This is a genomic window from Streptomyces sp. NBC_00536 (assembly GCF_036346295.1).
Lineage (GTDB): Bacteria > Actinomycetota > Actinomycetes > Streptomycetales > Streptomycetaceae > Streptomyces.
This window is the reverse complement of record NZ_CP107819.1, coordinates 1,891,715-1,948,067: the sequence shown is the minus strand read 5'-3', so window position 1 is coordinate 1,948,067 and position 56,353 is coordinate 1,891,715. Positions and strand designations below refer to the sequence as shown.

Below are 56,353 nucleotides of genomic sequence, written 5' to 3'. Positions count from 1 at the left end.
TCCCGCCGGTCCGCGCAGCAGCACCCGCCCGCTGGTGCTCAGGGCCGTCTCGACGGTGGTCACGGCCTGCCGTCCCAGCTCCTCGTACGGCTGGTCGCCGCTGACCGAGAGGCTGATGTAGGCCAGGTCCAGCGGCCATTCCTGGCGGGCCTGGCTGAAGGTCAGCCCGTACAGCTCCAGGCGGCCGTGCGCCGTCGCGAGGTAGGCCGCGTACCGCTCCTCGAAGTCGGCCGTCACTGATCCGGGCGCGGGCCCGAGCCGGTCCCGTACGGATTCCAGGGCGCGCCCGAGGCCGCCCGCGCGCCGGATCAGCTCCAGGTCGGCGCGGGCGGCGAAGGAGGGCAGGGTGGTCATGTACTCGACCGCGTGGCGGCAGCAGAGGTCGAGCAGCTCCCCGTAGAGCGCCCGCGCGGCGTCGCCGAGGTACGGCGGCGGTCCGGGCAGGGCGGCGGCGAGCCGGACCGGGTCGAGGTCGAGGGCGAAGAGGGCGTCCGGGTCCAGCGGGCCGAGTCCGCCGAAGGCGTCGCGTACGGCGTCCAGCGCGGCCAGCCGCTCGTGCGCGGGGAGCCGGGCGCCGGGGGTGTGCAGGCGCTCGGCGAGGGTGGTGGTGAGGTGGGCCAGTTCCGCCTCGCCCAGTTCCTCCGGGCGGCGCCAGCGCGGCGCCGGGCGGGCCGGACCGCCGGTGGTGCCCGCCCCCGGCGCCTGCGCCAGGAGCGATTTCACGAGCGCTCCGACCGCCGTGCCCGCGACTTTGAACAGAACCGCCTCTAACCCGCTCACATGGCCTCCCCGCCCCGGTCGGACAGTATCTCCGGTACCGCCGGTAACACCGATGGATACCGATCGGTAACAACATCTAGCGGCCGGCGGAACGCGCCTCTATGGTGCGGGCATGCCGAACCTGCCCGATGTCGTGCTGTGGTCCATACCTGCCTTCGTGCTGCTCACCGTGGTCGAGCTGGTGAGCTACCGGCTCCATCCCGACGAGGACGCCGCCGGGTACGAGACCAAGGACGCCGTCACCAGCCTCGGCATGGGGATCGGCAGCCTCGCCTTCGACTTCGCGTGGAAGATCCCGATCGCCCTGATCTACGCCGCGGTCTACGAGCTGACCCCGCTGCGCGTCCCCGTCCTGTGGTGGACCCTGCCGCTCATGCTGCTCGCGCAGGACTTCCTGTACTACTGGCAGCACCGCGGCCACCACGTCATCCGCGTCCTGTGGGCCTGCCACGTGGTGCACCACAGCAGCCGCAAGTTCAACCTCACCACCGCGCTGCGCCAGCCCTGGACCAGCTGGACCTCCTGGCCGTTCTACCTGCCGATGATCGCCCTCGGCGTGCACCCGGCCGCCGTCGCCTTCTGCTACTCCGTCAACCTCGTCTACCAGTTCTGGATCCACACCGAGCGCATCGACAAGCTGCCCCGGCCCGTCGAGTATGTCTTCAACACCCCCTCCCACCACCGCGTCCACCACGCCTCGCAGGGCGGCTACCTCGACCGCAACTTCGCCGGGATCCTGATCGTCTGGGACCGGATCTTCGGTTCCTGGGTGGGGGAGACCGAGCGCCCCGCATTCGGCCTCACCAAGAACATCGCGACCTACAACCCGCTGCGGGTGGCCACGCACGAGTACGCCGCCATCGCCCGGGACGTACGGGCCGCCACCAGCTGGCGCGAGCGCGCCGGGCGGGTCTTCCGCGGCCCGGGCTGGCAGCCGGAACCGGCGGCCGCTCCCACCGCTGTCACCGCCCCGGCCGCCGCTTCCGCGCCCGCGTCCTCCGCCCCGACGGCCGCGCCCGCCTCCGCCGAGCCCGCCGCGTGAGCGCCCCGCGCACCGGCCCCGCCGCCCTCGGCCCGGCCGCCCTCGTCTGCTTCGCCGTCGCCACCGCCGCCGACCTCGGGTCCCTGCTCGCCGGCTGGCACACCGGGCACCTGATCTTCAAGCCCCTGCTGATGCCCCTGCTCATCGCCCACGTCCTCACCCGCGGCGCGCCCCGGGCGCTGTTCGCCGCGCTGCTCTTCGGGTGGGGCGGGGACCTCGCGCTGCTCTCCGACGCCGCCCCCGCCTTCCTCGTCGGCATGGGCTCCTTCGCCGCCGGGCACATCTGCTACCTGGTGCTCTTCGGGCGGCGTACGGCCTCCCCGCTCGCCGGGGCGGCGTACGGCCTCGCGCTCGTGGGGACCGTGTCGCTGCTCTGGGGGGACCTCCCGGAGGGCCTGCGGATCCCGGTCGCCGGATACAGCCTGCTGCTGACCGCGATGGCCTGGCGGTCCGGGGCGCTGGGGCGCCGGGCCGGGCTCGGCGGGGCGCTGTTCCTGCTCTCCGACACGCTGATCGCCACCGGGGTCGCCGAGTGGCCGCAGCCGCCCCGGCCCGACTTCTGGATCATGGCGACCTACGCTGCGGCCCAGTGCCTGCTGGCCGAGGGGGCCCTCGCCGCCGACCGGGCGTACCGTAGGGAAGTAGTACCGGTCTGAACTATCCGACCGGTACCACCACCCCGCTCCCCTGAAGCCACAGAAGGACCGCACCATGCGCGCCACCGTCATCCATGCCCCGCACGACATCCGCGTGGAGGAGGTGCCCGACGCAGCGGTCCAGCGGCCCGAAGACGCCGTCGTGCGCGTGCTGCGCGCCTGTATCTGCGGCAGCGACCTGTGGGCCTACCGCGGCGAGGCCAAGCGCCAGCCGGGCCAGCGCATCGGGCACGAGTTCCTCGGCATCGTCGAGGAGACCGGCTCCGCGGTCTCCGGCCTGCGCGCGGGCGACCTCGTCGTGGCCCCCTTCATGTGGTCCGACGGCACCTGCGACTACTGCGTCGAGGGCCTGCACACCTCCTGCGTGCACGGCGGCTTCTGGGGCTCGGTCGGCTTCGACGGCGGCCAGGGCGAGGCCGTCCGCGTCCCGTACGCCGACGGCACCCTGGTGAAGCTGCCCGCCGCGGCCGCCTCCGACGAGCACCTGCTCACCGGGCTCCTCGCGCTCTCCGACGTCATGGGCACCGGCCACCACGCGGCCCTGGGCGCGGGCGTCCGCAAGGGCTCCACGGTCGCCGTCGTCGGCGACGGCGCGGTCGGCCTGTGCGGCGTCCTGGCCGCCAAGCGGCTCGGCGCCGAGCGGATCATCGCGCTCGGCCGCCACACGGCCCGTACCGACATCGCGAAGCTCTTCGGCGCCACCGACGTGGTGGCCGAGCGCGGCGAGGCCGCCGAGGCGGCCGTGCGGGAGCTGACCGGCGGCCAGGGCGCGCACGCGGTCATCGAGGCGGTCGGCACCGAGCAGTCCATGCGGACCGCCGTGAACATCACCCGCGACGGCGGGGCCATCGGCTACGTCGGCGTGCCGCACGGCAGCGGTACGGGCCTGGACCTCGGGGTCATGTTCGACCGGAACATCACCCTGCGCGGCGGTGTGGCCCCGGTCCGCGCCTACATCCCGGAGCTGCTGGCGGACGTGCTGAACGGCACGATCGACCCGGCGCCCGTCTTCGACCGGACCGTGGCCCTGGACGAGGTGCCGGACGGCTACCGCGCGATGGACGACCGCAGCGCCCTCAAGGTCATGATCAAGGCCTGACGGACCTGGAACGGGGAGGGGCCGGGCGGGAACCTTCCCGCCCGGCCCCTCCTTCGTTCGGCTCGGCTACTTCACCGCGTCGAGGGCGTTGACCATGCCCGCGCCGTAGTAACTCGTCTGGCCCCACTTGCTGGTGCAGGTGGCCGCGTCCACGAGGGCGCCGGTCGCGTCGTAGATCTTCTCCGGGCAGGCCTTCTTGTCCGCCTGCACCTTCAGCAGCGCCTGGAGCTGCGCCGGCGAGGCCCACGGGTGCCTGCTCTTGAGCAGCGCGAGGACGCCCACCACGTGCGGGGTCGCCATCGAGGTGCCCTGCTTGTAGCCGTAGCCGCCGCCCGGCAGGGTCGACAGGACCCGCCCGTTGGCGTCCGGGGTGGCCGGGATCTGCCACTTGTCGCCGCCCGGCGCGGTCACATCGGCCACGCCCAGCCCGTAGCTGGAGTAGTACGAGCGCAGGCCCTGGTCACCGGTGGCCGTCACCGTGACCACGCCCGGCAGCTGCGCGGGCAGGGAGGGGCAGGCCTTGGGGTCGACGGTGCGCGGCACGGGGGTCGCGTCGTCGGGGCTGGTCCCGTCCAGGATCGAGGGCGCGGCCAGGTCCCAGTTCTCGTTGCCCGCCGCGGCCACGGTCAGGGTGCCCTTGCGCTCGGCGTAGCGGCTCGCCCGGGTGAGGGACTCGACCAGTGCCTTCTGGTCGTCGTCCGTCGTGCAGTTGAAGTACCAGGGGTCCATGTAATAGCTGTTGTTCGTCACCGCGATGTGGTGGTCGGCGGCGAACACGAACCCGCAGATGACCGCCTCGGCGAAGAACAGGTTGGTGCCGGGCTCGGCCACCTTGATCGCGGCGACCTTCACCCCGGGGGCCACTCCGGTGATGCCGATGCCGTTGCGGGCGGCCGCGATGGTCCCGGCCACGTGGGTGCCGTGGTCGCTGCCGTCGGCGTACGGGCGCCAGGCGCCGTCGGTGGTGTCGGCGGTGCCGCCGACACAGTTGGCGGACTGTCCCTTGGAGAAGTTGGCCGCCAGATCGGGGTGGGTGTCGTCCACACCCGTGTCGATGACGCCCACCGTGACGTCCGGGCTGCCATCGTTGATCTTGTGAGCCTGGTCGGCCTTGATCGCCCGCAGGTCCCACTGGTTGGGCTCCAGCGGTTCCTCGCCCGGCGCCGCTGCCGCCGCCGCCTTGGCGGCGTCCGCCGCGCTGAGCTTCTGGGTGGTGCCCTCCTCGTCGGTCTGCACCGCCTTGAGCGGGGCCGTACGGGTGGCGCCCGCCGAGACCACGAGACCGCGCTGGGCCCGCAGCGTCTTGGCGAAGTCGGGGTTCTGGGAGTGCGCGACGACGACCCCGATCTGCTCATAGGCCGTCACCACCGTGCCACCGGCCCGCTCGACGGCCTTCTGCCCCTCCTTGGCCGAGGCGTAGGTGGTCAGGTTCACCACATACGACAGGTCCGGTCCGGTGGTGGCGGGCGTGGCCGCGGCCGCCTGCTCCAGCGGCGCGGCGGAGGCCGCGACCGACGGGAGGAAGGCGAGCGATGCCGTGAGCACCAGGCCGACCGGCACGGCGAGCGCGCGCCGGCGGGCGGTTCCCAGATGAGCCATGGGTTCTCCACATCATCCGTGAAAAAGCCGTCGTGACGCGGATTGCGTCACGACGGGTTCATGACAGGTGAAGCTAGCGCCGGTGTTCTGCTCCGCGCCATCAGTTCGACAAATCAGTCCCCCGGGAAACCGATCCGGAAGCCCACTCTCCGAAGATTCAGCGGGTGTTGAACCGTCCCGACGCGCCGGCCGTGCCGTTGACAGGGGGGCTCGGCACCACCACCCCCCTCATGGAGGTCGTCTTGTCCGTCGTCCCCACCGCGCACACGTCCCAAGGAGAGCCGCCCGTGACCTCGCAGACAGCGCCGCCCCCCGACGGCGCGGATCCCGGACCGGCCGGCTTCCCGAGCCCGGCGGGCCCCACGGCCCAGGCGTTCGTCCAGGTGCAGCAGAGCGCCGAGTTCGCCGCCCTGCGCCGCTCCCACCGCTCCTTCGCCTTCCCGCTCACCATCGGCTTCATCGCCTGGTACCTGCTGTTCGTGTTCCTGTCGAACTACGCGGGCGGCTTCATGGGGACCAAGCTCTTCGGCAACGTCAACGTCGCCCTGGTCTTCGGCCTCGCCCAGTTCCTCAGCACCTTCCTCATCGCCTGGTTCTACTCGCGGCACGCCTCGGCGAAGCTCGACCCCAAGGCCGAGGCCATCAAGTCCCGCATGGAGGCCGACGCATGAGCAGCCACGCCGTGATCCAGCTCGCCGTCGGCTCGACCACCGAGCACCGGCCGCTGATCATCACCCTCTTCGCGGTCTTCGTCGCCGCGACCCTCGGCATCACCGTCTGGGCCGGACGCCAGACCAAGAGCGCCTCCGACTTCTATGCGGGCGGCCGCCAGTTCACCGCCTTCCAGAACGGGCTCGCGGTCTCCGGCGACTACATGTCCGCCGCGTCCTTCCTCGGCATCGCCGGAGCCATCGCGCTCTTCGGCTACGACGGCTTCCTCTACTCCATCGGCTTCCTCGTCGCCTGGCTGGTGGCCCTGCTCCTGGTCGCCGAGCCGCTGCGCAACGCCGGCCGCTACACGATGGGCGACGTGCTCGCCTTCCGGATGCGCCAGCGCCCGGTGCGCACCGCCGCGGGCGCCTCCACCATCGTCGTCTCGATCTTCTACCTGCTCGCGCAGATGGCGGGAGCGGGCGTCCTGGTCTCCCTGCTCCTCGGCATCACCAGCGACGCGGGCAAGATCCTCATCGTCGCGCTGGTCGGCGTCCTGATGATCGTGTACGTCACGGTCGGCGGCATGAAGGGCACCACCTGGGTGCAGATGGTCAAGGCCGTGCTGCTCATCGCGGGCGCGCTGCTCATGACCTTCCTGGTGCTGCTGAAGTTCCACTTCAACATCTCCGACCTGCTCGGCACCGCCGCGGAGAAGAGCGGCAAGGGCGGCAAGTTCCTGGAGCCCGGGCTGAAGTACGGCGCGACCGGCACCTCCAAGCTGGACTTCATCTCGCTCGGCCTCGCCCTGGTCCTCGGCACCGCGGGCCTGCCGCACATCCTGATCCGCTTCTACACCGTGCCCACCGCGAAGGCCGCCCGTAAGTCCGTGAACTGGGCCATCGGCATCATCGGCGCCTTCTACCTGATGACGATCGCGCTGGGCTTCGGCGCGGCGGCCCTCATCGGACCGAAGGAGATCAAGGCGAAGAACCCGGCGGGCAACGCGGCCGCCCCGCAGCTCGCCGAGTACCTGGGCGGCGGCGTCGGCACCACCGGCGGCGCGGTGCTGCTCGCCGTCATCTCGGCGGTCGCCTTCGCCACCATCCTCGCCGTGGTCGCGGGCCTCACCCTCGCCTCCTCCTCGTCCTTTGCGCACGACATCTACGCGAACGTGATCCGCAAGGGGAAGGCCACGGAGCAGGAGGAGATGAAGGCCGCCCGCTGGTCCACGGTCTTCATCGGAGCGGCCGCCATCCTGCTCGGCGCCTTCGCCCGCGACATGAACGTGGCCGGCCTGGTCGCCCTCGCCTTCGCGGTCGCGGCCTCCGCCAACCTCCCGACGATCCTCTACAGCCTCTTCTGGAAGCGCTTCACCACCCAGGGCGCGCTGTGGTCCATCTACGGTGGCCTGATCTCGTCGGTCGTCCTGGTGCTGTTCTCCCCGGTCGTGTCCGGAAAGCCCACCTCGATGTTCAAGAACGCCGACTTCTACTGGTTCCCGATGGAGAACCCGGGCCTGATCTCCATCCCGCTCGGCTTCCTCCTCGGCTGGCTCGGCACCCTGCTGTCCAAGGAGCCCGCCGACGCGGAAAAGTTCGCGGAGCTGGAGGTACGGTCCCTCACCGGCACGGGCGCACACTGACCCCGTGATCACGTGAGATGGACCGAACACCCAGCGTGGCCGTGTCGTAGTTCCCTACGACACGGCCACGCCGCGTCTCGTTCCTTTGGGCAGCCCTACGGGGCACGGGTGTCGCGTAGGCTCGAAGACAACGCTTGCACCCATCCAATGCAGAGCGAACCTCTATAAAACCGGACAGGGGAGGGGGCCCACAGTGCTCATCGACACCTTCGGCCGCGTGGCTACTGACCTGCGCGTCTCACTCACCGACCGGTGCAACCTGCGGTGCACGTACTGCATGCCCGAAGAGGGACTGCAGTGGCTCGGCAAGCCGGACCTGCTCACCGACGACGAGATCGTCCGGCTGATCCGCATAGCCGTCACCAGCCTCGGCATCACCGAGGTCCGCTTCACCGGCGGGGAACCGCTGCTCCGCCCCGGCATCGTCGGGATCGTCGAGCAGTGCGCGGCCCTGGAGCCGCGCCCCCGGATGTCCCTCACCACCAACGGCATCGGCCTCAAGCGCACCGCCGCCGCCCTCAAGGCCGCCGGCCTGGACCGAGTGAACGTTTCACTCGACACCCTGCGGCCCGAGGTCTTCAAGACCCTCACCCGCCGCGACCGGCACAAGGACGTCATCGAGGGCATGGCCGCGGCCCGCGAGGCCGGGCTCACCCCGGTCAAGGTCAATGCCGTCCTGATGCCCGGACTGAACGACGACGAGGCCCCCGACCTGCTCGCCTGGGCCGTGGAGAACGCGTACGAACTGCGCTTCATCGAGCAGATGCCGCTCGACGCCCAGCACGGCTGGAAGCGCGACGGCATGATCACCGCCGGTGACATCCTCGCGTCCCTGCGCACCCGCTTCACGCTCACCGAGGAGGGCGCCGACGAACGCGGCTCCGCCCCGGCCGAGCGCTGGGTCGTCGACGGCGGCCCGGCCACCGTCGGCGTCATCGCCTCCGTCACCCGGCCGTTCTGCGGCGCCTGCGACCGCACCCGGCTCACCGCCGACGGCCAGGTCCGTACGTGCCTGTTCGCCACCGAGGAGTCGGACCTGCGGGCCGCGCTGCGCTCGGGCGCCCCGGACGAGGAGATCGCCCGGCTGTGGAAGGTGGCGATGTGGGGCAAGAAGGCCGGTTCCGGCCTCGACGACCCCTCCTTCCTCCAGCCCGACCGCCCCATGTCGGCGATCGGCGGCTGACGGCCGGCACACAGGCGGACGGAGGGCTCGGAACGGCGTCGTCAGGACGGCCGTTCCGAGCCCTCCGGCTGTACCCACTCGTCGAGCTTCACGACGTCCTTGAGGAATCCGCGGATGCTCAGGAACTGGGTCAGGTGCTCCCGGTGCTCCTCGCAGGAGAGCCAGGTCTTGAGCCGCTCCGGAGTGTGCAGCTTCGGGTTGTTCCACGCCAGGACCCACACGGCGGCGTCGCGGCAGCCCTTGCCGGAGCAGAGGGGGGTTTCGTTCGAGGGGGAGGCGCTGGGGGAGGCATCAGGGGAGTTCACAGCCTCAACCCTACAAACCATGTGAACGGAAGGGCGACGCCGAGCAGCCACGGGGGGAGCTGCCCGGCGTCGGTCCGTCGCTCCGACGGGGGATGCGGAGCGCGTAGGCAGTATGTCACGCAGGACCCGGTGCGGTGCACCGGAACTTCATGATTGATCTGAGCTTTTCTTGAGGTTTCCCGGCTCCAGTGCGGGGTGCACAGGTGCGGGGATGAAGTGCGAGGGCAGCGAGGGCGCCGACTCGCGCCCCGCGTTCGCGATGACCACGGCGACGTACGGCAGCAGGGCGCCCAGCACCAGCGTCACGATCGCCACAGGCCGTTCCACGTTCCACAGGATCACGGTCAGGATGACCGACACCGTCCTGATCCCCATCGAAATCACATACCGGCGCTCCCGGCCCCGCACGTCTTCCGCGAGGCCCTTGCGCGCCCCGGTGATCCGGAAGACCTCGGCTCCGTTCCGCTTCTTCCGCAGCACGTTCCACCACCCGATCCGCCCGCCGGACACTCCCCGGTCCGGACCCTTCCACCGTACGCGGCCCCCTTCGCGTGGGGGAGGGCGGGTATCGCCCGAATGGAGTCACCCGACATGCGGGCCGGTGGGACCGGCCCGAGACTGGGCTGACATGCGCACATCGCGCCACGAGGAGGCGACATGCATTGGTTGTGGGCGATCATCGTCGGGTTCGTGCTGGGCCTCATAGCCCGGGCGATCCTGCCCGGCAAGCAGCACCAGCCCCTCTGGCTGACCACCGTCTTCGGCATCATCGGCGGCGTCCTCGGCAACGCCGTCGCGGGCTGGATCGGTGTGCACGACACCCGGGGCATCGACTGGGTCCGCCATCTGCTCCAACTGGCCGGAGCCGTCGTGGTGGTCGGGCTCGGCGACATGATCTACATGGCGGTCCGGGGCAACAAGCGGCAGGTGACCTGAGCGGCGGCGGCCACCGGGTCATGACGGAGGGGCCGGCCGGACATCGCGTCCGTACCGGCCCCTCCGCCGTGTCACCTCAAGCCGTCGTACGAGCGGTCAGCCCGTGACGGTCAGCCCGTGACCTCGACCGCGGCCAGGTTCTTCTTGCCGCGGCGCAGCACGAGCCAGCGCCCGTGCAGCAGGTCCGCCCCGTCGGGCACCGCGTCCTCCGCGGTGACCTTGACGTTGTTCACGTACGCCCCGCCCTCCTTGACCGTGCGCCGGCCGGCCGACTTGCTCGCGACCAGACCGGTCTCCACGAGCAGGTCGACGACCTGCGCCAGTCCGGCGACCTTGGCGTGCGGCAGTTCGGACAGGGCCGCGGCGAGCGTGGCCTCGTCCAGGTCCGTCAGCTCGCCCTGCCCGAACAGCGCCTTCGACGCGGCGATCACACCGGCGCACTGGTCCGCGCCGTGCACCAGGGTCGTCAGCTCCTCGGCCAGCGCGCGCTGCGCGGCGCGCGCCTGCGGCCGCTCGGCGGTCTGCGCCTCCAGCTCCTCCAGCTCCGCACGGGTCCGGAAGGAAAGGATCCGCATGTACGTGGAGATGTCGCGGTCGTCCACGTTCAGCCAGAACTGGTAGAACGCGTACGGCGTGGTCATCTCCGGGTCGAGCCAGACGGCGCCGCTCTCGGACTTGCCGAACTTGGTCCCGTCCGCCTTCACCATCAGCGGCGTGGCCAGCGCGTGGACGTGCGCGTCCGGCTCCAGCCGGTGGATCAGGTCGAGACCGGCCGTGAGGTTGCCCCACTGGTCGGAGCCGCCCTGCTGGAGGGTGCAGCCGTAGCGCCGGTACAGCTCCAGGAAGTCCATGCCCTGGAGCAGCTGGTAGCTGAACTCGGTGTAGCTGATGCCCTGGTCGGACTCCAGCCGCCGGGCGACCGAGTCCTTCGTCAGCATCTTGTTGACGCGGAAGTGCTTGCCGATGTCCCGCAGGAACTCGATGGCGGACAGGCCCGCCGTCCAGTCCAGGTTGTTCACCATGACCGCGGCGTTCTCGCCCTCGAAGGACAGGAACGGCTCGATCTGCGTGCGCAGCCGGTTCACCCAGTTCGCGACCGTCTCGGGGTCGTTCAGGGTGCGCTCGGCCGTGGGGCGGGGGTCACCGATCTGACCGGTGGCCCCGCCGACCAGCGCCAGCGGCCGGTGACCGGCTAGCTGGAGCCTGCGTACGGTCAGCACCTGCACCAGGTGTCCCACGTGCAGCGAGGCCGCGGTCGGGTCGAAACCGCAATAGAAGGTGACCGGACCGTCCGCGAACGCCTTGCTCAGCGCTTCTTCGTCGGTGGACTGGGCGAAGAGCCCGCGCCACTTCAGTTCGTCGACGATGTCCGTCACGGTTCCGTGTCTCCCTGCCTGGTGCATCAGCGTTCTGATTGTTTCGTTCAGTCTAGGTGGGTCAGACTCCCTGGCTGACCGAGCTCATGTTGAAGTCCGGGATCCGCAGCGCGGGCATCGCGGTCCGGGTGAAGTAGTCGTTCCACTCGCGCGGCAGGGTCTTCTCGGTCCGCCCCGCCTCGCTGGCCCGCGAGAGCAGGTCCACCGGCGACTCGTTGAACCGGAAGTTGTTGACCGCGCCCACGACCTGCCCGTTCTCCACCAGGTAGACCCCGTCCCGGGTCAGCCCGGTGAGCAGCAGCGTCGCCGGATCCACCTCCCGGATGTACCAGAGGCAGGTCAGCAGCAGGCCGCGCTCGGTGGCGGCGACCATCTCCTCCAGGGACTTCTCGCCGCCCGCGTCCAGGATCAGGTTCCCGAAGCCCGGCGCCGTCGGCAGCCCGGTCAGGGCCGCGCTGTGCCGGGTCGTGGTCAGCCGGGCCAGCTCGCCCCCGCTGATCCACTCGGTCGCGGGCACCGGCAGGCCGTTGTCGAAGGCCGAGGCGTCGTCGCCCGAGCTGTGGGCGATCACGAACGGCGCGGACTCCAGGCCCGGCGCGGCCGGGTCGCTGCGCAGGGTCAGCGGCAGCCCGGAGAGCCGCTCGCCGACCCGGGTGCCGCCACCGGGCTTGGAGAAGACGGTGCGCCCCTCCGCCGCGTCCCGGGCCGCCGCCGACCACATCTGGTAGATCAGCAGGTCCGCCACGGCGGTGGGCGGGAGGATGGTCTCGTACCGCCCGGCGGGCAGATCGATCTTCCGCTCGGCCCAGCCGAGGCGTACGGCGAGTTCCGCGTCCAGCGCGGTCGGGTCGACGTCCTTGAAGTCCCGGGTGTAGCGGCCGGCCCAGGCGGAACGGCTCCGGTCCGGGGACTTCGCGTTCACCTCCAGGGTGCCGGTGGGCTGGTCGTGCCGCAGCCGCAGGCCCGTCGAGGTGCCGACGTAGGTCGAGACCATCGTGTGGTGGGCGAAGCCGTACAGCTCGCGGCCGCCCGCGCGGGCCCGGGCGAAGGCCTCGCCCAGGGCCGGGGCGAAGTCGGTGAAGACCGCCGAGGAGGTCTCGGCCGGCCCGTCGGTGAAGCCGGGGGAGGCCGGGGTGCCGGTCACCAGCGGCTGGGCGTCCTCGGCCGGGCCCGCGCCGCGGGCCGCCGCCTCGGCCGCCCGCACCAGCGGCTCCAGTTCCTCGGCGGTGACGGCGGAGCGCGAGACGACCCCCGAGGCCGTGCCCTCCTTGCCGTTCACCGTGGCGATGACGGTGAGGGTGCGGCCGCGGGTGACGCCGTTCGTGGTCAGGGCGTTGCCCGCCCAGCGCAGGTTGGCGCTCGATTCCTCGTCGGCGATGACGACGCAGCCGTCGGCGGTGGACAGCTCCAGCGCGCGCTCGACGATCTCGTGGGGCTTGGTACGGATCCGCATCAGCGTCCGGCCTCCTGCGTGGTGTTGAGGATGTTCACGTCGCGGAACAGCGCGGAGGGGCAGCCGTGCGAGACGGCCGCGACCTGGCCCGGCTGGGCCTTGCCGCAGTTGAAGGCGCCGCCCAGGACGTAGGTCTGCGGACCGCCGACCTTCTCCATGGAGCCCCAGAAATCGGTGGTCGTGGCCTGGTAGGCGACATCGCGCAGCTGCCCGGCCAGCTTGCCGTTCTCGATCCGGAAGAACCGCTGCCCGGTGAACTGGAAGTTGTAGCGCTGCATGTCGATCGACCAGGACCGGTCGCCCACCACGTAGATCCCGCGTTCCACCCCGCCGATCAGGTCCTCGGTGGAGAGCCCGCCCGGATCCGGCTGGAGCGACACGTTCGCCATCCGCTGCACCGGCACGTGCCCGGGGGAGTCCGCGTAGGCGCAGCCGTTGGAGCGGCCCAGCCCGGTCAGCTTCGCGATCCGCCGGTCCAGCTGGTAGCCGACCAGGGTGCCGTCCTTGACCAGGTCCCAGCTCTGCGCCTCGACGCCCTCGTCGTCGTAGCCGATCGTGGCCAGCCCGTGGGGCGCGGTGCGGTCACCCGTCACGTTCATGACCGAGGAGCCGTAGGTCAGTTTGTTCAGCTGGTCGAAGGTGGCGAAGGAAGTCCCCGCGTACGCCGCCTCGTAGCCCAGCGCCCGGTCCAGCTCGGTGGCGTGGCCGATGGACTCGTGGATGGTCAGCCACAGGTTCGACGGGTCGACCACCAGGTCGTAGCGCCCGGCGCGCACGCTCGGCGCGCGCATCTTCTCGGCCAGCAGCTCCGGGATCCGCTCCAGCTCGGAGTCCCAGTCCCAGCCGGTGCCCGTCAGGTACTCCCAGCCGCGCCCGGCCGGCGGGGCGATCGTCCGCATGGAGTCGAACTCGCCGGTCGTGCCGTCCACGGCCACCGCGGTGAGCTCCGGATGGATCCGGACCCGCTGCTGCGTGGTGACCGTCCCGGCCGTATCGGCGTAGAACTTGTTCTCGTGCACGGCGAGCAGCGAGGCGTCGACGTGCGCCACGCCGTCGGCGCGCAGCAGCCGGGCGCTGAAGTCGGCGAGCAGCGCCGCCTTCTCCTCGTCCGCGACCTCGAAGGGGTTCACCTCGTAGGCCGAGACCCAGGTCCGGTCCTCGTGCACCGGCTCGTCGGCGAGTTCCACCCGCTCGTCGGAACCGGCCGCCTTGATCACCTTGGCCGAGAGCTGCGCCATGGCCACGGCCTGCGAGGCCACCTTGGCGGCGCCGTCCATCGTGAGGTCCACGCCGGAGGCGAACCCCCAGCTGCCCCCGTGCACGACCCGGACCGCGTAGCCGAGGTCGGTGGTGTCGGATCCGCCCGACGGCCTGGCGTCCCGCTGGCGCCAGCTGGCGCTGCGGATCCGCTCCAGCCGGAAGTCCGCGTGGTCGGAGCCCAGCGCGCGGGCCCGGGCGAGGGCCGCGTCGGCCAGCGCCCGCAAGGGCAGCGCGGCGAAGGCCGCGTCGATGGAATGGGGCACGGATGTCCTCCCGTGGTGTGGATCGGTTGCCACGATCATGTCGCGCCGGGGCCCCCGGTGCCTACCGCTTTCTGTAGGGACTCGACAGACCCCGTCCCGAGGCCCTGTGGGAGCCCGATTCTTTGGAAACCACCTGCGACCGATAGGTTTTCAGGTATCCAGACTGCTAGCGAAAGGGTGATCCGTTGAGCCGCTCGGTTCTCGTCACCGGAGGAAACCGGGGCATCGGCCTCGCCATCGCCCGAGCCTTCGCCGAGGCCGGCGACAAGGTCGCCATCACATACCGCTCCGGCGAGCCGCCGGAGGTCCTGGCGGAGCTGGGCGTCCTGGCGGTCCGCTGCGACATCACCGACTCGGAGCAGGTGGAGCAGGCCTACAAGGAGATCGAGGACAAGCACGGCGCCGTCGAGGTGCTCGTGGCCAACGCGGGCATCACCAAGGACACGCTGCTGATGCGGATGTCCGAGGAGGACTTCGCCTCCGTCGTGGACACCAACCTCACCGGCACCTTCCGTGTGGTGAAGCGGGCCAACCGCGGCATGCTGCGCGCCAAGAAGGGCCGCGTCGTCCTGATCTCCTCGGTCGTCGGCCTGCTCGGTTCGGCGGGCCAGGCCAATTACGCCGCCTCCAAGGCGGCACTGGTCGGCTTCGCCCGCTCCCTCGCCCGCGAACTGGGCTCCCGCAACATCACCTTCAACGTGGTGGCCCCCGGCTTCGTGGACACCGACATGACGAAGGTGCTCACCGACGAACAGCGCGCCGGCATCGTCGCGCAGGTCCCCCTGGGCCGCTACGCGCAGCCCGAGGAGATCGCGGCGGCCGTGAGCTTCCTCGCCTCGGACGACGCCGCGTACATCACTGGAGCCGTCATTCCCGTTGACGGCGGATTGGGCATGGGTCACTGATCACCATGAGTGGAATTCTCGACGGCAAGCGCATCCTCATCACCGGGGTGCTGATGGAGTCGTCCATCGCCTTCCACGCCGCCCGGCTGGCCCAGGAGCAGGGCGCCGAGGTCATCCTCACCGCGTGGCCGCGCCCGACGCTGACCGAGCGCATCGCCAAGAAGCTGCCCAAGCCGGTCAAGGTGATCGAGCTCGACGTCACCAACGATGAGCACCTGGCCCGCCTCGAAGGCCTCGTCCGCGACGAGTTCGGCGGCCTCGACGGCGTCCTCCACTCGATCGGTTTCGCCCCGCAGGACGCCCTCGGCGGCAACTTCCTGAACACGCCGTTCGAGTCGGTCGCCACCGCGATGCACGTCTCGGCGTTCTCGCTGAAGTCCCTCGCCATGGCCTGCAAGCCGCTGTTCCCGGCGGAGGGCGCGGCCATCGTCGGCCTCACCTTCGACGCGCAGTTCGCCTGGCCGCAGTACGACTGGATGGGCCCGGCCAAGGCCGCGCTGGAGGCCACCAGCCGCTACCTCGCCCGTGACCTGGGCAAGGAGAACATCCGCTGCAACCTGGTCTCGGCCGGTCCGCTCGGCTCGATGGCCGCGAAGTCCATCCCGGGCTTCTCGGACCTGGCCGACGTCTGGAACACCCGTTCGATGCTGGAGTGGGACATGAGCGACCCGGAGCCGACCGGCAAGGCCATCGTGGCCCTGCTGTCGGACTGGTTCCCGAAGACCACCGGCGAGATCGTCCACGTGGACGGCGGCCTGCACGCGATGGGTGCCTGACCCTTCCGGCCACACCCGCACCGCGTCCGTACGGCGGCGGCCGCGCTCCCCTTTCCGGGGGGCGCGGCCGCCGCCGTTTTGCGTGGTCAGGGCGCGGTCCGCGGCCCGGGAAGCGGGTTCTTCGATCGGATGTACGCCGTCCGACGGGATCTTCCCGAGTCGAAAAGGCGGACATATGCCTGCAAACTGACCGAGCCGGGATCTTCCCGAGCGGGACGGGGAGGAGGTACGGAGTGCGCACGAGGCGGAGCCGGGCGGTAACGCTGCTGGTCACCTCGGTCGTCCTGACCGGCCTCCTTATCCCGGCCACGGCCGCTTCTCGGACCGGTTCGGCCGACCCGGTCACGGCGGCGGCCGCCGCCATGGGCGGCGATGCGTTCGCGGGTACGGGTACGGGCATGGGCACGGGTGCGGATTCCGGGGCCGCGGGCTCCGGAGCCGGGGGGCGGGGTGCCCCGGTCGGCCCCGCGGATCCGGCGGGCCGCCGGGCGGCGCCGGACGCGGCCACCGTGAACGTGGCCGACCTGGCCGTCGAACCCCCGGTGCGCACCGCGCGCACCCCCGAGGAGCTGTTCGGCGCCGACTGTGCCACCCGCATCGAGGGCTCCCAGGTCAAGGCCTACTGCCACAACCGCTTCCCGGAGACCGACCTGGTCCGGCTGCACGTCGAGTGCGACCGCTGGTGGGACGTGGACGGGGACGGCGCCCCGCTCGCCATCGGCCCGGCGGGCCGGGCGGAGCTGAGCGGCCGCTGCTGGAAGGAAGTCCGCTCGGCCTGGGTCAGCCACCACCGCCAGTAGTCCGCGGAAGCGGTGGGAGAGGAACCGGCGGGAGGGGAACCGGCGGGAAGGGGCGGCTCAGCCGCGGCCCAGGCAGACGAACGGGTAGCCCGCGGCCTCGGAGGCCGCCGTGTCCGCGTCCCCGCGCCGGATCGCCTCGATCAGCCGCCCGTGGTCCAGATGCGATTCGGGCGCCAGCTCGGTGCCCACGTCCCCGCGCAGCCAGTCCGCCACCAGGTCGCCCAGGTCGGCGTACAGCTCGATCAGCACCTCGTTGTGCGAGGCCGTCACCACCGCCATGTGCAGGCTCACGTCCGCCGCCACGAACAGCTCCGCGTCCCCGCTCGCCCAGGCCTGCTCCCGGCGCGCCAGCAGCGCGTCCAGCTGGGCCAGGTCCCGCTCGGTCCGCCGCTCCGCCGCCAGCCGGGCCGCCGAGGACTCCAGGGTCGAGCGCAGCTCCGCGATGTGCCGGGGGTCGGCCCCCGCGAAGCGCCGGTGCATCACCCCGGCCAGCTCGCTCGTCGCGAGGACGTACGTCCCCGAGCCCTGGCGGATGTCGAGGAGCCCGTTGTGCGCGAGCGCCCGCACCGCCTCGCGCACCGTGTTGCGCGCCACCCCGAGCAGCTCCACCAGCTCCGGCTCGGTGGGGATGCGCGAGCCCACCGGCCACTCACCGGAGGTGATCTGGTTGCGCAGCTGGGCGATCACCTGGTCGACGAGCGCCGAGCGGCGGGGAGACGTCAGCGGCATGGTGCCCTCTCGGGAAGTCGGTGCAGCGGGTGGAGTGAGTGGAGCCCGTGGCCGGAAACCATCGTGTGAGATGACCGGGGTGGACAACCAATCATCCCATGATTCTATGATGGTTCAATGTCCGACGAAGAAATCCAGACCCTGAACCGGCCCACGGCCGCGCGCACGGCCCCCGAGCAGATCCACCCGACGGCCCCGGAACCCGCCGTCGCGCCCGCCCCCACCTGGCTCGGCCCGGTGCTCCTCGTCGGAATCGTGCTGGCCGCCCTCAACCTGCGGCCCGCCATCACCAGCCTCGGCGCGCTCTTCGAGGAGACCCGCACCGGCCTCGGCATGAGCGGCACGGTCGCCGGACTCATCACCTCCGTCCCCGCCCTCTGCTTCGCCGTCTTCGGCGTCACCGCGCCCCGGCTCTCCCGCCGCTTCGGCCCGGCCGCCGTCGTCTGCGCGGGCATGGCCGCCGTCGCGGCCGGCCTGCTGATCCGCCCCTTCGCCTCCAACGCCGCCGGGTTCCTCGCCGCCAGCGCCCTCTCCCTCGCGGGCATAGCGCTCACCAACGTGCTGCTGCCCGTCATCGTGAAGCGGTACTTCCCCGACCGGGTCGGCACCATGACCGGCCTGTACTCCATGGCCCTGGCCGCCGGCACCTCGCTGGCCGCCGCCGCCACCGTGCCGATGACCGACGCCCTCGGCGGCAACTGGCGCACCGGGCTGCTCGTCTGGGCCCTGCTCGCGCTCCTCGCCGTACTGCCCTGGCTGGCCATCGCCGCGGCCGCCCGCCGCGAGAAGCGGGCGCTGCGGGCCGCACCGGCCACTGCCGAGGCCGCCCCCGCGGCCCGGCCCGACGCCGGCCCCGGCGTCCTGCGCAGCCGCACCGCCTGGGCCCTGGGCTGCTACTTCGGCCTCCAGGCCACCAGCGCCTACGTCACCATGGGCTGGCTCCCGCAGATCTTCCGCGACGCCGGGGTCTCGGCGGGCACCGCGGGCGTCCTGCTCGCCGTCACCATGGTCATGGGCGTACCGCTGGCCTTCGTCATCCCGCGCCTCGCCGGGCGGATGAAGAACCAGGGCCCCATCGCCGTCACCCTCTGCCTCTTCGGCATCGCCGGATACCTCGGGCTCTACCTCGCCCCCGCCGCCGGAGCCTGGGCCTGGGCCCTCCTGCTCGGCGTCTCCAACTGCGCCTTCCCGCTCGTCATCACGATGATCGGACTGCGCGCCAAGTCCCCGGCCGGAGTCGTCAAGCTCTCCGCCTTCGCCCAGAGCACCGGCTACCTCATCTCCATCCCCGGACCGCTCGTCATCGGCACCCTCTACCAGCACAGCGGCGGCTGGGACCTGCCGCTGGCCGTGATGGCCTGCCTGACCGTGCCCCAGCTCATCCTCGGCGTCCTCGCGGGCCGGGACCGCACGATCGAGGACGAATGCGGCATGCGAGACTGACCGGCATGCCAGTCCTCGAACCGAACCCCCAGAACGGCCACAAGAAGCTCGGCGTCGTGCTCGGCGCGATGCTCGGCGTGACCGTGATCATCGCCATCATCGCGAGCATCGCCTCCCGCTGAGCCCGTACCCCGGGGCGGTGGTGGGGATAACCCCACCACCCCCTAGGGGGTCAGGCTCAGGGTGAAGTGGGGTGTGCCCCGGATGGGAAGCGCGCCTTCGGATCCATAGATTCGAAGGGAGCGAGCCACTCCCGGCCGAACACCCCAGCACCCCGGAGGCGGTCATGTCGGCCCCCCTGTACACCCGTCCGGTCCGTCCCGTCCGTCCCGTCCGCCCCGCCCACCGCGGCACCGGCGGCGTCGCGGACGCGCGCCTGCACTGGTGGGTGCTGGCCCTGCCCGCGCTCGCCTTCGGCCTCCTGCTGCTGCTCCTCGCCGGATCCGGCGAAGCCCAGGCCGCTCCGGCCCACAGCTCGCCCCTCGCCCAGGTCACCCAGCAGATCCTGCGCGTCGTCGGCTGACCGCGCCGGGGGCCCCGCACCCCGCACGGGTGATGCGCCCAACACCCTGCGCCCCGTGGCTCATTTCATGCGAAGCTGGGAGCCATGAGCGCCGAATCACCCCGCAGGATCGTCCTCCTCCGGCACGCCAAGGCCGAGTGGTCGGACGGCACCGACCACGACCGTCCGCTGGCCGAGCGCGGCCGCGCCGACGCGCCCGCCGTCGGCCTGAAGCTGGCCGAGACCGGCATCGCCTTCGACCTGGCCCTCTGTTCCACCGCCGCCCGGACCCGCGAGACCTGGAAGCTCGCCGTCCACGCCCTGCCGCACCGGCCGAAGACCCTCTACGAGGACCGGCTGTACGAGGCCTCCCTCGGCGAACTCATCGCCCTGCTCAACGAGACCCCCGACGAGGTCGCCGACCTCCTCGTCATCGGGCACAACCCCGGCATGCACGCCCTCGCCGACGGCCTCGCCGGCCGCTCCGAAGGCGACACCCGCACCCGGATGGCCCGCACCGGCTTCCCGACCGCCGCCCTGGCCGTGGTCTCCTTCACCGGCTCGTGGAAGTCCCTGGAACTGGGCGTCGGCACGCTGCTGGACTTCTGGACGCCCAAGGACCACTGACCCGTACCTCCGTACTCCCGTACTTCCTACGACGCGACGGGCCCCGGCATGGTGCCGGGGCCCGTCGCCGTCGTTGCGGGGGAGCGGAGTGCTCACGCCAGGTCGGCGGCCTCGACCTCTTCCCGGGTGATCCCGAGCAGGTAGAGCACCGCGTCGAGGAACGGCACGTTCACCGCGGTGTGCGCGGCCTCCCGGACCACCGGCTTCGCACAGAAGGCCACGCCCAGCCCGGCCGCGTTCAGCATGTCCAGGTCGTTCGCGCCGTCACCGATGGCCACCGTCTGGGCCAGCGGCACCCCGGCCTCCGCGGCGAAGCGGCGCAGCAGCCGCGCCTTGCCCGCGCGGTCCACGATCTCGCCGGTGACCCGGCCGGTCAGCTTGCCGTCCTCGATCTCCAGCGTGTTCGCGGCGGCGAAGTCCAGGCCGAGGCGCTCGCGCAGGTCGTCGGTCACCTGGGTGAACCCGCCGGAGACCACGCCCACCTGGTAGCCCAGCCGCTTCAGGGTGCGGATCAGGGTGCGGGCGCCCGGGGTGAGCCGGACCTCCGCGCGGACCTTGTCCACGACCGAGGCGTCGAGCCCGGCCAGCAGCGCCACCCGGGCGTGCAGCGACTGCTCGAAGTCCAGCTCACCGCGCATCGCCTGCTCGGTGACCGCGGCGACCTTGTCCTCGCAGCCCGCGTGCGCGGCGAAGAGCTCGATCACCTCGTCCTGGATGAGGGTCGAGTCCACGTCCATCACGACCAGGCGCTGCGCCCGGCGGTGCAGGCCGGCCGAGACGACGGCCACGTCCACCCCGATGTGCTTGGCGGCCAGGGCCAGCGAGGTGCGCAGCGGCTCGGTCTCGGTGCCGGAGACGGCGAATTCGACGGCGGTCACGGGGTACTTGGCGAGCCGGAAGATACGGTCGATGTTGCCGCCGATCGCGGTGATCCGGGCGGCGATGGCCGCCGTGGCCTCCGAGGTCAGCGGGTTGCCGAGGACGGTGACGTGGGAACGGCCGCTGCCGCGCGGGCGGTTGTCGCCCGTACCGGAGATGATCTCGGCCTGCAGCTTGAGCGACTCGGCCCAGCTGTGCACGGTGGCCCGCAGCTCGCCCTCGCCGCCCACCTCGGGCTTGGTGACGAGGGCGCACAGGACGATGCGGCCACGGGTGACGACCTGTTCGATGTCGACGACATCGACGGAGTAGGCGGCGAGGGTGTCGAACAGCCCGGCGGTGATCCCGGGACGGTCCTTGCCGAAGATCTTGACGAGGAGGGTGGGGACGTCGGAGGTCTGCGAAGCGCTCATGGTGACCTCACCGTATCTTCCCTCGTCGCACGGGTGACCCCCCGTCCCGCCCAGCGGACGCGGTGTCGCTCGGCGCGGTGGGTGTGGGGGAGGGGGTGGGCCCGGGGCGGGCGGGGTCCGGCCGGGCCGGTGCCCCGCACGAGTGTCTCCTCGGCTCGCGGCCGCGGGCCGGTCGGGGAATGCGGCCAGTGGTGACCGCTCGTCCTGCGGGGACACTCCTGCGTGTCCCCGTCCCGGCCGGACCCGGCGGGCCGGGAGCGCGCCTGCGGCCCCTGCCGCGGACAGGGCCGCCTCGCCCCAGCGCATCCGGTGGCCCCCCCAGATTTCTGTCCCCTATGTGGGGTCCTGTCACTCTCGGGCGGATTTCCGACCCCGTCAACGGGCCTCCGCAGGCGGGCGCTACAGCCGTGTAGACGGTTTTGGCCCGGCCCGGATTCCCCTTGTGGCCCCGGGCCTGAAATAGTTCCCCCGGATGTTCGCCATCCCTAGACTCCCTGACGTCAGGGGGATCCTCGGGGGACAAAAAGTGGGGCTGGAGTGCCGGAACACGTACTGGAATTGAATGGCAGGACCTGGACGCTCGATCCGTCCAGGTCGTACTCCCTGGGGCGCGACCCCCAGGGTGACGTGGCGATCGATGACGCCCGGGTGTCGTGGCGTCATGCCACCATCAGCTGGAACGGGCAGGGTTGGGGGATCGAGGACCACGGCAGCACCAACGGCACCTATGTGCACGGTGCCAGGGTCCAGCAGACCGAACTGGTGCCGGGAACGCCGGTGCACCTCGGCAACGCGCAGGACGGTCCGCGGCTGAATCTGACCGTCACCGCTCCGGTGATGGCCGATCACCCGCATGCCAACTGGCAGGAGGCGCCGCCGGAGCAGCACCAGCCGGCCTACCAGCAGGCGCCGTACCAGGCGCCGCAGCAGCCGCACGTGCCGCAGCAGCAGGGCGCCGCGCAGCAGCAGCCGCAGCAGGCCGGGCCGGGGTACAGCGACCGCAGCCCGACCACGTTCCACCAGCTCGCGCTCGGCCACGTCATGCGCATCGGCCGTGCCCTGGAGAACGAGCTGGTCGTCTCCGACCTGCAGGTCTCGCGCCTGCACGCGGAGTTCCGTTCGATGCCGGGCGGCCGTTTCGAGATCCACGACCTCGGCAGTCACAACGGTACGTATGTGAACGGCCAGCCGCTGGCCAAGTCCGGCACCGCGCTGCTCGGCCCGAACGACATCGTCGGCGTCGGCCACTCCACCTTCCGGATCGTCGGCGACCGGCTGGAAGAGTTCGTCGACACCGGTGACGTCTCCTTCTCGGCCCGCCACCTCACGGTCACGGTCGACGGCGGCAAGCAGATCCTCAAGGACGTCACCTTCGGCGTTCCGGAGAAGTCGCTGATCGGTGTCATCGGCCCCTCCGGTTCCGGCAAGTCGACGCTGCTCAAGGCGCTGACCGGCTACCGGCCCGCCGACCAGGGCGATGTCCTCTACGACAACCGCAACCTCTACAAGCAGTTCGCGGAGCTCCGCCAGCGCATCGGCCTGGTCCCGCAGGACGACATCCTGCACAAGGAGCTGCGCGTCCGCACCGCACTGAGCTACGCGGCCAAGCTCCGCTTCCCCGGCGACACCGCCGAGTCCGAGCGCGCCGCCCGCATCGACGAGGTGCTGCGCGAGCTCAAGCTCGACATCCACAAGGACAAGAAGATCACCGCGCTCTCGGGTGGTCAGCGCAAGCGCGTGTCCGTGGCCCTGGAGCTGCTCACCAAGCCGTCGCTGATCTTCCTGGACGAGCCGACCTCCGGCCTCGACCCGGGCATGGACCGCGATGTCATGCAGCTGCTGCGCGGCCTCGCCGACGACGGCCGTACCGTCCTCGTCGTCACCCACTCGGTCGCCGAGCTGGCCATCTGCGACAAGCTGCTGGTCATGGCCCCGGGCGGATCGGTCGCGTACTTCGGTCCGCCGGACGAGGCGCTGAACTTCTTCGGCTACTCGACCTGGGCCGATGTGTTCTCCGCCTTCGAGAACTACCGCGACTACGACTGGGCGGGCCGCTGGAAGGGCTCGCAGCACTACCAGCTCTACGCCGCCGACATCGACGCCGTCGCCCCGCAGTCGGTCGCGATGCCGCCCGCGCAGCAGATGCGCCCGCCGAAGCCGCAGGGCTACGGCTCCCAGCTGTGGACGCTGATCCGCCGCTACGTGTCGGTCATCGCCTCCGACAAGGGCTTCATCGGGCTGATGCTGATCCTGCCGGCGGTCCTGGGCGTGGTCTCCACGGTCATCCCGGCGACCTTCGGCCTGGCCGCGCCGACGCCGCCGTCGCACTTCAACGGCGACGCGGGCACGATCATGCTGATCCTCTGCGTCGGCATGTGCTTCTCGGGCGCCGCGAACTCGGTCCGTGAGCTGATCAAGGAACGGGTGATCTACGAGCGCGAGCGCGCCACCGGCCTGTCCCGGTCGGCGTACCTGATGTCCAAGGTGATCGTCCTCGGCTTCATCACGGCCATCCAGGGCGTCGTCATCTGCGCGATCGGCTTCTTCCCGCGCGACCTGCCCACCGAGGGCCTGATCATGCCGCCCGCCATCGAGCTGTGCCTGTCCGTCACGGCGCTGGGCTTCACCTCGATGATGTTCGGCCTGGTGATCTCCTCGCTGGTGAAGACCGCCGAGAAGACCATGCCGCTGCTGGTCATGTTCGCGATCGTCCAGGTCGTGTTCACCGGCATCCTCTTCAAGATCTACGACTCGGTCGGCCTGGAGCAGTTCGCCTGGCTGATGCCGTCCCGCTGGGCCGTCGGCGCCGCGGGCACCACGCTGAACCTCGGCCAGCTCATGCCGCCGTGGGACCGCGACAACCCCACCAACACCGACCCGCTGTGGGACCACACGATCGGCCAGTGGAGCCTGGACATCACGGTCCTGCTGCTCCTCGGCATCGCGTGCGGCTTCGCGGTGGCGCGCCTGCTGCGCCGCCACGAGCCGGAGGTCATGCGCAAGTGACCCGTGCGCCCGTCGGTACGGGCGCCGGTACGCGGATACGCCACAGGGCGGCACCCGGAACTCCGGGGGCCGCCCTGTGGCGCATGGGGGCTTGGGGTGACGTCAATGGCCGAGCAGGGCTCAGTAGGCGCTGTTGACGTTGTCGATCGAGCCGTAACGGTCGGCGGCGTAGTTGGCCGCGGCGACGATGTTGGCGACCGGGTGGTACTGGTCGAGGGGGGTGCCGGCGATGTGGTAGGCCAGGAAGGTCGGACGGATGACCTGGAGCAGACCCATCGAGGGGATGCCGTTCTTGGCGTTGATGTCCCAGTTGTTGATCGCCCGCGGGTTGCCGCTGGACTCGCGCATGATGTTCTTGTACAGGCCGTTGTACGTGCCCGGAATGTTGTGCGCCTTCATGATCGCGAGCGACTCCTTGATCCATCCGTCAAGGTTGTTCGCGTACATCGGTGCGCGGGCGGCCGACCGGCTGGCGGCTTCCTTGTCCGCGCGGTCCTTCTTCGCGGCGGCGTCGGCCTTGGCCTTCGCGGCGTCCTTGGCCTGCTTGTCCGCGACGACCTGCTGCGCGGTGAGGTGCTGCTGCAGCGTCTTCGCCTGCGCGCCGTCCACGGCCTGGGTCCACGCCACGGGAGCGGCGGTGACCGTCGTGGCGGCCTCACCGGTCTGGGCCGGGACGAGGGAGAAGGCCAGGGCGGCGGCGCCGAGGGTGGCGACACCGGCGATGGACAGCTTGTGGCCCTTGGTCATACGACTGTGGCCGGGGGTGCTGGTCTCGGACATGCGTAAGCAACCTCTTCGAATAGCGGGAGCCGCAGGAAAGCGCCACGGCGGTGTTGATCCGCGGCGCTGTGCGACGAGAGCCATTCTTAGCGGCGGCAAAATCCTGTGGCAAAGGTGTGACGTACGAAGCGCGATAGTGGATCACGGGCCCCCGAGGTGACCCCGCGCCGGACCCCCTGGCCAACTCCCAGCAGCCCTGACAGGGTCTTTATCCGTCCACTAGGCAGCTTCGTAAGTGATCTGCGTCCTATGTGCGGGCTCACATCGGGCGGGTAACGGTCTCACCGTGCGTTGCGGTCGCAATGCTCACGGTGAGCCTTCTCCTCCTTGAGTAGCAGTTCGGTACCAGCGGCCCTCGTACGAAAGGCAGACCTGCCCCCGCCGCCCCCCTACTCCGGACGTACGGCGCCTCCGCCCAGGACCCGACCGCACCCGGGCTGCGGACCTAGGCCGCAGGCCCGATTCCGCAGGTCACGGCCACGAGTACGGTGATCCCATGCGCAACGGAGCCGACGGAACCCGGACCGGGCTGGCCGCGGTGAGCACCGCACTGCTCGCCATGAGCCGGCACCTGGAGGTCCGTGACGTCCTCAAGACCATCGTCGTCTCGGCCCGCGAGCTGCTCGACGCCGAGTACGCCGCCCTCGGCGTCCCGGACGACCACGGCGGCTTCGCCCAGTTCGTCGTGGACGGAATCAGCGAGGAGCAGTGGCGCCGCATCGGCCCGCTGCCCCGCCAGCACGGCATCCTCGCGGCGATGCTCCACCAGGACACCCCCGAGCGCCTCGCCGACGTACGCCGCGACCCGCGCTTCGGCGGCTGGCCCGCCGCCCACCCCGACATGTCCGACTTCCTCGGCCTGCCGATCCGCGACGGCGAGGAGACCCTCGGCGCCCTCTTCCTCGCCAACAAGCGGGTCGGCGGCGGCTTCACGGAGGAGGACGAGGCCCTGCTCGGCATCCTCGCCCAGCACGCGGCCATCGCCCTGACCAATGCCCGCCTCTACGAACGCAGCCGCGAGCTGACCATCGCCGAGGAGCGCTCCCGGCTCGCCCACGAGCTGCACGACGCCGTCAGCCAGAAGCTCTTCTCCCTCCGGCTCACCGCCCAGGCCGCCGCCGCCCTGGTGGACCGCGACCCCGCCCGGGCCAAGGGCGAACTGCACCAGGTCGCCGCGCTGGCCGCGGAGGCCGCCGACGAGCTGCGGGCCGCCGTCGTGGAGCTGCGGCCCACCGCCCTCGACGAGGACGGCCTCGTCGCGACCCTGCGCAACCAGATCAAGGTCCTGGACCGCGCGCACGGCGCCCACGTCACCTTCCTCTGTGACGGCGTACGCGCCCTGCCCGCCTCCCAGGAGGAAGCCCTCCTGCGGGTCTCCCAGGAGGCCCTCCACAACGCCCTGCGCCACTCCGGCGCCGACCGGGTCGAGGTCACCCTGACCCGCACCCCCGGCGGCGGAGCGCTGCTGCGCGTGGCCGACTCCGGCAGCGGCTTCGACCCGCTGACCGTCCGCGCGGCCGGCCGCCACCTCGGCCTGGTCTCCATGCGGGACCGGGCGAGCGGGGCCGGCGGCCGCCTCACCGTGCAATCGGAGCCCGGAGCGGGCACCACGATCGAGATGGAGGTCCCCGGTGGCTGACACGCCCGCCCGGATCAAGGTCCTGCTCGTCGACGACCACCAGGTCGTCCGGCGCGGCCTGCGCACGTTCCTGGAGGTACAGGACGACATCGAGGTGGTCGGGGAGGCCTCCGACGGCGCGGAGGGCGCCGCCCGCGCCGAGGAGCTGCGACCCGACGTGATCCTCATGGACATCAAGATGCCGGGCACCGACGGCCTCGACGCGCTGCGCCGGCTGCGCGAGCTGGCGAACCCCGCCCGGGTGCTGATCGTCACCAGCTTCACCGAGCAGCGCACCGTGGTGCCCGCCCTGCGCGCGGGCGCCGCCGGATACGTCTACAAGGACATCGACCCCGACGCGCTGGCCGGAGCCATCCGCTCCGTCCACGCCGGGCACGTCCTGCTCCAGCCGGAGGTCGCCGAGGCGCTGCTCTCCCAGGACGAGCACGGCCCGGCCCCGGGCCGCGGCGGATCGCTGACGGACCGCGAGCGCGAGGTCCTCGGCCACATCGCGGACGGGCGCTCGAACCGGGAGATCGCGCGGGCCCTCGTCCTGTCCGAGAAGACGGTCAAGACGCACGTCTCGAACATCCTGATGAAGCTGGACCTCGCCGACCGCACCCAGGCGGCATTGTGGGCGGTCAGGCACGGAATCGCGGACTGAAGGGACCGGATCCGACCGTCTCGTTCCCGGACTGAGATTCATACGGTCGGGTGTATGTAGCCCACATGGCGCATCCCGAGCGCCCGTGCGGCCGTTCTTCAGGGCGTGCCGCGGCGGCTGGCCGCGGCAGACGTACTGGAGGACGAGAACGTGAAGAACATCAAGAAGGCCGCTGCCGTCACCATGATCGCGGGCGGCCTCGTCGCCGTCGGCGCCGGTGTCTCCTCGGCGCACGGCGGTGCGTCCGCGGAGGGCGAGGCCCTGAACTCGCCCGGCGTGGCCTCCGGGAACCTGCTCCAGGTCCCCGTGCACGTCCCCGTGAACGCGGTCGGCAACACGGTCAACGTGATCGGCCTGCTCAACGGAGCCTTCGGCAACACCGGCATCAACAACTGACGCCACGCCCGTACCGCGGCCCCGCTTCCCCCACTCTCCCTGGGGAAGCGGGGCCGCGGTCCGTGCCGGTGCCGGTGCCGTGACCGGCCCCCACGGGGGGCTCACCCCCGCTCGCGCTCCTCCACGTACGCGTTGTACGCCGCCACCTGGGCCCGCCGGGCCACGCGCTCGACCGGCCGCAAGGCCTCGGCCCGCGCCGCCATCTCCGAGGCGGCCACCGCCCCGCCGTGCCCGCGCTCGTACGCCAGCGACACCAGCAGCCCGACCCGCTGTGCCAGCGACAGCACCCGCACCGCCCGCGGCGGATACCCCGGGGCCAGCACCTCCCGCCCCGCCTCCGCTCGCGCCCGGTACGCGGACATCGCCGCCTCCGCCACCGGACCCGAGGCCGCCACGTCCAGCCGGGTCAGGACGGCCGTCGCCTCCCGCAGCGCCTCCGCCAGCTCCCGCTCCGCCTCGCCGAGCGAGGGCACGTCCGCGGGCGGCGCCTCCCGGACCGGCAGGCAGTCCCACACCACCTCCACATGTACGTCGCCCGTGGGACCCGCCTGCGACACCTGCGGTACGAGCCCCAGCGCCGCCCCGACCGCGACCACGGCCTCCTCCGCGTCCAGCGCCCGCGCGTTGAACTCCGGCGGACCGCTCAGGCCCAGCGGATGCCCCGGCGCGGGCAGCGCCACGCGCAGACCGGTGACCCCCATGGCCCGCAGCCGCCCGAGCGCGAGCGTCAGCCCGACCGGCCCGCTCTCGCCCGGCAGCCCCGCCACCCGGTGCACGGCGTCCGCGCCGACGATCGACAAGGCGGCGTCGTCGGGGGAGACGAGGCCGGCCAACAACGAGTTCCCCCAGGCGGCCAGCCGCCCTGAACGTGGTTCCACAAGCATTCCCCCACCTTAGTAACCCGCCCCCGGAGCCCGCCCCACCCGTCCTGGCGACGGGAGCCCCCCGGGAGTGGCGTAGGTTTTCCCCTGGGGCTGCGCCCACAGGCGCACAGAGAACCGACGAACCGACACTGCAAACACTGCAAGGGGAGACAACACGCTCATGAGCGATGTTCTGGAGCTGGTGGACGTATCCGTGGTCCGCGAGGGCCGCGCTCTGGTGGACCAGGTCTCCTGGTCGGTCAAGGAGGGGGAGCGCTGGGTGATCCTCGGCCCCAACGGCGCCGGGAAGACCACCCTGCTCAATGTCGCCTCCAGCTACCTCTTCCCGAGCAGCGGCAACGCCACCATCCTCGGCAGCACCCTCGGCCGGGTCAACGTCTTCGACCTGCGCCCCCGCATCGGCGTCGCCGGCATCGCGATGGCCGACAAGCTCCCCAAGCGCCAGACCGTCCTGGAGACCGTGCTCACCGCCGCCTACGGCATGACCGCGACCTGGCAGGAGGAGTACGAGGACATCGACGAGCAGCGCGCCCGCGCGTTCCTCGACCGCCTCGGGATGACGGACTACCTCGACCGGAAGTTCGGCACCCTCTCCGAGGGCGAGCGCAAGCGCACCCTGATCGCCCGCGCCCTGATGACCGACCCCGAGCTGCTCCTCCTCGACGAGCCCGCCGCCGGCCTCGACCTCGGTGGCCGCGAGGACCTCGTACGCCGCCTCGGCCGCCTCGCGCGCGACCCGCTGGCCCCCTCGATGATCATGGTCACGCACCACGTCGAGGAGATCGCCCCCGGTTTCACGCACGTCCTCATGATCCGCCAGGGCAAGGTCGTCACCGCCGGTCCCATCGACCTCGAACTGACCTCCCGCAACCTCTCCCTCTGCTTCGGCCTCCCGCTGGTCGTCGAACGCAACGAGAACGACCGCTGGACGGCCCAGGGCCTGCCCCTCCGCTAGACCCTCTCTTCACGAGACGACCCGGGCCCCGCTCCGGAGCGCCGCCCCGCGCACCCTGTCCGGACCGCGCCCGCCGGACCTACCATGACCATGTGACCAACATCGACGCATGGGTGTGGTGGCTCGTCGGCGCGGTCGGACTGGGCATCCCCCTGGTCGTCACCGCGATGCCGGAGTTCGGCATGTTCGCGGTCGGCGCGATCGCCGCCGCGGTCACCGCCGCCCTCGGCGGGGGAGTCCCGGTACAGCTCCTGGTCTTCGCCGTCGTCTCGGTGGCGCTGATCGCCGTGGTCCGCCCGATCGCCAACAGGCACCGCGACCAGCGGCCCCAACACCGCAGCGGCATCGACGCGTTGAGGGGCAGAAGCGCCGTCGTCACGGAACGGGTCGACGGCAGCGGCGGCCGCATCAAGCTCGCCGGGGAGATCTGGTCCGCCCGCACACTGGACGCGGACAGCAGTTTCGAACCCGGACAGCGGGTCGATGTCGTGGAGATCGACGGGGCGACCGCCGTCGTCATGTGACGTCATGTGACCAAGCACCCGACTCGCGGGCCCCCGGTCTGCGAGACTCCGCTCAACGGGGCAGCACAGACAGCCGGAAGGGCACGGGGAACCGCATGCAACCGATCATCATCGTTCTGATCATTCTGGTGATCCTCGTCTTCATCGCACTGGTCAAGACGATCCAGGTGATCCCGCAGGCCAGCGCGGCCATCGTCGAACGGTTCGGGCGCTACACCCGCACTCTCAACGCGGGCCTGAACATCGTCGTCCCGTTCATCGACTCGATCCGCAACCGGATCGACCTCCGCGAGCAGGTCGTCCCCTTCCCGCCGCAGCCGGTGATCACCCAGGACAACCTGGTCGTCAACATCGACACGGTCATCTACTACCAGGTGACCGACGCCCGGGCCGCGACGTACGAGGTGGCCAGCTACATCCAGGCCATCGAGCAGCTCACCGTCACCACCCTGCGCAACATCATCGGCGGCATGGACCTGGAGCGGACCCTCACCTCCCGCGAGGAGATCAACGCGGCCCTGCGCGGGGTCCTCGACGAGGCCACCGGCAAGTGGGGCATCCGCGTCAACCGCGTCGAGCTGAAGGCGATCGAGCCGCCGACCTCCATCCAGGACTCGATGGAGAAGCAGATGCGCGCCGACCGCGACAAGCGCGCCGCGATCCTCCAGGCCGAGGGTGTCCGCCAGTCCGAGATCCTGCGCGCCGAGGGCGAGAAGCAGTCCTCCATCCTGCGCGCCGAAGGTGACGCCAAGGCCGCCGCACTGCGCGCCGAGGGCGAGGCCCAGGCGATCCGTACGGTCTTCGAGTCCATCCACGCCGGAGACGCCGACCAGAAGCTCCTCGCCTACCAGTACCTCCAGATGCTCCCGAAGATCGCCGAGGGCGACGCCAACAAGCTCTGGATCGTGCCCAGCGAGATCGGCGATGCCCTCAAGGGCCTCTCCGGCGCCATGGGCAACTTCGGCCCCATGGGCGGCGGCTCGGGCTTCAACCCGCAGAACACCGGCAAGGACGGCGGCAACCCGGGCGGCAAGGACGCCCAGGACCGCCGCGAACAGCCCCCGATCGACTAGGACTCACGTCCCCTCGTGCATGATCAGTGAGGCCCCTCGACCTTGATGGCGGGGAGGCGACTCACTCTTGCAAGGGGGATGGCCTTGTCCATCTGGGAAGCACTCGCGGTCTTCGCGGCCGGCATCGGCGCCGGCACCATCAACACCATCGTCGGCTCCGGCACCCTGATCACCTTCCCGGTGCTCCTGGCCACCGGCCTGTCACCGGTCACCGCCAACGTGTCCAACACCCTCGGCCTGGTGCCCGGTTCGATCAGCGGAGCCATCGGCTACCGCAAGGAACTGAAGGGACAGGGCGCCCGGATCCTGCGTCTGGGCGCCGTGTCCCTCGTCGGCGGCCTCGCGGGAGCCGTCCTGCTGCTCAACCTGCCGTCCGACTCGTTCAACATGATCGTGCCGGTCCTGATCGGAATCGCCCTCGTGCTCGTCGTCCTCCAGCCGCGGATCGCCGCTTCCGTGCGCCGACGCCAGGAGGCCGCCGGGGGCGACGGCCCGCACCCCGACGGCGGTCCGGTCCTGCTGACCGGAATGACGCTCGCCAGTGCCTACGGCGGCTATTTCGGAGCCGCCCAGGGCGTGATCTACCTCGGCCTGATGGGCTCGCTGCTCCGCGAGGACATGCAGCGGCTCAACGCCGTCAAGAACATCCTCGCGGCGTTGGTCAACGGCGTCGCGGCGGTGTTCTTCCTCTTCGTCGCCGACTTCGACTGGACGGCCGTCCTGCTCATCGCCGTCGGCTCCACGCTCGGCGGCCAGATCGGCGCCAAGGTCGGCCGGCGTCTGCCGCCGGCCGCCCTGCGCGCACTGATCGTCGTGGTCGGCCTCGTGGCCATCGTCCAGCTGCTGCTCCGCTGAGCGACGTAGAAAAACTACGCCCCCGTGCGTACGCCACGTACGCCCAGCGAGCAGCGGACGTCATCCGGCTACGCGATCCGCTCCAGCCACTGGGGCAGCTCCTCCCGGACACCCGCCCCCATGGCCAGCAGCATCGCGTCCGCCGGAGACGGCACGAACGGCCTGCGGAGCAATGGCATCCCCGCCTCCTCCGGAGTCCGCGCCGCCTTGCGGTGGTTGTCCACGGCACAGGACGCCACCGTGTTCAACCAGGTGTCGCCACCCCCCTGCGCCCTTGGCACCACGTGGTCCACGGTGGTCGCGCGCTTCCCGCAGTAAGCGCACCGGTGCTGGTCACGAGCCAGCACACCCCGCCGTGACCAGGGAGCATGTCTTCGGAAGGGCACCCTGACATACCTGCACAGCCGGATCACCCGGGGCATCGGAAGGTCCATGGTGGCCCCGCGCACACGGAGTTCGGGATGCGACTGTTCGACGACGGCCTTGTCCTGGAGCACCAGGACCACCGCCCGGTTCAGCGTCACTGTCGACAGCGGCTCGAAGCTCGCATTCAGCACCAGCGTGTCCCGCATCTCGCCCACCTCCCGTGTGCAGGCCCGCGACCACCCTGGCGGCGGGGCCCGCAACCACTCTGGCCGCGCCCGCCACCGGGGACAACGCAATAAAAATGCCCGGTCCTGGCCGCCTTTAGACCAGGACCGGGCAAACGCTCGGAGAACTCAGCTCGCCGGGGCCTCGAATTCACCGATCAGCTGCGCACGGCCCAGCGTGTGGAACCGCAGATTGAACCCGACCACCGCGGGCGAGACGTCCGCGTCCGGACCCAGCTTCTCCGTGTCCACCGCATAGACGGTGAACACGTACCGGTGACGCTCCCCGGCCGGAGGAGCCGCCCCGCCGAAGTCACGGGTGCCGTAGTCGTTCCGTACGTGCACCGCCCCGGCCGGAAGCCCGGGGAACGAGCCGCTGCCCGCCCCGGCCGGCAGCTCCGTGACCGAAGCCGGCAGATCGAAGAGCACCCAGTGCCAGAACCCGCTGCCCGTCGGGGCGTCGGGGTCGAAACAGGTCACGGCGAAGCTCTTCGTCCCCGCCGGGAACCCCTCCCACCGCAGCTGCGGCGAACGGTTCCCGCCCGCCAGCACCTGCGCGTCACCCAGGTCCGCCCCCGGCGCGAGATCGTCGCTCTCGACGGTGAAGGCGTGCACCTCGGGGTGGAACGCGTGCGGAAGGGGCGCTCTGCTCTGGTCGGTCACTGCTCAACCTCCGTTGACGGGAACCCGTACGCCGACCTGTGCGCCGTCGTACGGACAGGAGCCTAGAACCAGTCGCCCTAGAACCAGTTGCGCTGCGAACCGACGGAAGCGATCCACTGGTTCAGATAGCCCGCCCAGTCGGTCCCCTGGTAGGACTGCAGCCCGACCTGGAAGCACCGGTAGGTGTCGCTGCCCTCGGAGAACAGACCCGGCTTCTTGTCCATCTCCAGGACGACGTCCATCTCACGGCCGTCGGCGATGAAGGTCAGCTCGACCTGGTTCAGCCCCCGGTACTGCGACGGCGGCAGGAACTCGATCTCCTGGTAGAAGGGCAGCGTCTGCCGCGTCCCCCGGATGTGCCCGCGCTCCATGTCCGCGCTGCGGAAACGGAAGCCGAGCTGCCCGAAGGCATCCAGCAGCGCCTGCTGCGCCGGGAGCGGGTGCACGTTGATCGGGTCCAGGTCACCCGCGTCCACCGCCCGCGCGATCTCCAGCTCGGTGCTCACCCCGAGGTTCATCCCGTGCAGGTGCTGACCCCCGAAGTGGGTGACCGGCGTCTCCCACGGGATCTCCAGGCTGAACGGCACCACGTGCAGCGCGCCCGGCTGCACCTGGAAGGCGCCACCGAGCCGCTGCTTGGCGAAGACGATGTCCTGCTTGTGCTCCTGGTCGCCGCCCTCCACCTCGACCCGGGCCTGGAGACCGATGTTCAGCCCCTGGATCTGCTGCTCCACGGATCCGCCCTGGAGGCGGACCTCGCCCTGGACGATCCCGCCCGGCACCACGTTCGGCTCGGTGATGATCGTGTCCACCGAAGCACCACCGGCACCCAGGCTCGCGAACAGCTTCCTGAACCCCATGTTCCTGACTCCCCTTGAACGACGTGCACTGTCACTGACGGACGTGCTGACAGAAGTACTGACCGACGTACCCCTACAAACGCGGAACCCTAAGCCCCGGTTGCACCGGCGGACGGTCCACTACGCTCGGCCGGATGAGCGCGCGCCCCGACCGTACGCCCCTGACCCGGGCATTCTTCGACCGCCCGGCCCTCACCGTGGCCCCGGACCTGCTCGGCCGCACCCTGGTCCGGCGCGGCCCGGAAGGACCGATCGAGCTCCGCATCACGGAGGTGGAGGCGTACGAAGGGGAGAGCGACCCGGGCTCCCACGCCTACCGCGGGCGCACGGCGCGCAACGCGTCGATGTTCGGCCCGCCCGGACACGCGTACGTCTACTTCATCTACGGCATGTGGTTCAGCCTCAACCTGGTGTGCGGCCCCCCGGACCACGCGAGCGGTGTCCTGCTCCGGGCCGGCGAGATCACCCTGGGCGCCGATCTGGCCCGCAAACGTCGACTCTCGGCCAGAACGGACAAGGAACTGGCCAAAGGCCCGGCCCGCCTCGCGACCGCCCTCGCCGTGGACCGTTCCCTCGACGGCGCCGACCTCTGCGCCGGCCCGGATGCCCCCTTGTCCGTCCTTACGGGCATCCCCACCCATTCCGACCTGGTCAGTACGGGCCCCCGCACCGGAGTGGGCGGCGCAGGCGCGGATCATCCGTACCGGTTCTGGATCACCAGGGACCCCACCGTGAGCCCGTACCGGGCCCATGCGCCACGCCGCCGCTCAACTTGACTCGCCCCCGGCCGACGCCTAACGTAGCCCGAGCCGCTTGAACCGGAGCACTGCTTCTGCAGCCCTCCGGAGGCGGCCAACCCACTACTGCGATCACCCTGACGGGGATGAATTCGGCATGCCCGAATTCAGCGCCGGTGGCTCGATTATGAGCCGCAAGGGAAAACCGCTAACGTAGTGAACACGCCGAAAGGCAAGGCCCCCAACGGCCACCAAATGCGAATTCCACTCCGGTTAAACGGAACGGAATGAGCATGGTAGAGTTGGAAACGAAGAACGAAGCCCGGAGGAAAGCCCCAGTAGTGATACTGCGGGTGAGTACAAAGGAAGCGTCCGTTCCTTGAGAACTCAACAGCGTGCCAAAAATCAACGCCAGAAGTTGATACCCCGTCCACTTCGGTGGATGAGGTTCCTTTGAAAAAGACCTGTGAGGCCTTCGGGTGCTTGCAGGCAACCACAACAGCGAGGACGCAGTGGACGGTCGGCCATATTCCGGCATGACTGTCCCGCTCAACGCGAGTGGGCACCCGATTACGGGTAAACATTCACGGAGAGTTTGATCCTGGCTCAGGACGAACGCTGGCGGCGTGCTTAACACATGCAAGTCGAACGATGAAGCCCTTCGGGGTGGATTAGTGGCGAACGGGTGAGTAACACGTGGGCAATCTGCCCTTCACTCTGGGACAAGCCCTGGAAACGGGGTCTAATACCGGATAACACTCCTGCCTGCATGGGCGGGGGTTAAAAGCTCCGGCGGTGAAGGATGAGCCCGCGGCCTATCAGCTTGTTGGTGGGGTAATGGCCTACCAAGGCGACGACGGGTAGCCGGCCTGAGAGGGCGACCGGCCACACTGGGACTGAGACACGGCCCAGACTCCTACGGGAGGCAGCAGTGGGGAATATTGCACAATGGGCGAAAGCCTGATGCAGCGACGCCGCGTGAGGGATGACGGCCTTCGGGTTGTAAACCTCTTTCAGCAGGGAAGAAGCGAAAGTGACGGTACCTGCAGAAGAAGCGCCGGCTAACTACGTGCCAGCAGCCGCGGTAATACGTAGGGCGCAAGCGTTGTCCGGAATTATTGGGCGTAAAGAGCTCGTAGGCGGCTTGTCGCGTCGGATGTGAAAGCCCGGGGCTTAACCCCGGGTCTGCATTCGATACGGGCAGGCTAGAGTGTGGTAGGGGAGATCGGAATTCCTGGTGTAGCGGTGAAATGCGCAGATATCAGGAGGAACACCGGTGGCGAAGGCGGATCTCTGGGCCATTACTGACGCTGAGGAGCGAAAGCGTGGGGAGCGAACAGGATTAGATACCCTGGTAGTCCACGCCGTAAACGTTGGGAACTAGGTGTTGGCGACATTCCACGTCGTCGGTGCCGCAGCTAACGCATTAAGTTCCCCGCCTGGGGAGTACGGCCGCAAGGCTAAAACTCAAAGGAATTGACGGGGGCCCGCACAAGCAGCGGAGCATGTGGCTTAATTCGACGCAACGCGAAGAACCTTACCAAGGCTTGACATATACCGGAAACGGCCAGAGATGGTCGCCCCCTTGTGGTCGGTATACAGGTGGTGCATGGCTGTCGTCAGCTCGTGTCGTGAGATGTTGGGTTAAGTCCCGCAACGAGCGCAACCCTTGTTCTGTGTTGCCAGCATGCCCTTCGGGGTGATGGGGACTCACAGGAGACTGCCGGGGTCAACTCGGAGGAAGGTGGGGACGACGTCAAGTCATCATGCCCCTTATGTCTTGGGCTGCACACGTGCTACAATGGCCGGTACAATGAGCTGCGATGCCGCGAGGCGGAGCGAATCTCAAAAAGCCGGTCTCAGTTCGGATTGGGGTCTGCAACTCGACCCCATGAAGTCGGAGTTGCTAGTAATCGCAGATCAGCATTGCTGCGGTGAATACGTTCCCGGGCCTTGTACACACCGCCCGTCACGTCACGAAAGTCGGTAACACCCGAAGCCGGTGGCCCAACCCGTAAGGGAGGGAGCTGTCGAAGGTGGGACTGGCGATTGGGACGAAGTCGTAACAAGGTAGCCGTACCGGAAGGTGCGGCTGGATCACCTCCTTTCTAAGGAGCATATAGCCGACTGCGAGCGAATGACTCGCACGGTTGCTCATGGGTGGAACGTTGATTATTTGGCGCGGTTCTCAAAGCATCCTGCAAGTACTGCCTTAGGGCGTGGAAAGCATGGATTGCGGCGGGGATCGTGCCTGGCACGTTGTTGGGTATCTGAAGGTACGGCCGTGAGGTTGTGCTTTCTGCGATGCCGGCCCCAGTGAACTCGCCAGATTGTCTGGTGGGGTGATGGGTGGCTGGTCGTTGCTTGAGAACTACACAGTGGACGCGAGCATCTGTGGCCAAGTTTTTAAGGGCGCACGGTGGATGCCTTGGCACCAGGAACCGATGAAGGACGTGAGAGGCCGCGATAGGCCCCGGGGAGCTGCCAACTGAGCTTTGATCCGGGGGTGTCCGAATGGGGAAACCCGGCAGTCGTCATGGGCTGTCACCCACTGCTGAACACATAGGCAGTGTGGAGGGAACGCGGGGAAGTGAAACATCTCAGTACCCGCAGGAAGAGAAAACAACCGTGATTCCGGGAGTAGTGGCGAGCGAAACCGGATCAGGCCAAACCGTATGCGTGTGATACCCGGCAGGGGTTGCGCATGCGGGGTTGTGGGAATTCTTTTGATCGGTCTGCCGGCCGGTCGGCGAGTCAGAAACCGTTGATGTAGTCGAAGGACATGCGAAAGGTCCGGCGTAGAGGGTAAGACCCCCGTAGACGAAACATCAGCGGCTTGCTTAAGAATCTCCCAAGTAGCACGGGGCCCGAGAAATCCCGTGTGAATCTGGCGGGACCACCCGCTAAGCCTAAATATTCCCTGGTGACCGATAGCGGATAGTACCGTGAGGGAATGGTGAAAAGTACCGCGGGAGCGGAGTGAAATAGTACCTGAAACCGTGTGCCTACAAGCCGTGGGAGCGTCGCTCATTGAGTTTACTCAATGGGTCGTGACTGCGTGCCTTTTGAAGAATGAGCCTGCGAGTTAGCGGTGTGTAGCGAGGTTAACCCGTGTGGGGAAGCCGTAGCGAAAGCGAGTCCGAATAGGGCGATTGAGTTGCACGCTCTAGACCCGAAGCGGAGTGATCTAGCCATGGGCAGGTTGAAGCGGAGGTAAGACTTCGTGGAGGACCGAACCCACCAGGGTTGAAAACCTGGGGGATGACCTGTGGTTAGGGGTGAAAGGCCAATCAAACTCCGTGATAGCTGGTTCTCCCCGAAATGCATTTAGGTGCAGCGTCACGTGTTTCTTGCCGGAGGTAGAGCACTGGATAGGCGATGGGCCCTACCGGGTTACTGACCTTAGCCAAACTCCGAATGCCGGTAAGTGAGAGCGTGGCAGTGAGACTGTGGGGGATAAGCTCCATGGTCGAGAGGGAAACAGCCCAGAGCATCGACTAAGGCCCCTAAGCGTACGCTAAGTGGGAAAGGATGTGGAGTCGCAGAGACAACCAGGAGGTTGGCTTAGAAGCAGCCACCCTTGAAAGAGTGCGTAATAGCTCACTGGTCAAGTGATTCCGCGCCGACAATGTAGCGGGGCTCAAGCGTACCGCCGAAGTCGTGTCATTGCAGCAATAGGGCCAACGCCCGCTGTGATGGGTAGGGGAGCGTCGTGTGCCGGGTGAAGCAGCAGCGGAAGCTAGTTGTGGACGGTTCACGAGTGAGAATGCAGGCATGAGTAGCGATACACACGTGAGAAACGTGTGCGCCGATTGACTAAGGGTTCCTGGGTCAAGCTGATCTGCCCAGGGTAAGTCGGGACCTAAGGCGAGGCCGACAGGCGTAGTCGATGGACAACCGGTTGATATTCCGGTACCCGCTTTGAAACGCCCAATATCGAATCCATTAATGCTAAGGCCGTGAAGCCGTTCCGGACCCTTCGGGGAAAGGAAAGTGGTGGAGCCGCTGATCCAAGGTGGTAGTAGGTAAGCGATGGGGTGACGCAGGAAGGTAGTCCAGCCCGGGCGGTGGTAGTCCCGGGGTAAGGGTGTAGGCCGTGTGATAGGCAAATCCGTCACACATTAAGGCTGAGACCTGATGCCGAGCCGATTGTGGTGAAGTGGATGATCCTATGCTGTCGAGAAAAGCCTCTAGCGAGTTTCATGGCGGCCCGTACCCTAAACCGACTCAGGTAGTCAGGTAGAGAATACCGAGGCGTTCGGGTGAACTATGGTTAAGGAACTCGGCAAAATGCCCCCGTAACTTCGGGAGAAGGGGGGCCATCACTGGTGATCGGATTTACTCCGTGAGCTGGGGGTGGCCGCAGAGACCAGCGAGAAGCGACTGTTTACTAAAAACACAGGTCCGTGCGAAGCCGTAAGGCGATGTATACGGACTGACGCCTGCCCGGTGCTGGAACGTTAAGGGGACCGGTTAGTCACATTTCGGTGTGGCGAAGCTGAGAACTTAAGCGCCAGTAAACGGCGGTGGTAACTATAACCATCCTAAGGTAGCGAAATTCCTTGTCGGGTAAGTTCCGACCTGCACGAATGGCGTAACGACTTCTCGACTGTCTCAACCATAGGCCCGGTGAAATTGCACTACGAGTAAAGATGCTCGTTTCGCGCAGCAGGACGGAAAGACCCCGGGACCTTTACTATAGTTTGATATTGGTGTTCGGTTCGGCTTGTGTAGGATAGGTGGGAGACTTTGAAGCAGCCACGCCAGTGGTTGTGGAGTCGCCGTTGAAATACCACTCTGGTCGTGCTGGATGTCTAACCTCGGTCCGTGATCCGGATCAGGGACAGTGTCTGATGGGTAGTTTAACTGGGGCGGTTGCCTCCTAAAGAGTAACGGAGGCGCCCAAAGGTTCCCTCAGCCTGGTTGGCAATCAGGTGTTGAGTGTAAGTGCACAAGGGAGCTTGACTGTGAGACCGACGGGTCGAGCAGGGACGAAAGTCGGGACTAGTGATCCGGCAGTGGCTTGTGGAAGCGCTGTCGCTCAACGGATAAAAGGTACCCCGGGGATAACAGGCTGATCTTCCCCAAGAGTCCATATCGACGGGATGGTTTGGCACCTCGATGTCGGCTCGTCGCATCCTGGGGCTGGAGTCGGTCCCAAGGGTTGGGCTGTTCGCCCATTAAAGCGGTACGCGAGCTGGGTTTAGAACGTCGTGAGACAGTTCGGTCCCTATCCGCTGTGCGCGTAGGAATATTGAGAAGGGCTGTCCCTAGTACGAGAGGACCGGGACGGACGAACCTCTGGTGTGCCAGTTGTCCTGCCAAGGGCATGGCTGGTTGGCTACGTTCGGGAGGGATAACCGCTGAAAGCATCTAAGCGGGAAGCCTGCTTCAAGATGAGTATTCCCACCTCCTTGAGAGGGTAAGGCTCCCAGTAGACGACTGGGTTGATAGGCCAGATGTGGAAGCCCGGTAACGGGTGGAGCTGACTGGTACTAATAGGCCGAGGGCTTGTCCTCAGTTGCTCGCGTCCACTGTGTTAGTTCTGAAGCAACGAACGGTTGCTGGTTTCTAGAGCTAGAACATAATTACAAAGTGTGCTTGTTCGCTCGAAACCGATAGGGTTTCGGTGGTCATAGCGTTAGGGAAACGCCCGGTTACATTTCGAACCCGGAAGCTAAGCCTTTCAGCGCCGATGGTACTGCAGGGGGGACCCTGTGGGAGAGTAGGACGCCGCCGAACAATCTTTCAAAGGACCCTTGGTCCAGCGTTCAACGCTGGGCCAAGGGTCCTTTTTTTGTTTTATTCGATTTGCGCCGAAGCGCGGCCATGGGTTGGTTGCGCGAGAATGACTAGCGGTACCCCGAAGACAGGAGTCACACCCATGTCCAACTCTCCCGACGATCGTCCGGAGCGCGAGCCTCGTCGTAACGACGGCGGTGACAGGGGCGGCTACCGCGGGGGCCGTGACGACCGCGGCGGTGACCGCGGTGGCGACCGTGGCGGCTTCCGCCGTGACGACCGCGGCGGGCGTCCCGCCGGCGGCGGCACCGGTGGCGGCTTCCGCCGCGATGACCGCGGTGGCCGTCCCACCGGTGGTGGCGACCGCCCGCAGAGCGGTGGTTTCCGTGGTGGAGACCGTCCGAGTTACCCGCGTCGTGATGACGACCGTGGTGGGCGTCCGCAGGGTGGTGGCGGCGGCTTCCGCCGTGACGACCGCGGCGGCGACCGTCCGAGCTTCCCGCGTCGTGATGACCGTGGTGGCGACCGTCCGCAGAGCGGCGGCTTCCGTCGTGATGACCGTGGTGGCGACCGTCCCCAGGGCGGCGGCTTCCGTGGTGGCGACCGCCCCAGCTTCCCGCGTCGTGATGACGACCGTGGCAGCCGTCCGAGCTTCCCGCGTCGTGATGACGACCGTGGTGGGTTCCGTGGCGGCCGTGACGACCGTGGTGGCGACCGTCCGAGCTTCCCGCGTCGTGATGACCGTGGTGGCGACCGCCCGCAGAGCGGCGGCTTCCGCCGTGACGACCGTGGTGGCGACCGTCCCCAGGGCGGCGGCTTCCGTGGTGGCGACCGTCCGAGCTTCCCGCGTCGTGATGACCGTGGTGGCGACCGCCCGCAGAGCGGCGGCTTCCGCCGTGACGACCGTGGTGGCGACCGTCCCCAGGGCGGCGGCTTCCGTGGTGGCGACCGCCCCAGCTTCCCCCGTCGCGATGACCGTGGTGGCGACCGTCCGAGCTTCCCGCGCCGTGATGACGACCGTGGTGGGCGTCCGCAGGGTGGTGGCGGCGGCTTCCGCCGTGACGACCGTGGTGGCGACCGCCCGAGCTACCCCCGTCGCGATGACGACCGTGGCAGCCGTCCGAGCTTCCCGCGCCGCGATGACGACCGTGGTGGGTTCCGCGGCGGCCGCGATGACCGTGGTGGGGACCGCCCGAGCTACCCGCGCCGTGACGACCGCGGTGGCGACCGCCCCAGCTTCCCGCGTCGTGATGACCGCGGAGGCGAGCGTCCGAGCTTCCCGCGCCGCGATGACGACCGTGGTGGGTTCCGCGGCGGCCGTGACGACCGTGGTGGCGACCGCCCGAGCTACCCGCGCCGTGACGACCGCGGTGGCGACCGCCCCAGCTTCCCGCGTCGTGATGACCGCGGAGGCGAGCGTCCGAGCTACCCCCGTCGTGATGACGACCGTGGTGGGTTCCGTGGCGGCCGCGATGACCGTGGTGGCGACCGTCCCAGCTACCCGCGTCGTGATGACCGAGGTGGGGACCGCCCGCAGGGTGGTGGCTTCCGTGGCCGCGACGACCGTGGTGGCGACCGTCCGAGCTACCCCCGTCGTGACGACCGGGGTGACCGTGGCGGCGACCGTGGCGGCGACCGCGGTGGGTTCCGTGGCGGCCGTGACGGCCGCGACAGCGACTACCGCGACCGCGAGCCGATCAAGCGCCTCCCGATCGACGACGACGTCACCGGTCACGAGATCGACCCGGACGTTCGCCAGGAGCTGCTGAGCCTGCCGAAGGGTCTCGCCGAGGAGGTCTCGCGCAACCTGGTCATGGTGGCCCGGCTGATCGACGAGGACCCGGAGCAGGCCTACGCCTACGCCCGTATCGCCCTGCGTCTCGCTTCCCGCGTCGCCGCGGTCCGCGAGGCCGCCGGCTTCGCGGCGTACGCCACGCAGAAGTACAGCGAGGCGCTCGCCGAGTTCCGTGCCGCCAAGCGGATGACCGGTTCGGTCGAGCTGTGGCCCGTCATGGCCGACTGCGAGCGCGGCCTCGGCCGTCCGGAGCGGGCGCTGGCGATGGCAGGCGAGCCCGAGGTGCAGAAGCTGGACAAGGCCGGCCAGGTCGAGATGCGTCTGGTCGCGGCCGGTGCCCGGCGGGACATGGGGCAGCTCGACGCCGCCATCGTGACCCTGCAGAGCCCGGAGCTGGCCTCGGCCAGCGTGCAGCCGTGGACCGCGCGCCTGCGCTACGCCTACGCCGACGCCCTGCTGGCCAACGGTCGCGAGGACGAGGCACGCGAGTGGTTCGCCAAGACGATCGAGTCCGACAAGGACGGTTCGACCGACGCCTCCGACCGGCTCGCCGAGCTGGACGGTGTCGAGTTCGTCGACGCGATGAGCGATGAGGACCGCGAGGCCCTCAGCGACGAGGACCGCCGGGTCCAGGACGCCGACGACTCGGGTGTCGCCGAGTACTACGACGAGGACGACGACGAGTACGAGGCGTCCGAAGCCCGCGAGATCGACGACGAGGACGACGAGGACGAGCTGATGGCCCGCGCCGAGGCGGACGCCGACGTCGACGTCACCGACGAGATCCCGGTCGAGGACGAGGTCGAGGACGAGGACGAGGTCGCGATCGCCGACGAGATCGGCCGCGAGTTCGAGGACAAGGGCCGCGACAAGGCCTGACGCACGGCATGACACGAAGGGCGGTACCCCACCGGGGGTACCGCCCTTCGTCGTATCCGGAGCTTGGTATCCGGGGCGGGCCGTCAGTCCAGGCTGCGCAGGACCAGCCCGGTGGCCGGCTTCGGGCCGAAGGACGTGGACTTCCGGGGCATCGTGACGCCCTGGCGGGCCAGCTCCCGGACCACGTCCTCCCGTACCGGATGCATCAGCACCGCCGTGCCGCCGCTGCGCTCGGCCATGTCGACGGTGGCCTCGGTGTCGTGGATGTACACGATGTGCTCGGCCGAGTCGGGGACCTGCCACAGGGTGTCCAGCAGGGTCGCGTGCAGCACGGTCGCGTCCAGCCGGCGCCAGGCCTCCGGGCGGTCGTGGCGGACCGTGCGGTCGATCAGCGCCGGGTCGGGATCGCTGACCAGGTGGAAGCCGCCGTCTCCGGTGAGCAGGAAGGCGTTGCCCCGGGCGGAGGCCTCGCCGAGGGCGGTCAGCGCGGCCGACAGCGGGCCGTCGACCGGGCGGACCCGGAACGAGCCGTCCAGCGCGGCCAGAGCGTCGGCCACCGGCAGGCGGCGCAGCATCCGGTGGATGGCGCGGACCTGGAGCGGGTAGCGGGCGGTGTCCACCAGCAGGACCAGGCCGAAGTCCCACGGGGTGGGGCTCTGGTGTTCCTCCTGGAGGCGCAGGTACGTCGCCCAGCGGTGGTGGCCGTCGGCGATGAGCGCCTGGCGGTGGCCCAGGTCGGCGGTGACGGCGGCCAGCTCGGCGGGGTCGGTTATGGCCCACAGCCGGTGGCAGAAGCCGTCCTCGGTGGTGGTGCGCAGCAGCGGCGGCCGGGCGGCGGTGGCCTCGACGATCTCCGCCGCGCCGGGGGCCGCCGCCGGGTCGTCGTCGCTGCGGTAGGTGAGCAGCAGCGGTTCGAGGTTGGCCGAGGTGGCGCGCATCAGACCGGCGCGGTCGGTGACCACATGCGGCATGACGTCCTCGTGCGGCAGCACGATCCCGGCGTCGGCCGTGGAGAGGGCGAGCGCGCCGATGATCCCGCGCTGGAGCATGTCGCCCTTGCGCTGCTCGTACACGTACAGGCCGGGCTCCGGGTCGGCGCTGAGGATGCCCTCGGCGAGCCAGTCGTGCAGGGTCCGGGCGGCCTGTTCGTTGCGCGCGTCGGGGGTGTCGGCCTGCGGGAGGATCAGCCGGACGATGTTGTGGGGATCCGCGGACTCCAGGTGGTGGAGTCCGTCAGGTCGGACGACCACGTCGTAGGGGGGCGAGGTGACGGCGGCGAGGCTGCCGACGCGCTCCGGGACGTAGCGCAGCCCGTGGAAGGGCATCAGGCGCAGTCCGTCGCGCACTCCGTGTTCCTCGGTACCAGGTGTGGTCATTGGTGCATGGTAAGTCCCGTCTCGCGATGCGGGATGATCAGGGGGAGTACGTAATTGGCCAGATGGGACGAAGGGGCGGTCACGATGACCCGGCAGAGCAGGACCAGGCCCGCGGGCAGCGAGCGCAGTCTGCACCAGGCGTACGACACGGCTCTGCTGGACCTCGACGGGGTGGTGTACGCGGGGGGCGAGGCGATCGTGCACGCCGTGGATTCGCTGCTGGCGGCCCGGGCCGACGGGATGCACCTCGCGTACGTGACGAACAACGCGCTGCGGACCCCCGACGCCGTCGCCGGGCACCTCACCGAGCTGGGCATCCCGTCGGAGGCGGCCGAGGTGATCACCTCGGCGCAGGCGGTGGCCCGGCTGATCGCCGACCAGGTGCCGGCGGGTTCGAAGGTGCTGGTCATCGGTGGCGAGGGGCTGCGGGTGGCGCTGCGCGAGCGCGGGCTGGAGCCGGTGGAGTCGGCGGACGAGGAGGACCTGGCCGCGGTGGTCCAGGGCTTCGGCGGGCCCGACCTGCCGTGGAGCCGGTTCGCCGAGGCGTCCTTCGCGATCGCGCGCGGGGTGCCGTGGTTCGCGTCGAACACCGACCTGACGATCCCGAGCGCGCGCGGGATCGCGCCGGGCAACGGCGCGGCGGTGGAGGTCGTACGGATCGCCACGGGCGCCGAGCCGCAGGTGGCGGGGAAGCCGCTGCCCCCGATGCACCGCGAAACGATCCTGCGGACCGGGGCCGAGCGGCCGCTGGTGGTCGGGGACCGGCTGGACACCGACATCGAGGGCGCCTTCCACGGGGAGGTGGACTCGCTGCTCGTGCTGACCGGGGTGACGGACGGGGCCCAGCTGCTGCGGGCGGAGCCGAAGTACCGGCCGACGTACGTGGACCGGGACCTGCGGGGTCTGCTGACCGGGCAGCCCGAGGTGACGGACGCCGGGGAGGGCTTCCGCTGCGGGGCGTGGACCGCGGCCGCGCGGGACGGCGTACTGGAGCTGCGCGCGGCGGACGGCGACGGCGACGGCGCGGGCGCGGACTCCGGTGGTGACGGCGATCCGCTGGACGGGCTGAGGGCGCTGTGCGCGGCGGCCTGGACGCACGCCGGGGACGGGTCCTGCACGCTGGACGCGGGCAAGGCGCTGGCCCGGCTGGGGCTGTAGCGCGGGCGCGGTGGCCGGGGGCGTCGAGTGGGGGACCCTCCAAGTGGAGGGTAGGCTAACCTAACCTTCGTGTTGGTCGAGAGTCCCCCCGAACAGAGCGCGGCCCCGGCGGCCGCCCCCCGCCCGCGCCATGCCGCGCGCGCCGCCGGTCTGCTGGCCGCCCTCGCGGCGCTGGTGCTGATCGCGCTGGCGAGCATCGCCGTGGGCGCCAAGCAGATCCCGCTCGACCAGGTCTGGCACGGCCTGTTCCATTACTCGGGCACGCCCGCCGACGTGGTGGTCAAGGACCTGCGGGTGCCACGGACCGTCCTCGGCCTGCTGGTCGGCCTTGGCCTCGGCCTCTCCGGCGCGGTGATGCAGGCGCTGACCCGCAACCCGCTGGCCGAACCCGGCATCCTCGGCGTCAACGCGGGCGCCGCGGCGGCCGTGGTCTCCGCGATCAGCTTCTTCGGCGCGTCCAGCCTGAGCGCGTACGTCTGGTGGGCCTTCCTCGGCGCCGCCGTCGTCTCCGTCGTCGTCTACGTCCTGGGCGGCAGCCGCAGCGCGACGCCGGTGCGGCTCGCCCTCGCCGGTACGGCCGCCAGCGCCGCGCTCGTCGGCTACATCAACGCCGTACAGCTCATGGACGACAAGGCGCTGGAGAAGCTGCGCTTCTGGACCGTCGGCTCGCTGGCCTCCGCCAACATGGAGACCGTCCGGCAGGTGGCGCCGTTCCTCCTCGTCGGCGCGGTCCTCGCGCTGTGCCTGGGGCGGCCGCTCAACGCCATGGCGATGGGCGACGACACCGCGCGGGCGCTCGGCGCGAACCTCACCCTGACCCGGATCACCGCCATGGTGGCGATCACCCTGCTCTGCGGCGCGGCGACCGCAGCATGCGGCCCCATCGTCTTCATCGGGCTGATGATCCCGCACCTGGTCCGCTTCTTCACCGGGCCCGACATGCGCTGGGTGCTCGCCTACTCGGCGGTGCTCTCGCCGGCCCTGCTGCTCGGCGCGGACGTCATCGGCCGGGTCGTCACCCGCCCGGCGGAGCTGCAGGTCGGCATCGTGACCGCGCTCATCGGCGGGCCCGTCTTCATCTACCTCGTCCGGCGCAAGAGGATGGCCCAGCTGTGAACGCGAAGACCGTGGCGAAGGAGACCGTGACCACAGGGAAGGGAGCGCGGTCCCGGGGGCTGCGCACGCCCGGCGGGATCTCCCTGCGGGTGGAGCCGCGCGCCGTGGCCGTCGGCCTGCTGCTGCTCGCCGCCACGCTGGTGCTGGCCGTCCTGCTCATCGGGACCGGCGACTTCGAGATCGCCCCGCTGGACGTAGTCAGGACCCTGGCCGGAAACGGCACCCCCGCCCACGACTTCGTCATCAACGACCTGCGGCTGCCGCGCGTGCTCGTCGCCGTCCTGGTCGGCGCGGCCCTCGGCATGGCCGGGGGGATCTTCCAGTCGGTGTCCCGCAATCCGCTCGGCTCCCCGGACCTGCTCGGCTTCGGCTACGGGTCCGCCGTCGGCGCGCTCGTCGTGATCATCGTGCTGAAGGGCGACGCCGGTGAGGTGGCGGCGGGCGCGGTCATCGGCGGTGTGCTGACCGGCGTCGTCGTCTACCTGCTCGCCTACAAGCGCGGCATCCAGGGCTACCGCCTCGTCCTCGTCGGCATCGGCGCCTCCGCGATGCTGGTCGCCGTCATCCAGTACCTGCTGACGAAGGCCCAACTGGTCGACGCCGCCCGGGCCATGGTCTGGCTGACCGGGTCGCTGGCCGGACGGGACTGGGGGCAGGTGTGGCCGCTGCTGGCGACCTGCCTGGTGCTCTTCCCGCTGGTCCTGGGCCAGGGCAGGGCGCTGCGGATGATGGAGATGGGCGACGACGCCGCGTACGCCCTGGGCGTGCGCGTGGAGCGCACCCGGATCCTGCTCATGCTCGCGGCCATCGTGCTGACCACGGCGGCGAGCGCGGCCGCGGGCCCCATCAGTTTCGTCGCGCTGGCCGCGCCCCAGCTGGCGCGCCGGCTGACCCGCTCGCCCGGCGCGAACCTGCTGTCCGGCGCGCTCATGGGCGCCGTCCTGCTGCTGGCCTCCGACTGGGCCTCGCAGCGCGCCTTCGGCTCCGACCAGTTGCCCGTGGGCGTGGTGACGGGCCTCGTCGGCGGTGTCTACCTGCTGTGGCTGCTCGTCACGGAACGCAAGGCCGGGCGGATATGACCCGTCCCGATGACAGGAACCCAAGGAGTACTCCCATGCAGCGGCTGACCGCGCGGAACGTGACCCTCGGCTACGACCAGCGGGTCATCGCCGAGAACCTGTCCGTGGAGATCCCCGACCACTCCTTCACGGTGATCGTCGGACCCAACGCCTGCGGCAAGTCCACGCTGCTGCGCGCCCTGTCCCGGATGCTGAAGCCGACGGCCGGGCAGGTGCTGCTGGACGGGCACGCGATCGGCTCGCTGCCCGCGAAGAAGGTGGCGAAGACGCTGGGTCTGCTCCCGCAGTCCTCGATCGCCCCCGACGGCATCACCGTCGCCGACCTCGTCTCGCGCGGCCGCTACCCGCACCAGGGCCTGCTGCGCCAGTGGTCGCCCGAGGACGAGCGGATCGTCGCGGAGTCGATGGCCTCGACCGGGGTCGCCGAACTCGCCGACCGGGCCGTGGACGAACTGTCGGGCGGGCAGCGCCAGCGCGTCTGGATCGCGATGGCCCTGGCCCAGCAGACCCCGCTGCTGCTGCTGGACGAGCCGACGACGTACCTGGACATCCAGCACCAGATCGACGTGCTCGACCTGTGCGCGGACCTCCACGAGGAGCAGGGGCGGACGCTGGTCGCGGTGCTGCACGACCTCAACCACGCCGCCCGCTACGCCACGCACCTGATCGCGATGCGCGACGGCGCGGTCGTCGCCGAGGGGCCGCCCGCCGAGGTCGTCACCGCCGAGCTGGTGGAGCGGGTGTTCGGGCTGCGCTGCCAGGTCATCGACGACCCGGAGACGGGGACGCCGCTGGTGATCCCGGCCGCGCGCACGGCCCGTACGAAGTCCCCCGCGGCCCCGGTTCCGAAGGCGGCGGCCCGGGTCTAGAGCATGGTGCGCAGCCGCAGCAGGTCGCGGAAGCCGGCCTCCAGCCCGACCCGGCCGGAGGCCCAGGCCTTCGCGAACCTCAGCTCGCCCGCGACCATCGCCAGCAGGTCGTCGCCGCTCATCGACAGGCGGATCTCCGCCTTGGCGCGGGGCGGACCGGGGTGCGGGGAGGCCGCGTCCACCAGGATCCGGCCGCCGTCGAGGCGGCCCGTGAACGTCTGGTCCAGATCGGTGATGTGACAGCTCAGGGAGCGGTCGAGCGCGGCCGCGCCGCGCACGTCCCCATTGGATCCGGCCAGGTTGTCGGAGAGTTTGTCGAGTGCTCCGCGGCACTCTTCGATCGTCGCCATGGTGATCCCGACCGTACCGCAGAGCCATGCGTGGCGGTGGCCCGCTTCGGGGTAGCGTCGGGGCATGACCGACGAAGTGCCCGAGGCCGTGCCCCAGGCCCCGCCCGAGGCCCCGCCCGAGCCCGGCGGTCCCGCGCCGCTGGGCGTCGTACGCACCCCCACCGGCCACGCCCCGGTGGACGCGGGGCTCGAACGGCTGGCGGACGCCGACCACCTCCCGGCGGACGGGCACGTCGAGGTGTACGAGGATGTACACCGGGCACTGCGCGACGAGCTGACCGCGCTCGACGCACCGTCCCCCGCATCCGCAACGCCGTACGACCTCAGGAGCTGAACCGAACGTGGCTGGAGTGGCACGCCGCCGACTGGACGCCGAACTGGTGCGCCGCAAGATGGCCCGCTCGCGCGAGCACGCCGCGCAGCTGATCGCCGCGGGCCGGGTCACCGTGGGCGGCGCGACCGCGACGAAGGCCGCCACCCAGGTCGAGACCGCCGCGGCGCTCGTGGTCCGCGAGGACGACAGCGACCCCGACTACGTCTCGCGCGGCGGCCACAAGCTGTCCGGCGCGCTGGACGCCTTCCGGCCGCTCGGGCTGGTCGTCGAGGGTCGCCGGGCGCTGGACGCGGGGGCCTCCACCGGCGGGTTCACCGACGTACTGCTGCGCTCCGGCGTCGCGCACGTCGTCGCCGTCGACGTCGGCTACGGGCAGCTCGCCTGGTCGCTGCAGAGCGACGACCGGGTCACGGTGAAGGACCGGACCAACGTCCGGGAGCTGACCCTGGAGCAGATCGACGGGATCCCCGCCGACCTGGTCGTGAGCGACCTCTCCTTCATCTCCATCGGCCTGGTGCTGCCCGCGCTGGTGCGGTGCACGGCGCCGGACGCCGACCTCGTGCTCATGGTCAAGCCGCAGTTCGAGGTCGGCAAGGACCGCCTGGGCAGCGGCGGGGTCGTGCGCAGCGCCGAACTGCGCGCGGAGGCCGTGCGCGAGGTCGCCCGGCAGGCGGGGAAGCTGGGACTGGGCGTGCTGGGCGTGACCGCGAGTCCGCTTCCGGGCCCCTCCGGCAACGTCGAGTATTTTCTGTGGCTGCGGGCGGGGGCACCGGCACTCGACCCGGCGGATGTTGACCGTGCAGTGGCGGAGGGGCCGCAGTGACAGATTCAGCTTCAGGTTCGGGTTCGGCAGTACGCAAGGTCTTCCTGCTCGCGCACACCGGCAGGCCCGCGGCGATCCGCAGCGCCGAGCTGGTCGTCCAGGGGCTGCTGCGCTGCGGGCTGGGCGTACGGGTGCTGCGGCACGAGGCGGCGGACCTGCCGCTGCCGCCCGAGGTGGAACTCGTCACCGAGTCCACCCCCGGCGTGCTCGACGGCTGTGAACTGCTGATCGTGCTGGGCGGGGACGGGACGCTGCTGCGCGGCGCGGAGTTCGCGCGCGGCTCCGGGGTGCCGATGCTGGGCGTCAACCTGGGCCGGGTGGGCTTCCTCGCCGAGGCCGAGCGCGACGACCTGGACAAGGTCGTCGACCGGGTGGTCACCAAGGCGTACGAGGTCGAGGAGCGGATGACCCTCGACGTGAGCGTCCACACCAACGGCGACGTCGTGCACCGGGACTGGGCGCTCAACGAGGCGGCCGTCCAGAAGGTGTCCCCCGAGCGGATGCTCGAAGTGGTCCTGGAGATCGACGGGCGGCCGGTGACCGGCTTCGGCTGCGACGGGATCGTCTGCGCCACCCCGACCGGTTCCACGGCCTACGCCTTCTCCGCGGGCGGACCGGTGGTCTGGCCGGAGGTCGAGGCCCTGCTGATGGTGCCGATCAGCGCGCACGCGCTGTTCGCGAAGCCGCTGGTCACCTCGCCGGACTCGGTGCTCGCGGTGGAGGTCCAGCCCGGCACCCCGCACGGTGTCCTGTGGTGCGACGGCCGCCGCACGCTGGAGCTGCCCGCCGGGGCCCGGGTGGAGGTCCGCCGGGGCGCCGTCCCGGTGCGGCTCGCCCGGCTGCACCACGCGTCCTTCACGGACCGCCTCGTCGCGAAGTTCGCCCTCCCGGTCTCGGGCTGGCGCGGGGCGCCGCACTGAGTGCTTGACGGCGCCGGGCATGGCGGGCGGGGACCGCCGGCTTGAGCGGTATCGTCTGGGGCGTGCTTGAGGAGATGCGGATACGGTCGCTCGGGGTCATCGACGACGCGGTGGTCGAGCTGTCGCCCGGTTTCACCGCGGTGACGGGCGAGACCGGCGCGGGCAAGACGATGGTCGTCACGAGCCTCGGGCTGCTGCTCGGTGGCCGGGCCGACCCGGCGCTCGTACGGATCGGGGCCAAGGCCGCGGTCGTCGAGGGCCGGATCGTGCTGCGCCCGGGCGCCCCCGCCGCGCTGCGGGCCGAGGAGGCCGGGGCCGAGCTGGACGACGGCGCCCTGCTGATCAGCCGCACGGTGTCCGCGGAGGGACGTTCCCGCGCCCACGTGGGCGGCCGCTCGGTGCCCGTGGGGCTGCTCGCCGAACTGGCGGACGATCTGGTCGCCGTCCACGGGCAGACCGACCAGCAGGGCCTGATGCGGCCCGCGCGCCAGCGCCAGGCCCTCGACCGGTACGCCGGGGACTCCGTCGCCGTCCCGCTGGAGAAGTACGCGGCCGCCCACCGGCGGCTGCGGGCCGTGGCCGGCGAACTGGAGACCATCACCACCCGGGCCCGGGAGCGGGCCCAGGAGGCGGACCTGCTGCGCTTCGGCCTCGACGAGATCGCGGCCGTGGAGCCCCTGCCCGGCGAGGACACCGAACTGGCGGCGGAGGCCGAGCGGCTCGGCCATGCCGAGTCCCTGGCCTCGGCGGCGGCCGCCGCGCACGCCGCGCTCGCGGGCAATCCGGAGGACCCGGAGGGCGTCGACGCGAACACCATGGTCGCGGGCGCCCACCGGGCGCTGGAGTCCGTACGCGCCCACGACCCGGCGCTCGGCGTGCTCGCCGAACGGATCGGGGAGCTGGGGATCCTGCTCGCCGACGTGGCGGGGGAGCTGGCCGGGTACGCCGACGGCCTCGACGCCGATCCGCTGCGGCTGGCCGCCGTGGAGGAACGGCGCGCCGCGCTCACCCAGCTCACCCGCAAGTACGGGTACGGGGGCACCTCCGGAGCCACCGTGGACTCCGTGCTGGAGTGGGCCGAGCGGGGCGCGGAGCGGCTGCTGGAACTCGACGGGGACGACGACCGGATCGAGGAGCTGACCGCCGAGCGGGACGCGCTGCGGTCCGAACTGTCGGGCCTGGCCCAGGCGTTGACGGACGCGCGGACCGAGGCGGCCGCGCTCTTCGCCTCCGCCGTCACCGCCGAGCTGGCCTCCCTGGCGATGCCGCACGCCCGCGTGAGCATCGACATCCGGCAGACCGAGGACCCCTCGGGCGAAGGCGTCGAGGTCGGCGGCCGCGTGGTGACCCACGGGCCTTCGGGCGCCGACGAGGTGGAGCTGCTGCTGGCCCCGCACCCGGGCGCGCAGCCGCGGCCGATCGCCAAGGGCGCCTCCGGCGGTGAACTCTCCCGGGTGATGCTCGCGGTCGAGGTGGTCTTCGCCGGCTCGGACCCGGTGCCGACGTACCTCTTCGACGAGGTCGACGCGGGCGTCGGCGGCAAGGCGGCCGTCGAGGTCGGCCGCCGCCTCGCGAAGCTGGCGAAGACCGCGCAGGTCGTCGTCGTCACGCACCTCCCGCAGGTGGCGGCCTTCGCGGACCGGCAGCTGCTGGTGGAGAAGACGAACGACGGGTCCGTCACCCGCAGCGGTGTCACCGTCCTGGAGGGCGAGGACCGGATCCGCGAGCTGTCGCGGATGCTGGCCGGCCAGGAGGACTCGGAGACGGCCCGGGCACACGCCGAGGAACTGCTGGCCACGGCGCGCGCGGACGCCTGATCCCTCCTTTCCGGGTGCCCGCCGGACCCCTGACCCGCACCCATGTGGGTGATGGTCGGGGGAATGTGACGGGCTCTCGTACGGGATCCGCACCCGTATGGTCCCGGAACGCGCGTGCGGGCTGGCATCCTGGGCGACGTCTCTGACGTCCCTCCTCCAGGAGCCCGGCCCGTGAGCAGCTCCGCGGTACCTGTCCCGGCCCAGCCGTACGGGCGACCACCCCTGCGCACCGTCCAAGTCCTCGGCGGCGCCGGCGCGGGCAGCAGCGCGCACGTGCGCTCGCTCGCCACCGGGCTCGCCGCGCGCGGGCTGCGGGTGACGGTGTGCGCGCCCGCCGAAGCGGAGGGGGAGTACGACTTCACCGGCGCCGGGGCGCAGTTCGCCCCCGACGCGGTGAGCGCGCTCCGGGCCGCCTGCGCCGGGGCCGACGTGGTCCACGCGCACGGCGTACGCGCCGGGATGCGCGCCGCGCTCGCCCTGCGCGGGCACCGGGTGCCCCTGGTGGTGACCTGGCACGGCGGCGGCCCCGGGGCCAGGGGCGCCCTCGGGCGGCTCGCCCGGCTGATGGAACGCCGGGTCGCGCGCGCGGCCGCGGTGGTCCTCGGCACCTCCTCGGACCAGGTGGACCTGGCCCGGCTGCGCGGGGCCCGGGACGCGCGGCTCGCCCCGGTGACGGTGCCGGGGGCGCGGGCGCGCGGCGACCTGGACAAGGTGCGGGCGGAACTGGGCGTGGTGGAACGGCCGTTACTGATCGCCGTCGGCAGCCTGGTCGCGCACCGCGGGTACGGGGTGCTGCTGGACGCGGCACGGGCCTGGCGGGCGCTGGACCCCGTACCGCTGCTGGTGATCGCGGGGGAAGGGCCGCTGCGGGCCGAGCTGACGCGGCGGATCCTGGACGAGGACCTGCCCGTACGGCTGCTCGGGCGGCGCTCCGACGCGGCCGAACTGCTGGCCGCGGCCGACGTGGCGGTCCTGCCGAGCCGCTGGGAGGCCCGCTCCCTGCTGGCCCAGGAGGCCCTGCGGGCCGGGGTGGCGCTGGTGGCCACGGAGGTCGGCGGCGTACCGGAACTCGTGGGCGAGGCGGCGGTCCTGGTCCCCTACGGGGACGCGGAGGCGCTGGCCGCCGGGGTGAGCGCCCTGCTGTCGTCCCCGGCCCGGCGGGCCGCGCTCGCCGATGCCGGGCGGGTCCAGGCCGCGACGTGGCCTTCCGAGGACGACACGGTGGCGCAGGTGCTGTCCGTGTACGACGAGCTGATGGAACGCTGGGGGCGCTGAACGGGGCGTCCCGGCCCACCGGTTAGGCTGCGCCGCATGTCACAGCCGGTGCAACTCGTCATCCACATCACCACCCTGCCGGGCCGCGGCGCCGAACAGACCGCCGCCTTCGAGCGCCTCGCGCCGCTCGTGCGGGCCGAAACGGGGTGCCTCCAGTACGACCTCCACCGGGTCAGCGGTGACCCCGACCGGTTCGTCCTGATCGAGCGCTGGTCGTCGAAGGCGGCCCTCGCAGCGCACGACGCCACCCCGCACATGATCGAGGCGGACGCGGCGAGCCCGGCCTTCCGGGCGGGCCCGGCCGAGGTCATCGAACTGGTCGCCGAGCCGGTGGCCTGACGGCCGGTCCGGTCCGGAACGAGCGCTGCCGGAGCCGGTGCCGGGGTGCGGTGTCCGGTGCGGTGCACGTGCCTCCGGCGGGCCCTCAATCGCCGGGTGGGCTGGCCTTGCGCCCGAGCTGGCCACCTCCAGCCTCGCCGGCGTTTGAGGCGCCCCCGGAGGGGAGTCCGGGCGGGAGGCCGCATTTCGGCCCGCGGCCGCTCTTCGCCTCCGGCGGGCCCTCAATCGCCGGGCAGGCTGGTGGTGGCGGGCCGTCGGTACCGGGCGGGCTGGTGGTGGCGCGGGCGGGCCCGGCCCCGCCGGACGGAGTCCGGCGCAGCGGCGCGAGCCGCGCGTTAAGAGGAAACGTGCCTGCGGGCGCGCAGGGCCAGGCTCAGGGACAGGACCGTTTCCGGGTCGTCCAGGTCCGTGCCCAGCAGTTCCGAGATGCGGGCCAGCCGGTTGTACAGGGTCTGCCGGTTCAGGTGCAGCTCCCGCGCCGTCTCCGCCTTGCGGCCCGCGTGCGCGAGGTACGTCTCCAGGGTGGGCAGCAGCGGCGGCTTGGAGGTCAGGTCGTGGGTGCGCAGCGCCCCGATCGCCCGCTCCACGAACGCGGCCAGGTCCGGCTGTTCCCGCAGCCGCCACAGCAGCAGGTCGATGTCCAGGCGCCGCGCGTCGTACCAGGGCCTGGCGGGCAGGCCCTGCGCGGCCGTCGCGGTCTCGGCCGCGTGCCGCAGCCCCGCGGAGGCCGCCGCCCAGCCGCCCGCGACGCCCACGACCACGGCGGGCGGGGCGCCCGCCCGGTCCAGACCGGCCCGTTCCACCCCGGCCCGCAGCGCCGCCGCGACCCGGTCGGCGACCGCTGTACGCTCCGACTCGGCCCGCAGCGAGACCAGCAGCGGCACCCGCCCCTCCACCGGCCGCACGCCCAGCAGTACGGGCACGCCGACCGCGGCGAGTTCCTCCAGCACGGCGCGGGCGAGCACCGCCCAGTTCCCCGACGGGCCGAGGTCGGAGGCCAGCCGCATGACGATCGGCAGCAGCGGCCCGGCGCCCGGCTTGAAGCCGAGGACGCGGGCCTGCGCCGGGGCGTCCTCGGCGCTGATCCGGCCCTCCGCCAGGTCGGTCAGGAAGTCCCCGCGCCCGCGCGCCGCCAGCTCGTCCTCCTGGCGGGCCTGCATCAGGACCACCGCGAGCACCCCCGCGGTCCGTTCGGCCGCCATCCGGTGCACGGGCAGCAACGGCGCGGTGACCCCGAGCAGGACCAGGCGCGCCCGGACCGATCCGGTGCCGTGCCCGCCGCCGGGTACGTCGACGACGACGGCGTTCGCGGACGGCTCGGCCTCGCCCCGCTGGCCGCGCAGGCCCTCCCAGACCTGGAGCGGGTCGGCCGCGGCCTCGCCCGCCGTGCTGGCGGCCGCGTACAGCAGCTGTCCGTCGGGGGTCTCCAGGAACACCGGGTTGGCGGTGAAGTCGGCGAGGATGCGCAGCACCTGCGGGATCCCGCCGCCGCCGAGCAGGGCCTGCGTACAGCGCCGGTGGACCTCCTCGGCGCGCTGGAGCAGGGCGTAGTGG

General features: G+C 70.6%; 51 protein-coding genes, 3 rRNA genes and 1 pseudogene (2 of these 55 cut by a window edge). 38 read left to right on the top strand and 17 right to left on the bottom strand.

Going from position 1 to position 56,353, the window contains the following annotated elements; all coding sequences use genetic code 11:
• Positions 1-780 carry the 5' portion of an NACHT domain-containing protein gene (locus OHS33_RS08350; RefSeq protein WP_443065264.1) on the bottom strand. It extends 2,331 nt beyond the left edge of the window, so the window shows 780 of its 3,111 coding nt (coding positions 1-780); its start codon is at positions 778-780; the stop codon falls past the left edge of the window.
• A gap of 112 nt (positions 781-892) precedes the next feature.
• On the opposite strand from OHS33_RS08350, the gene OHS33_RS08345 reads away from it, so the two are divergent.
• From OHS33_RS08345 to OHS33_RS08335, 3 genes are read left to right on the top strand one after another with little or no spacing between them, the layout of a single operon-like run.
• On the top strand, positions 893-1,822 hold the full coding sequence (locus OHS33_RS08345; RefSeq protein WP_330329734.1) for a sterol desaturase family protein: 930 nt from the start codon (positions 893-895) through the stop codon (positions 1,820-1,822).
• Positions 1,819-2,478, top strand: a complete 660-nt coding sequence (locus OHS33_RS08340) for a lysoplasmalogenase (protein WP_330329733.1) — start codon at positions 1,819-1,821, stop codon at positions 2,476-2,478. Before OHS33_RS08345 ends, OHS33_RS08340 begins: the two co-directional genes overlap by 4 nt.
• Before the next feature lie 55 nt (positions 2,479-2,533).
• Positions 2,534-3,577, top strand: coding sequence for a zinc-dependent alcohol dehydrogenase family protein (locus tag OHS33_RS08335; protein WP_330329732.1), 1,044 nt, complete (start codon positions 2,534-2,536; stop codon positions 3,575-3,577).
• A gap of 66 nt (positions 3,578-3,643) precedes the next feature.
• On the opposite strand, the gene OHS33_RS08330 is transcribed toward OHS33_RS08335, so the two are convergent.
• Positions 3,644-5,176, bottom strand: coding sequence for a S8 family peptidase (locus OHS33_RS08330; RefSeq protein WP_330329731.1), 1,533 nt, complete (start codon positions 5,174-5,176; stop codon positions 3,644-3,646).
• Between the two features lie 287 nt (positions 5,177-5,463).
• Between OHS33_RS08330 and OHS33_RS08325 the strand changes: the two genes are divergently transcribed.
• From OHS33_RS08325 to moaA, 3 genes are all read left to right on the top strand, one after another.
• Positions 5,464-5,847 carry a DUF485 domain-containing protein gene (locus OHS33_RS08325; protein ID WP_330329730.1) on the top strand — a complete coding sequence of 128 codons (384 nt, stop codon included), beginning with the start codon at positions 5,464-5,466 and terminating at the stop codon, positions 5,845-5,847.
• Entirely contained in the window at positions 5,844-7,472 is a 1,629-nt protein-coding gene (locus tag OHS33_RS08320) for a solute symporter family protein (protein WP_330329729.1), read from the top strand. Before OHS33_RS08325 ends, OHS33_RS08320 begins: the two co-directional genes overlap by 4 nt.
• Positions 7,473-7,665: 193 nt before the next feature.
• Positions 7,666-8,655 (top strand): GTP 3',8-cyclase MoaA, encoded by a 990-nt coding sequence (gene moaA / locus OHS33_RS08315; protein ID WP_330329728.1) that lies wholly within the window; start codon positions 7,666-7,668, stop codon positions 8,653-8,655.
• Between the two features lie 41 nt (positions 8,656-8,696).
• Here the strand turns inward: moaA and OHS33_RS08310 are convergent, their stop codons facing one another.
• Both OHS33_RS08310 and OHS33_RS08305 read right to left on the bottom strand, forming a co-directional pair.
• On the bottom strand, positions 8,697-8,960 hold the full coding sequence (locus OHS33_RS08310) for a hypothetical protein (protein ID WP_330329727.1): 264 nt from the start codon (positions 8,958-8,960) through the stop codon (positions 8,697-8,699).
• 147 nt (positions 8,961-9,107) lie between these two features.
• Positions 9,108-9,440, bottom strand: coding sequence for a DUF3099 domain-containing protein (locus OHS33_RS08305; RefSeq protein WP_443065263.1), 333 nt, complete (start codon positions 9,438-9,440; stop codon positions 9,108-9,110).
• 177 nt (positions 9,441-9,617) lie between these two features.
• Here OHS33_RS08305 and OHS33_RS08300 point away from each other — a divergent pair, with 177 nt between their 5' ends.
• On the top strand, positions 9,618-9,896 hold the full coding sequence (locus OHS33_RS08300; protein ID WP_330329725.1) for a GlsB/YeaQ/YmgE family stress response membrane protein: 279 nt from the start codon (positions 9,618-9,620) through the stop codon (positions 9,894-9,896).
• A gap of 110 nt (positions 9,897-10,006) precedes the next feature.
• Here the strand turns inward: OHS33_RS08300 and tyrS are convergent, their stop codons facing one another.
• From tyrS to OHS33_RS08285, 3 genes are all read right to left on the bottom strand, one after another.
• The gene (gene tyrS, locus OHS33_RS08295) at positions 10,007-11,272 is read right to left on the bottom strand and encodes a tyrosine--tRNA ligase (protein WP_330329724.1); all 1,266 of its coding nucleotides are present in this window, start codon (positions 11,270-11,272) and stop codon (positions 10,007-10,009) included.
• Positions 11,273-11,333: 61 nt separating this feature from the next.
• Positions 11,334-12,725 (bottom strand): metallopeptidase TldD-related protein, encoded by a 1,392-nt coding sequence (locus tag OHS33_RS08290; RefSeq protein WP_330329723.1) that lies wholly within the window; start codon positions 12,723-12,725, stop codon positions 11,334-11,336.
• Complete coding sequence (locus tag OHS33_RS08285; protein ID WP_443065262.1) at positions 12,725-14,287, bottom strand: TldD/PmbA family protein; 1,563 nt, start codon at positions 14,285-14,287, stop codon at positions 12,725-12,727. The genes OHS33_RS08290 and OHS33_RS08285 overlap by 1 nt, the downstream gene beginning before the upstream one ends.
• A gap of 146 nt (positions 14,288-14,433) precedes the next feature.
• On the opposite strand from OHS33_RS08285, the gene fabG reads away from it, so the two are divergent.
• The 3 genes from fabG (at position 14,434) to OHS33_RS39820 (ending at position 16,729) form a co-directional block, all read left to right on the top strand.
• A complete protein-coding gene (fabG, locus tag OHS33_RS08280) occupies positions 14,434-15,153 on the top strand; it encodes a 3-oxoacyl-[acyl-carrier-protein] reductase (protein WP_330329721.1) in 720 nt (239 codons plus the stop codon).
• A gap of 5 nt (positions 15,154-15,158) precedes the next feature.
• Positions 15,159-15,929 (top strand): enoyl-ACP reductase FabI, encoded by a 771-nt coding sequence (gene fabI / locus OHS33_RS08275; RefSeq protein ID WP_330329720.1) that lies wholly within the window; start codon positions 15,159-15,161, stop codon positions 15,927-15,929.
• Positions 15,930-16,162: 233 nt separating this feature from the next.
• Complete coding sequence (locus tag OHS33_RS39820; protein WP_443065261.1) at positions 16,163-16,729, top strand: hypothetical protein; 567 nt, start codon at positions 16,163-16,165, stop codon at positions 16,727-16,729.
• A 57-nt stretch (positions 16,730-16,786) separates the two neighbouring features.
• Here OHS33_RS39820 and OHS33_RS08265 read toward each other — a convergent pair whose 3' ends face one another.
• Positions 16,787-17,458 carry a FadR/GntR family transcriptional regulator gene (locus OHS33_RS08265; RefSeq protein WP_330329719.1) on the bottom strand — a complete coding sequence of 224 codons (672 nt, stop codon included), beginning with the start codon at positions 17,456-17,458 and terminating at the stop codon, positions 16,787-16,789.
• 117 nt (positions 17,459-17,575) lie between these two features.
• Between OHS33_RS08265 and OHS33_RS08260 the strand changes: the two genes are divergently transcribed.
• From OHS33_RS08260 to OHS33_RS08245, 4 genes are all read left to right on the top strand, one after another.
• Positions 17,576-18,901 (top strand): CynX/NimT family MFS transporter, encoded by a 1,326-nt coding sequence (locus tag OHS33_RS08260; RefSeq protein WP_330329718.1) that lies wholly within the window; start codon positions 17,576-17,578, stop codon positions 18,899-18,901.
• 5 nt (positions 18,902-18,906) lie between these two features.
• Positions 18,907-19,023, top strand: a complete 117-nt coding sequence (locus OHS33_RS08255) for an SGM_5486 family transporter-associated protein (RefSeq protein WP_283451924.1) — start codon at positions 18,907-18,909, stop codon at positions 19,021-19,023.
• Positions 19,024-19,187: 164 nt separating this feature from the next.
• On the top strand, positions 19,188-19,424 hold the full coding sequence (locus tag OHS33_RS08250) for a hypothetical protein (protein WP_330329717.1): 237 nt from the start codon (positions 19,188-19,190) through the stop codon (positions 19,422-19,424).
• A gap of 84 nt (positions 19,425-19,508) precedes the next feature.
• Complete coding sequence (locus tag OHS33_RS08245; RefSeq protein ID WP_330329716.1) at positions 19,509-20,030, top strand: SixA phosphatase family protein; 522 nt, start codon at positions 19,509-19,511, stop codon at positions 20,028-20,030.
• A gap of 92 nt (positions 20,031-20,122) precedes the next feature.
• Here OHS33_RS08245 and serB read toward each other — a convergent pair whose 3' ends face one another.
• Positions 20,123-21,322 (bottom strand): phosphoserine phosphatase SerB, encoded by a 1,200-nt coding sequence (serB, locus tag OHS33_RS08240; protein WP_330329715.1) that lies wholly within the window; start codon positions 21,320-21,322, stop codon positions 20,123-20,125.
• A 537-nt stretch (positions 21,323-21,859) separates the two neighbouring features.
• On the opposite strand from serB, the gene OHS33_RS08235 reads away from it, so the two are divergent.
• Positions 21,860-24,328, top strand: a complete 2,469-nt coding sequence (locus OHS33_RS08235) for an FHA domain-containing protein (RefSeq protein WP_443065260.1) — start codon at positions 21,860-21,862, stop codon at positions 24,326-24,328.
• Positions 24,329-24,448: 120 nt separating this feature from the next.
• Here the strand turns inward: OHS33_RS08235 and OHS33_RS08230 are convergent, their stop codons facing one another.
• On the bottom strand, positions 24,449-25,108 hold the full coding sequence (locus OHS33_RS08230; protein ID WP_330329714.1) for a transglycosylase SLT domain-containing protein: 660 nt from the start codon (positions 25,106-25,108) through the stop codon (positions 24,449-24,451).
• Between the two features lie 496 nt (positions 25,109-25,604).
• On the opposite strand from OHS33_RS08230, the gene OHS33_RS08225 reads away from it, so the two are divergent.
• The 3 genes from OHS33_RS08225 (at position 25,605) to OHS33_RS08215 (ending at position 27,786) form a co-directional block, all read left to right on the top strand.
• Complete coding sequence (locus OHS33_RS08225) at positions 25,605-26,747, top strand: GAF domain-containing sensor histidine kinase (RefSeq protein WP_330329713.1); 1,143 nt, start codon at positions 25,605-25,607, stop codon at positions 26,745-26,747.
• Positions 26,740-27,390 carry a response regulator transcription factor gene (locus tag OHS33_RS08220; RefSeq protein WP_330329712.1) on the top strand — a complete coding sequence of 217 codons (651 nt, stop codon included), beginning with the start codon at positions 26,740-26,742 and terminating at the stop codon, positions 27,388-27,390. Before OHS33_RS08225 ends, OHS33_RS08220 begins: the two co-directional genes overlap by 8 nt.
• Before the next feature lie 150 nt (positions 27,391-27,540).
• Positions 27,541-27,786, top strand: coding sequence for a chaplin (locus OHS33_RS08215; protein ID WP_330334958.1), 246 nt, complete (start codon positions 27,541-27,543; stop codon positions 27,784-27,786).
• Between the two features lie 101 nt (positions 27,787-27,887).
• Here the strand turns inward: OHS33_RS08215 and OHS33_RS08210 are convergent, their stop codons facing one another.
• Positions 27,888-28,670, bottom strand: a complete 783-nt coding sequence (locus OHS33_RS08210; protein ID WP_330329711.1) for a hypothetical protein — start codon at positions 28,668-28,670, stop codon at positions 27,888-27,890.
• Between the two features lie 160 nt (positions 28,671-28,830).
• Between OHS33_RS08210 and OHS33_RS08205 the strand changes: the two genes are divergently transcribed.
• From OHS33_RS08205 to OHS33_RS08190, 4 genes are all read left to right on the top strand, one after another.
• On the top strand, positions 28,831-29,625 hold the full coding sequence (locus tag OHS33_RS08205; RefSeq protein ID WP_330329710.1) for an ABC transporter ATP-binding protein: 795 nt from the start codon (positions 28,831-28,833) through the stop codon (positions 29,623-29,625).
• A 92-nt stretch (positions 29,626-29,717) separates the two neighbouring features.
• A complete protein-coding gene (locus OHS33_RS08200) occupies positions 29,718-30,149 on the top strand; it encodes an NfeD family protein (RefSeq protein ID WP_330329709.1) in 432 nt (143 codons plus the stop codon).
• 95 nt (positions 30,150-30,244) lie between these two features.
• Entirely contained in the window at positions 30,245-31,222 is a 978-nt protein-coding gene (locus tag OHS33_RS08195) for an SPFH domain-containing protein (protein ID WP_330329708.1), read from the top strand.
• Positions 31,223-31,300: 78 nt separating this feature from the next.
• The gene (locus OHS33_RS08190; RefSeq protein ID WP_330329707.1) at positions 31,301-32,077 is read left to right on the top strand and encodes a sulfite exporter TauE/SafE family protein; all 777 of its coding nucleotides are present in this window, start codon (positions 31,301-31,303) and stop codon (positions 32,075-32,077) included.
• A gap of 68 nt (positions 32,078-32,145) precedes the next feature.
• Here OHS33_RS08190 and OHS33_RS08185 read toward each other — a convergent pair whose 3' ends face one another.
• From OHS33_RS08185 to OHS33_RS08175, 3 genes are all read right to left on the bottom strand, one after another.
• Complete coding sequence (locus OHS33_RS08185) at positions 32,146-32,649, bottom strand: HNH endonuclease (protein ID WP_330329706.1); 504 nt, start codon at positions 32,647-32,649, stop codon at positions 32,146-32,148.
• 147 nt (positions 32,650-32,796) lie between these two features.
• Positions 32,797-33,330 carry a YbhB/YbcL family Raf kinase inhibitor-like protein gene (locus OHS33_RS08180; RefSeq protein WP_330329705.1) on the bottom strand — a complete coding sequence of 178 codons (534 nt, stop codon included), beginning with the start codon at positions 33,328-33,330 and terminating at the stop codon, positions 32,797-32,799.
• A 77-nt stretch (positions 33,331-33,407) separates the two neighbouring features.
• The gene (locus tag OHS33_RS08175) at positions 33,408-34,190 is read right to left on the bottom strand and encodes a sporulation protein (RefSeq protein WP_330329704.1); all 783 of its coding nucleotides are present in this window, start codon (positions 34,188-34,190) and stop codon (positions 33,408-33,410) included.
• Positions 34,191-34,324: 134 nt separating this feature from the next.
• Between OHS33_RS08175 and OHS33_RS08170 the strand changes: the two genes are divergently transcribed.
• The 6 genes and pseudogenes from OHS33_RS08170 to OHS33_RS08145 all read left to right on the top strand — a co-directional run bounded on the left by OHS33_RS08170 (position 34,325) and on the right by OHS33_RS08145 (position 43,343).
• On the top strand, positions 34,325-34,966 hold the full coding sequence (locus OHS33_RS08170) for a DNA-3-methyladenine glycosylase (RefSeq protein WP_330329703.1): 642 nt from the start codon (positions 34,325-34,327) through the stop codon (positions 34,964-34,966).
• 544 nt (positions 34,967-35,510) lie between these two features.
• A 16S ribosomal RNA gene (locus OHS33_RS08165) occupies positions 35,511-37,035 on the top strand.
• A 288-nt stretch (positions 37,036-37,323) separates the two neighbouring features.
• Positions 37,324-40,446 (top strand): 23S ribosomal RNA (locus OHS33_RS08160).
• Between the two features lie 106 nt (positions 40,447-40,552).
• A 5S ribosomal RNA gene (gene rrf / locus OHS33_RS08155) occupies positions 40,553-40,669 on the top strand.
• Together the 16S, 23S and 5S rRNA genes form the textbook arrangement of a ribosomal RNA operon.
• A gap of 460 nt (positions 40,670-41,129) precedes the next feature.
• A pseudogene (locus tag OHS33_RS08150) lies at positions 41,130-42,095 on the top strand (hypothetical protein); the annotation flags it as partial.
• A gap of 270 nt (positions 42,096-42,365) precedes the next feature.
• A complete protein-coding gene (locus OHS33_RS08145) occupies positions 42,366-43,343 on the top strand; it encodes a tetratricopeptide repeat protein (protein ID WP_330334957.1) in 978 nt (325 codons plus the stop codon).
• Positions 43,344-43,426: 83 nt separating this feature from the next.
• On the opposite strand, the gene OHS33_RS08140 is transcribed toward OHS33_RS08145, so the two are convergent.
• On the bottom strand, positions 43,427-44,719 hold the full coding sequence (locus OHS33_RS08140) for a DUF1015 domain-containing protein (RefSeq protein WP_330329702.1): 1,293 nt from the start codon (positions 44,717-44,719) through the stop codon (positions 43,427-43,429).
• Between the two features lie 84 nt (positions 44,720-44,803).
• Here OHS33_RS08140 and OHS33_RS08135 point away from each other — a divergent pair, with 84 nt between their 5' ends.
• The 4 genes from OHS33_RS08135 to OHS33_RS08120 all read left to right on the top strand — a co-directional run bounded on the left by OHS33_RS08135 (position 44,804) and on the right by OHS33_RS08120 (position 48,941).
• Positions 44,804-45,877, top strand: coding sequence for an HAD hydrolase-like protein (locus OHS33_RS08135; RefSeq protein ID WP_330329701.1), 1,074 nt, complete (start codon positions 44,804-44,806; stop codon positions 45,875-45,877).
• Positions 45,878-45,946: 69 nt separating this feature from the next.
• Positions 45,947-46,993: a FecCD family ABC transporter permease gene (locus tag OHS33_RS08130; RefSeq protein ID WP_330329700.1), complete on the top strand. Its 1,047-nt coding sequence runs from the start codon at positions 45,947-45,949 to the stop codon at positions 46,991-46,993.
• On the top strand, positions 46,990-48,072 hold the full coding sequence (locus tag OHS33_RS08125; protein WP_330329699.1) for a FecCD family ABC transporter permease: 1,083 nt from the start codon (positions 46,990-46,992) through the stop codon (positions 48,070-48,072). The genes OHS33_RS08130 and OHS33_RS08125 overlap by 4 nt, the downstream gene beginning before the upstream one ends.
• A 35-nt stretch (positions 48,073-48,107) precedes the next feature.
• On the top strand, positions 48,108-48,941 hold the full coding sequence (locus OHS33_RS08120) for an ABC transporter ATP-binding protein (protein ID WP_330329698.1): 834 nt from the start codon (positions 48,108-48,110) through the stop codon (positions 48,939-48,941).
• Here OHS33_RS08120 and OHS33_RS08115 read toward each other — a convergent pair.
• Positions 48,938-49,291 carry an SCP2 sterol-binding domain-containing protein gene (locus OHS33_RS08115; RefSeq protein ID WP_330334956.1) on the bottom strand — a complete coding sequence of 118 codons (354 nt, stop codon included), beginning with the start codon at positions 49,289-49,291 and terminating at the stop codon, positions 48,938-48,940. The genes OHS33_RS08120 and OHS33_RS08115 overlap by 4 nt on opposite strands.
• A gap of 64 nt (positions 49,292-49,355) precedes the next feature.
• On the opposite strand from OHS33_RS08115, the gene OHS33_RS08110 reads away from it, so the two are divergent.
• The 6 genes from OHS33_RS08110 (at position 49,356) to OHS33_RS08085 (ending at position 54,799) form a co-directional block, all read left to right on the top strand.
• Positions 49,356-49,625: a hypothetical protein gene (locus OHS33_RS08110; RefSeq protein WP_330329697.1), complete on the top strand. Its 270-nt coding sequence runs from the start codon at positions 49,356-49,358 to the stop codon at positions 49,623-49,625.
• Between the two features lie 7 nt (positions 49,626-49,632).
• A complete protein-coding gene (locus tag OHS33_RS08105; protein ID WP_330329696.1) occupies positions 49,633-50,448 on the top strand; it encodes a TlyA family RNA methyltransferase in 816 nt (271 codons plus the stop codon).
• Positions 50,445-51,368: an NAD kinase gene (locus OHS33_RS08100; RefSeq protein ID WP_330329695.1), complete on the top strand. Its 924-nt coding sequence runs from the start codon at positions 50,445-50,447 to the stop codon at positions 51,366-51,368. Before OHS33_RS08105 ends, OHS33_RS08100 begins: the two co-directional genes overlap by 4 nt.
• Before the next feature lie 50 nt (positions 51,369-51,418).
• Positions 51,419-53,185, top strand: a complete 1,767-nt coding sequence (gene recN, locus OHS33_RS08095; protein ID WP_330334955.1) for a DNA repair protein RecN — start codon at positions 51,419-51,421, stop codon at positions 53,183-53,185.
• 171 nt (positions 53,186-53,356) lie between these two features.
• Positions 53,357-54,460, top strand: a complete 1,104-nt coding sequence (locus OHS33_RS08090) for a glycosyltransferase family 4 protein (protein ID WP_330329694.1) — start codon at positions 53,357-53,359, stop codon at positions 54,458-54,460.
• Positions 54,461-54,496: 36 nt separating this feature from the next.
• Positions 54,497-54,799 (top strand): putative quinol monooxygenase, encoded by a 303-nt coding sequence (locus OHS33_RS08085; protein WP_330329693.1) that lies wholly within the window; start codon positions 54,497-54,499, stop codon positions 54,797-54,799.
• Between the two features lie 335 nt (positions 54,800-55,134).
• Here the strand turns inward: OHS33_RS08085 and OHS33_RS08080 are convergent, their stop codons facing one another.
• Positions 55,135-56,353: the 3' portion of a PucR family transcriptional regulator gene (locus OHS33_RS08080; protein WP_330329692.1), read on the bottom strand. Its footprint extends 404 nt past the window's final position; the window shows 1,219 of its 1,623 coding nt (coding positions 405-1,623); the start codon falls outside the window, past its right edge; its stop codon occupies positions 55,135-55,137.

What these genes read in the sequence shown, in the direction of transcription:
- OHS33_RS08345 (WP_330329734.1), top strand. Translation starts at nt 893, where the DNA reads ATGCCGAACCTGCCCGATGTCGTGCTGTGGTCCATACCTGCCTTCGTG.
- OHS33_RS08335 (WP_330329732.1), top strand. Translation starts at nt 2,534, where the DNA reads ATGCGCGCCACCGTCATCCATGCCCCGCACGACATCCGCGTGGAGGAG.
- OHS33_RS08330 (WP_330329731.1), bottom strand. Translation starts at nt 5,176, where the DNA reads ATGGCTCATCTGGGAACCGCCCGCCGGCGCGCGCTCGCCGTGCCGGTC.
- OHS33_RS08320 (WP_330329729.1), top strand. Translation starts at nt 5,844, where the DNA reads ATGAGCAGCCACGCCGTGATCCAGCTCGCCGTCGGCTCGACCACCGAG.
- OHS33_RS08300 (WP_330329725.1), top strand. Translation starts at nt 9,618, where the DNA reads ATGCATTGGTTGTGGGCGATCATCGTCGGGTTCGTGCTGGGCCTCATA.
- OHS33_RS08290 (WP_330329723.1), bottom strand. Translation starts at nt 12,725, where the DNA reads ATGCGGATCCGTACCAAGCCCCACGAGATCGTCGAGCGCGCGCTGGAG.
- OHS33_RS08285 (WP_443065262.1), bottom strand. Translation starts at nt 14,287, where the DNA reads ATGATCGTGGCAACCGATCCACACCACGGGAGGACATCCGTGCCCCAT.
- fabI (WP_330329720.1), top strand. Translation starts at nt 15,159, where the DNA reads ATGAGTGGAATTCTCGACGGCAAGCGCATCCTCATCACCGGGGTGCTG.
- OHS33_RS08265 (WP_330329719.1), bottom strand. Translation starts at nt 17,458, where the DNA reads ATGCCGCTGACGTCTCCCCGCCGCTCGGCGCTCGTCGACCAGGTGATC.
- OHS33_RS08260 (WP_330329718.1), top strand. Translation starts at nt 17,576, where the DNA reads ATGTCCGACGAAGAAATCCAGACCCTGAACCGGCCCACGGCCGCGCGC.
- OHS33_RS08255 (WP_283451924.1), top strand. Translation starts at nt 18,907, where the DNA reads ATGCCAGTCCTCGAACCGAACCCCCAGAACGGCCACAAGAAGCTCGGC.
- OHS33_RS08250 (WP_330329717.1), top strand. Translation starts at nt 19,188, where the DNA reads ATGTCGGCCCCCCTGTACACCCGTCCGGTCCGTCCCGTCCGTCCCGTC.
- OHS33_RS08245 (WP_330329716.1), top strand. Translation starts at nt 19,509, where the DNA reads ATGAGCGCCGAATCACCCCGCAGGATCGTCCTCCTCCGGCACGCCAAG.
- serB (WP_330329715.1), bottom strand. Translation starts at nt 21,322, where the DNA reads ATGAGCGCTTCGCAGACCTCCGACGTCCCCACCCTCCTCGTCAAGATC.
- OHS33_RS08230 (WP_330329714.1), bottom strand. Translation starts at nt 25,108, where the DNA reads ATGTCCGAGACCAGCACCCCCGGCCACAGTCGTATGACCAAGGGCCAC.
- OHS33_RS08225 (WP_330329713.1), top strand. Translation starts at nt 25,605, where the DNA reads ATGCGCAACGGAGCCGACGGAACCCGGACCGGGCTGGCCGCGGTGAGC.
- OHS33_RS08210 (WP_330329711.1), bottom strand. Translation starts at nt 28,670, where the DNA reads ATGCTTGTGGAACCACGTTCAGGGCGGCTGGCCGCCTGGGGGAACTCG.
- OHS33_RS08205 (WP_330329710.1), top strand. Translation starts at nt 28,831, where the DNA reads ATGAGCGATGTTCTGGAGCTGGTGGACGTATCCGTGGTCCGCGAGGGC.
- OHS33_RS08195 (WP_330329708.1), top strand. Translation starts at nt 30,245, where the DNA reads ATGCAACCGATCATCATCGTTCTGATCATTCTGGTGATCCTCGTCTTC.
- OHS33_RS08190 (WP_330329707.1), top strand. Translation starts at nt 31,301, where the DNA reads ATGGCCTTGTCCATCTGGGAAGCACTCGCGGTCTTCGCGGCCGGCATC.
- OHS33_RS08185 (WP_330329706.1), bottom strand. Translation starts at nt 32,649, where the DNA reads ATGCGGGACACGCTGGTGCTGAATGCGAGCTTCGAGCCGCTGTCGACA.
- OHS33_RS08175 (WP_330329704.1), bottom strand. Translation starts at nt 34,190, where the DNA reads ATGGGGTTCAGGAAGCTGTTCGCGAGCCTGGGTGCCGGTGGTGCTTCG.
- OHS33_RS08170 (WP_330329703.1), top strand. Translation starts at nt 34,325, where the DNA reads ATGAGCGCGCGCCCCGACCGTACGCCCCTGACCCGGGCATTCTTCGAC.
- OHS33_RS08140 (WP_330329702.1), bottom strand. Translation starts at nt 44,719, where the DNA reads ATGACCACACCTGGTACCGAGGAACACGGAGTGCGCGACGGACTGCGC.
- OHS33_RS08135 (WP_330329701.1), top strand. Translation starts at nt 44,804, where the DNA reads ATGACCCGGCAGAGCAGGACCAGGCCCGCGGGCAGCGAGCGCAGTCTG.
- OHS33_RS08120 (WP_330329698.1), top strand. Translation starts at nt 48,108, where the DNA reads ATGCAGCGGCTGACCGCGCGGAACGTGACCCTCGGCTACGACCAGCGG.
- OHS33_RS08115 (WP_330334956.1), bottom strand. Translation starts at nt 49,291, where the DNA reads ATGGCGACGATCGAAGAGTGCCGCGGAGCACTCGACAAACTCTCCGAC.
- OHS33_RS08110 (WP_330329697.1), top strand. Translation starts at nt 49,356, where the DNA reads ATGACCGACGAAGTGCCCGAGGCCGTGCCCCAGGCCCCGCCCGAGGCC.
- OHS33_RS08085 (WP_330329693.1), top strand. Translation starts at nt 54,497, where the DNA reads ATGTCACAGCCGGTGCAACTCGTCATCCACATCACCACCCTGCCGGGC.